Genomic DNA, 57,671 nt, shown 5'->3' with positions numbered 1-57,671 from the left:
CCAATGCGTGTCTGCTGGTAAATAAGATTACCCTCCGCATCGCGTCCGTTCGCTAACCATGTGTCTGGCGTTTTTGTTCTTCTAAGGCTTACGTAATTATAGGCATCAAAGGAGAACATGCCTGTCGCGGATAGTCCCTCGGTGATGAAATCCAGTCCTTGGGTTACCCGTAGGTTTGAGAAGAGCTGGTTACGCCATTGGTTTGCGTAGCCCGTTTGGGTTAATAAAGCGTATGGGTTCTGAACACTAGAGGCGGCCACATCCGCCATTTTGCCGTCTGGGTATTTAACAGGATTCAGGACAGGTGTCATGAAGAAGGCCTTCTCAAAAATGTCACTCGCGCTTGTGCCTGGGTAATTCACATTGGCTAAATAGCCTTGCACGCCCAATTTGACGGTGGTGCTGCTGGAAGGCTTAAGGGTAATATTGGAGGTGAGGTTGTATCTCTTGTAAGATACCTGCGAGTCATATTCAGCTAACTGATCAGTTTTGTAAAGACCTTTTTCATCATAGAAACTGGTGGCCACATAGTAGTTAACCCTGTCTGTGCCTCCGTTGATGTTGAGGTTTAGTCTTCGGGTGCTGCCCCATTTATTGAATAGCTCCTTGTACCAATCCACATTAGGGTACAGATAAGGATCTGTCTGGTTGCGTGTGGCTTCAATGGTTTCAGAACTGTAACGGGGCTGTCCACCGCGGGTAGTTAGTGCTTCATTCGCCATCTCCATGTACGTGACCCCGTCTGCAAATTCAGGGACTTTGGTGAATCTGGTGACGCCCTCATTGTAACGCACATTGAATTTAGGCTTGCCGGCGGTGCCGCTCTTAGTAGTGATAAGTAACACCCCGTTAGCCCCTCTTACGCCATATACCGCGGTGGCCGAAGCATCTTTTAAGATGGAAAAGTTCTCAATATCTTCTGGATCTACATCTGAGAAAGGCCGTGGTACTCCATCTACAAGCACTAACGGCTTACTTAAACTATTACTGAAAGTAGAAATTCCTCTGATATAGATGTCAGCATCATCGCCACCGGGCTCGCCACTGCGCTGTACAGAAACTACCCCTGCCAAACGGCCGCCCAAAGAAGTACTTAAGTTCCGAACCGGTAACTGTAACTCTGTTGGTTTCACAGATGACTGTGCGCCCACAGTACTGATTTTTCTTTGGGTACCGTACCCTACTACCACCACTTCATCTATTTGAGAGGAGTTGGTACGTAGCACTACATTCACAATATCTCTTCCCTTAACAGCTACTTCCTGTGAGTTATAGCCAATATAACTGAACACAAGAACCGCATTTTCAGGTGCGCTGAGCACATACTTGCCGTTCACATCTGTGCTGGTGCCAGTAGTGGTTCCTTTGATGAATACTGTAACTCCTACCAGAGTGGTACCAGTAGAGTCTGTCACAGAGCCCCGCACATCCCGGTTGTTGTCTTGGAAAGGTAAAGTGTTTGCCTCCTCAAAAGAGGCAGGAGTGGCTGGCGGTAAAACCACTGCAGCTGAATAGTCTTTACTAGCAGTCTTTGCTGTAAAAAAACTATCCTTAGCAAGGCTACTGTCAGGGACTGTAGATAGCATAAACGCCATCAACGCCACTGGCGGGTAAGGTAGAAGATTTCGCATTTGGAAACGTTTATGGTTAAGTCTGGTAGATAATGCAGATGAAAAGCCACTTTAAGGAGGAAAAGAGACCTTAGAAGTGGTTGCAGTGGACGTAGCGCTACTTTAATCATAGCTGCTGTCCACTTATGAAATCAATTCTGAAAGAATTTATGTCCTTCTCTTGCCACAGTAAGCACATTATGTGCTTAACTATACAAACATACCCGTCTCAAGTCCATTAATTGGACTTTTATGCTTTTGGTAAATCCTTGCTTATCCAAATATGAGTAAAAAAAAGTTGATTGCAAATAAATTAAGAAATAAATGTGTTCGAAAACACCAAAGAATATTCTATTTGTGTTCGAACACATTTATTTGTTGTATAGGTCTAGGGTGTCTGTTAGTGATCATGTAGGGAAGTAGGGGGATTTAATGTAAATTGAAATATAAAAGTATATGATGTTTATTTGTGACCTGTTATGGCAATGTTAAGAATACCTTTAAGCAGAGAATAGCATTAGTGAGAACAGATATTAATTTGAAAGCTCTTACACTTTCAAGCATTGGTCAGGATTAAAACACACGCATATCTATTTTAAGAAGACTATCCATATTAGATTGCATTATATTTTCAGAGCCGTGTCTTAGTTATAAGAAGGACACTTGTTCAAGTAATTGGAACTGCCTCTATGGTAAAAAGAAGTATCGTCCGGATAAAGGATATAGCTGAGAAAGCAGGGGTTTCTACAGGTACGGTAGACCGGGTGCTGCATGAAAGAGGAAAGGTTGCAGAGGAGGTGCGGCAGAAGGTACTGGAAATTGCCAGGGAGCTTAACTACCAACCTAACTTGTTGGCCAGAACCTTAGTCAACAACCGGATGTATGATATTGCTGCGTTAATTCCTGATCCGGGACAGGATATTTATTGGCAAGCTCCTAAAACGGGGATAGAAAAAGCGGAGCAGGAGTTGGCCCAATACGGAGTACAGGTAACCCACTTCATTTTCAACCCCTTTGATGCTGCTTCTTTTAAAGAGAAAGCAGCGGAAGTAGCCTCTTTAAAGCCAGATGCGGTGCTGTTGGCGCCCATCTTTTACCGCGAGTCTCTCCCTTTCTTTAAGCAGTGGAAAGAAATGAAAATTCCTTTCGCGCTGTTCAATACGCACATCCCCGACTACGAGCCATTGCTGTATATTGGCCAGGATTCCTATCAAAGCGGGTTTCTGGCAGCAAAACTTCTGCATTACGGTCATCCGCAGGGGGGAACATTCTTGGTGGCTCACATTGACGTAGATCTGTCTAATTCTTCCCATTTGGTTAACAAGGAGCAGGGCTTTTTTGATTATTTCAGCCGAGTTGAATCAAAAGTAAGTTATCCGCTGCTACAGGTAGATCTGCCTGATTCCAATTCCCAAGAGTTTCAGAAGCGGTTAGGTGAGCTAATAAAGGAGAACCCTGGCCTAAAAGGGATTTTCGTCACTAATTCCAAAGCCCATACGGTGGCGCATTACCTGCAGGAAAGAGCGATGACCCATATAAAGCTCATTGGCTATGATCTCATGGAAAAGAACCTGGAGCACCTGAACAAAGGAACCATTGAGTTTCTGATCAACCAGAATCCGAAAGGACAGGGATATTGGGGCATTTACGGACTAGCAGATCACATAGCGTTCAAGAAGAAAGTGAACCCCATTAAATACCTGCCCCTGGACATCATCACCAAAGAGAATCTCCATTACTATATAGAGGCAGACCTGTAGCAGATACTAAAGCCTATTGTTAATAGAGTAGAATGCTGTTCGAAGTGTGGCTGGTGTAACGGGCAATGTACATGGCCCAAAAAGCTACTCACTGCTTTTATGAATGACCTGAAAGGTATGTGCTTGGGGCCCAACGAGAGCAGCGGGAGTTATTTGGTGAAGCTGAGGACATAATTCTGTTTAACAGAAAAGCGGCTGTAGCCTTCAGTAACTAGTTTAATCTGGGTGCAGTGGTTCTTTGGGTTGGCTAAATAAGGAGAAAGGCCTTATACTTGAGCACTGAAAATCTTTACTACATTATGAAAAATCTGATACGCCAATGCATGCTCTTCCTGTTGCTTCTGCTAATCTCTTGGCCTGTGCTGGCCCAACAGGGAACCTTGAAGGAAAGCCTTAAAACCAAAAGCAAGATATTAGGCTACGAGGTAGACTACTCCATCTACTTGCCTTCGGATTATGAGAAGTCCAATCGGCGTTACCCGGTGCTGTACCTGTTGCACGGCTACACAGATGATGAAACCGGGTGGGCACAGTTTGGCGAGGCTCATCTTATCGCAGGTAGGCTGATGCAGGCAGGCCAGATACCTCCCATGCTCATTGTGATGCCAGATGCCGGCGTAACCTGGTACGTGAACAGTGTAGACGGCAAGGTGAAGTTTGAGGATTTCTTCGTGAAAGAGTTCATCCCGCACATTGACAAAGAATACCGTACCCGCAACAGCAAAGCCTATAGAGCGGTGGCTGGTCTTTCCATGGGCGGCTATGGATCGCTTATCCTGTCTATGAAGCATCCTGAACTGTTCGCGGCGGTGGCGCCTCTGAGTGCGGCTGTGTACACCAATGAAGAGTTCCAGAACATTACAGATGAGCGGTATACCAAGACCTTTGCCAGCATCTATGGGCAATACCCCCAAGGGCAGCAAAGGCTGAGTGCGCACTGGTACCAGAACTCTGTCCTGAAGATCATAGAAACCACCCCAGTAGATTCGCTCAAGAAAATGAAGTACTACATAGACTGCGGCGATGATGATTTCCTGATCAAAGGCAACATGGCGCTGCATGCCGCACTCATAGACAAGAAGGTGCCGCATGAGTTTAGGGTGCGAGATGGAGGCCATACCTGGACCTACTGGCGCACGGCGCTGCCGGAGGTACTCAAATTTGTAGGCGAGACCTTCCACCGGTAAGTTTCTGCAAGGTTGAAGTAGTGTAAAATGCGTTTAGGGACTGTTTTTCCAAAAACAGCCCCTAAACGCATTTTGTGTTTCAGAAGGAGGTGATGTGGCTTATACGGCTTCTGTTAAATAGAATATCTAATATGTAAAAAATAGAGTATAAGTCTATGAATACAAAAGTTGCGGCCTCAGCTGCGGCTCCTGTGAAAACTTCTATTGATAGACTATGCTTCATGTAAAAGAGCTTACGTTAAATATTCCAGATACCACCAAACCACGGGTAGTCATCATTGGCGGTGGCTTTGGGGGAGTGAATCTGGCCAAGAACCTCTCTGGCAAAGAGTTTCAGGTAGTGATGTTTGATAGGCAAAATTACCATGGGTTCTGGCCGCTGCTGTACCAGGTGGCCACGGCCGGGCTGGAACCAGACGCCATTGCCGAACCGCTCCGGAAAATGTTTGATGAGGAGTATGAAGACTTCCATTTCCGGCAGGTGAAGGTAACGGGTGTACACCCTGAAACTAAAACCGTCTCTACTCTGGTAGGTGATTTGCCTTATGATTTTCTAGTTATTGCCACGGGTACCAAATCTAACTACTTCGGGAATGAGCAGATCAAGCAGTATTCTTTCCCGCTAAAGCAGATCCCAGATGCCCTGAACCTCAGAAGCCAATTGTTGCAGTGCTTTGAGCAGGCCAACATGATCAAAGACCCTGAGGTGCGGCAAAGTTTGCTCAACTTCGTGATTGTGGGCGGCGGGCCTACAGGAGTAGAATTGGCCGGTGCCTTAGCCGAAATGCGAAAACACGTGCTCCCCAGTGACTACCCGGGCATGGACTTCAGCCGCATGAATATCTATTTGGTGGAGGGGCTGGATAGGGTTTTGCCCCCTATGTCTCCGGAGTCTAGCCAGACCACCAAAGAGTATTTAGAGGAGGTAGGCATCAACATAAAGCTTAATACTTTGGTGGAGTCTTATGATGGTAAGGTGGTAACCTTTAAAGGGGGAGAGCAGATTAAGACGCAGACGCTCATTTGGGCCGCCGGTGTTTCTGGAGCCCAGATACAAGGGCTTCCGCCAGAAGCCAGTGACAGGGGGCGTTACCTGGTCAACACATTTAACCAGATCATTGGCTTCCCGGAGATTTTTGCCATTGGTGACATTGCCTTCATGAAGACGGAAAAGTATCCTAGAGGTCACCCAGGCGTAGCCCAGCCCGCCATTCAGCAAGGAAAACATTTAGCTAAGAATCTGCGCCATATCATCAGGAGGGAGCCGCTGGAGCCTTTTGAATATTTTGATAAAGGGTCTCTGGCTATTATTGGGCGTAACCGTGCCGTGGCAGATTTACCCAAAAACAAACACCTGAAGGGCTTCATTGCTTGGATGGCGTGGCTTTTTGTGCACGTGTATTACCTCATTGGTTTCAGAAACAAGCTTGTGGTGCTTACTAACTGGCTCTACAAATTTGTGACCTATGAGAACAGCACTCGCCTGATCATAAGGCCCTATATTAGGAAGGATGATATAGCAGGGCAGGAGTTTGTAAGAAAGCAGGCCGATCTTGATTAGTCCTCTTCTCCTAAAGGCAGAAAAGCTATATAAACTGATTTCTGCCTTTAGGAGAAGAGCCCTTTTGTATCTGAATTTAAATATGCATAAGGTTAAAATGTTTTAATAGTTAAGTTTAATTTATAAGCTATATAGTACGAATATCTATACGTGTGCATTAATTCCACTACTTACTTTTGAGTAATATTTAATATTTTATGGAAATTGGTATATATAAATTTGTGGTTTGTAACTTTAGCACTATATTAGATAAACAAATTTATATTAATGCAGCCTTAAGCGATTTTTAAAGAATCAGCTTTGCGTTCTTTTTGGATTTAAGCAGTGATTATCTAATATAATATTTGTGTTTATTTATAAATTTTCATATTTAAGTGCATTAAAATGAACTTAAACTCCGTTCTATTGTTGCTGATAATAGAAAGATGCGCGGCACAGGAAATCTAACCCTTGGATAATGTGCTTGCCAAGCAGCAAAGAGCATATTCCTGTCCTCAACAATACATAGTTTTTATTGTCAAATTAGTAAACCGTAAGTTATGAAAGCAAAAGCTACCTTCTTGAGTTACATCTCTGCAGAAAAAAGATTAAGAAAAGAGCAATCTAAAACGAACACTGCTTCTAAGAACAGTAAGGCCGTGATGGAGCAGACTTCTCAGATTGAGAAACGTGCTTCCTTGTCTACCGCAGGTAACTGATTTAGGGTGTTTCTCCTGAAACGTAATTGTTCAACCTTCTAGCAGAGCTTTTTAAGCGACTCAAAATCTATCATCATTCTACAACAACATCAGAAGATTTAATACAGGTCAGTTTGCCTGGCCTGTAGCTTACCCCCTAATTCGGTTCTCTAACAAGTAAGCCGGACATTAAATAAAAAGCCCCACTGCTAATTTGCAGTGGGGCTTTTTAGATATAGGTGGTAAGCAATTAGCCAATGGCTACACGCTTGAACTCAGTAACTGTCATGCCTTTGTTAGTGTTATCTAACAACTTGGCAATAGTCAAGGAAGGATCTTTCACAAACTCCTGGTTTAACAAAGTGCTTTCTTTGTAGAATTTGTTCAGTTTACCTTGGGCAATTTTCTCCAGCATTTCCTCTGGTTTGCCTTCGGCACGAGCTTGCTCTTTTCCAATTTCAATCTCACGCTCAATAGTGGCAGCGTCAACACCGTCTTTGTCAACCGCGATAGGACGCATAGCGGCAATTTGCATCGCCACGTCTTTACCAACTTCTGTTACTTCTTTGCCGCCAGTGTTTGTTAAGCCAACCAATACCCCTAATTTACCATTAGAGTGGTTGTAGGCAACTACTTTCTCAGCAGTGATGGTCTCATAAGACACCACGTCAATTTTCTCTCCAATTTTACCCATCAGGTCAGTGATGTGGTCTTGCAGAGAACGGCCATCGGCTTGAGGTGTAGCCAACAGTTCTTCTTTGGTTGGTGCGTTGGTAGAAACGGCAGCTTCTAAAACAGCTTTCGCCAGGTTCTTGAAGTCTTCTACTTTAGATACGGGCTCAGTTTCGCAGGCAAGCGCGATCACTTTACCTACGGTGCCTTCCGCATTTACCTGCGTCAATACTGCTCCTTCAGAAGTAGCGTTATCAGCACGTTTGCTGGCAATTTTCTGACCTTGTTTACGGAGAATATCTTTGGCTGCTTCAAAGTCGCCGTTGGCTTCAGTCAACGCTTTTTTGCAGTCCATCATACCAGCGCCAGTTTCCTGACGAAGTCTGTTTACATCTTGTGCTGTAATAGCCATTGTTCTTTTATTAAGAATTACGGTTAATAAGTTTCAATAGGAGGGGTGCAGTTGCTGGGGAACGGCACCGGTTAGATTAAAAAGAAACTGAACATCAGTAGCTACGCTTCCTAATGTTCAGTCCCCTTTACAGTGCTCTCAAGAAAAGTAGAGGCTTATTCAGCGTCAATTTTCTCCTGGATACCTTCTTCTTCTGAACGTTTTCTGTCAGAATCTTCTTTGTCTACTTTACGCTCAGACAGACCTTCCTCAATGGCTTTGCCAATCAGGGAAGTGATCAAAGCGATAGATTTAGAAGCGTCATCGTTTGCCGGGATTGGGAAGTCTACAGTCTCTGGGTTAGAGTTTGTGTCTACAATGGCAAATACCGGTAAGTTCAGTTTCTGAGCTTCTTTGATCGCGATGGACTCACGCTTCACGTCTACTACGAACAACGCAGCTGGGAGACGTGACAAGTCAGCGATACCACCCAATACACGCTCCAGTTTCTCACGCTCACGGGTCAACATCAGACGCTCGCGTTTCGCCATGGCGGCAAAAGCGGTGTTTTCTTTCACCATTTTGTCAATGGTGGACATTTTCTTCAAAGACTTACGAACAGTCTGGAAGTTAGTGAGCATACCACCTAACCAACGGTCAGTTACATAAGGCATTTTAAGGCGTTTTGCCTCTTCCGCCACAATGTCCTGCGCTTGTTTTTTGGTGGCAACAAACATGATCTTACGGCCCGATTTGGCAATCTGCTTAATAGCAGCGGTAGCCTCATCCAGAGACGCAAGCGTTTTGTTCAGGTCAATGATGTGAATGCCGTTTTTCTCCATGAAAATGTACGGAGCCATTTTAGGATCCCATTTTCTGGTAAGGTGACCAAAGTGTACACCGGCATCCAGTAAATCTTTATAAGTGGTATTAGCCATGATATTGATACAGCTGATGATATATTAACGTTTAGAGAACTGGAAGGAACGACGGGCTTTGCGCTTACCGAATTTCTTACGCTCCACCATACGTGGGTCACGCGTTAAGAATCCTTCTTTTTTCAGGGCTGGACGGGTTTCAGCGTTTTCTTCCACCAGAGCTTTGGTGATAGCCAAACGAAGGGCTTCTGCCTGACCGGCAACGCCACCGCCTTTGATATTCGCCTTAATGTCGTATTTGCCAACGGCATCTAACAGCGACAATGGCTGCTGTACGATGGTTTGCAATACTTCACTAGGGAAGTATTCCTTTATATCTCTATCGTTAATAGTGATATTCCCTTGCCCTGACGTCATGTAGATGCGCGCCACCGAGGTTTTTCTTCTACCAGATGTATTGAGAACTTCCATTAAATATGTCTAGATTATTTTGTAAGTTTTACTTGAACTGGCTGTTGTGCTTCATGCGGATGCTCAGCACCGGCGTACACAAACAGGTTGCGGAATTGCTCACGGCCCAAACGGGTTCTTGGCAACATACCTTTCACGGCGCGCTCCACTAACAAGGTAGAAGATTTAGCTTTCAGCTCACGCGGAGTGAAAGTGCGCTGACCACCTGGATAACCAGTGTGCGTCACGAAAGTTTTCTTATCCCACTTCTTACCGGTCATACGAACTTTGTCCGCATTGATCACGATCACGTTATCTCCGCAGTCAGCGTTAGGCGTGAAAGAAGGTTTGGTTTTACCGCGAAGAATCATCGCGATCTGGCTGGCCACACGGCCAAGGGTTGAGTCTCCGGCGTCTATCACTACCCAGCCTTTGCTAGCGGCCGCCTTATTAACTGATAGCGTCTTATAACTTAAATGATCCATTGTGAATGGTTAACGAGTGAAAAAATGTATGCTTTTTCTTGAAAATGGTCACAAAGATACAAGCCTTTTCACTGGCATGCAACAGTTGCTCCATTTATTCCATTGATTTTCAAGCTAATTTAAGCTTGATCAACCACTTAAGACATATTTGTGAAATGATTAGCACAGGAGACGCTCTGCGTTTAGGGGCTGTTTTCCCAAAAATAGCCCCTAAACGCAGAAGCAGATTTCTCCTACCTATGCGCTGTTCCTAATAGATCAGCTGTCCCGGTTTCGCTGCGCCGCAGCGAGGGTAGTCCGGAGACTACCCTTCATCCAAAGGCACGAGTCCGGAGACTCGCGCCGGCGGCCTTGCATTCATAAGTTTTCCCCAAAACAGAAACTGGATTGGTTTCAAACTAGAGAAGCCATTACTACCCGCACCTGTTCCAGTCTTTCCTTCGAGCGCCTCGCTTGTGGCCAAAGAAAGGCATACACTAAGAGAAAGCTGCACTACCTGGCCGCAAGGGCAGTGCGGAGGGGAAGACGGGGCCCCGCGGCCGTGAGCGCTTACCAGAAGAAACGCAGCAACAAAGTCTATGAAGCCCTAGACAAACGCTACAGCCTAGGCATAAGCCAACTCATCCTTCCCAGAAGGGGCAAAAAAGAATTCCGCCCGAAGGCGGAATCAAACAGGCCTCAGCCATTCTTTCTGAGCAACTTCACCAGCACCTCAAAATCTTTGGGGTAGTCAGCGGTGACCAGGACAGGATCTCCGTTCAGGAGCGTGAACCCCAGCTGGTGGGAGTGCAGCGCGAACCGCTTGATGAGCGGCTGTTCCTCGGTGCCTTTGGCCAGGTTGAACTTTCGCTTCAGGCTGGAGAGGTAGAGTGGCTCGCCGCCGTACATCTCGTCCTGCACAATAGAGGCTTTCAGATACGCCAGGTGAAGCCTGATCTGGTGCATACGGCCGGTAATGGGTTTGCATTCCACCAGCGTGTGCCGCCCGAACTTCTCCAAAGTGGTAAAATAGGTTTGGGCCGGTTTGCCTTTGGCCGCCAGTTTGGCTACTCCTTTTAGCCCCGGCTGAATGGCACGGTCTACCAACAACTGATGGAAATCATGGCTGCCCCAGATCACGGCATGATATATTTTCTGCACCTGCCGGTTCTCAAACTGCATAGACAGATGGCGGTAGGCCTCTGGGTTTTTGGCAATGGCCAGACAGCCCGAAGTTTCCTTGTCCAGGCGGTGGCAGGCCTGAGCGTCTTCGTGGTACTGACGGGCCAGGGTTAAGAGGTTGGAGGCATTGAGGGAACGGTCCTCCAGGGTAGCCAGAAACGGTGGTTTGTTGACTACAATGTAATCTTCGTTCTCAAAAATAATAAGGTCGCGGAAGGCGGGTAACTTCATAGAAACAGTTGGGTCTTAGGGCTTGGCGCAACGTGCGTTTAGGGGCCGTTTTTCTAAAAATAGGTTCAAAACAGCCGCCGGCCCAGGAAAACACAAAGGTACCGAATAATTTCTGCTTGGCAGAACAACCCCGTTTAGGGGCAGATTTTAGAAAAACGGCCGCTAAACGCGCACTATGCGGTGCGGGCAGTGTGAAATCAGTTGTTTCCTATTGGCAATTGGAGAACAGTTTTGCCACTCCTTTGCTCATGGCTTTCTGAGTAGCCATGGCTTTGTCTGAGAAATTGACCGCATGGTCTCCTCCGTCCTTCTCCGGAAGAATGAGTGACCGCATCTCCGTCTGGGTTACCAGCGTGTAGATAAGCCTTCTTTCGTCAGTGGTGTAAAGTTGGAAGGTGAGTATGGCTTTAGAAACATCCTCCTCTTTCTGGTACGCCGGTGGGGTGGCCGGGTAAATGTCCTTTTTTTCTTCGGCGGAAGTGTGGGCGTAGGATTGGGTTGCCGTTAGACCTTCAATGTGCACGCGCAGGTAATAGGTATAACCCAATTTTTGCAGGGCGGCAAGGCTGGCCGTGTCTGCGTTTGGCCTTACCTGATACAGGCGCAGGTCCATTTCCTGCTCTGCGGCGTAGGCAGGTTGCAGGCCAGCCTCACGGGCCGCTTTCTCCAGCTTTTTGTATAAACCCGATGATTCATGTGCTGTGATACCCGGTACCTCAGCCATCAGTAGTTTCTCGCCGGCTTTGAAATGGGTGAGGCAGCCGCCCAGCGGAGCCGAGTGTTTGGTACTGACGCAGCCGGAAAGCAGCAGGCAAACCGCAGAAAAGCAAAAAACCAAAGGGTGGAAAGAAAGGCGCATGGTCAGGAACCGCTAAAGTATTCTCTCTCTTAACGAAGCATAGAAAAGAATAGTGGAAGCCGCCGGGAAATAACCTGCGTTTAGGGGCTGTTTTTCCAAAAACAGCCCCTAAACGCAGGTTACAGTTTTGTCTTCGGGAGTTTGAACCTGAGCGTGGTGCCCTGGCCCACCTCACTGAATACCGCGATGGTGGATTTATGCGCCTCCACAATGTGCTTGGAGATGGCCAGTCCCAGACCGGAACCACCGCCGCCGCCGTCACGGGTGCGGCTCTTGTCTATGCGGTAGAAGCGCTCAAAGATACGGTTGAGGTGCTCCTTCGGGATGCCGGGGCCGTCGTCGCGCACGGTGACCAACGTTTTCTTCTTCCCGTCCTGGAATGAGAGCCAGATGTTGCCGTTTTCCCGGCCATACTTAATGGCGTTGTCAATGAGGTTGATGAGCACCTGCTTGATGCGGCCGCGGTCTGCCAATACCTCAAAGAGATCCTCGGGTGCGTTGAGTAAATGCAGGCTGATGTTGCGGGAGTTGGCTTTGTTCTCCAGTTGCTCAAACACCTCCTGGGCCAGTTCATTGAGGTCGAAATGGGATTTGTGCATCTGCACCACGCCTTTCTCCAGCTGCGAGATAGTGATCAGGTCCTGCACCAGCGTGTCTAGACCGTCCAGGCTTTTGGCGGCTTTCTGGAGGAATTTATCGCGCACGCGCTCATCGTCCATGGCACCGTCCAGCAGGGTATGGATAAAGCCCTGGGCCGCAAATATGGGCGTTTTGAGTTCGTGCGAGACATCGGCCAGAAACTCGCGGCGCATGGCTTGCAGGCGTTTGAGCTCCTCAATCTCCTTCTGGTTGCGCTCAGCGAGCAGGTAAATCTCGTCTTTGATGCGTTTGAGCGGGTCTGGTCTGAACAGGAACTTGGTGCTCATCTGCTTAAACTCCTTCCGCTTGAACTTCTCCAGCCCCGCGTAGATGTTGTTGATTTCCCTGAAGATGAGGGCTTCATAGGAGAAGTACACCAGCAGGAAACACGCCGAGAAGGTGAGCGCCAGCGCCAGCACTTTCTGCCTGAACTCCAGTTGGGGCGAAATGGCCAGGTACGCCGCAATGATGCCTGCCACCAAGACAGAGATCATGATGGCGATGGCCTGCGAACTTAGCCGTACTTTTTGCTGCGGGGGCTTAGTCTGTGTTGAATTTGTAGCCAACGCCTTTAATGGTCTTTATCTGGTCTTCGCCTATCTTCTCGCGCACTTTCCTGATGTGCACATCTACGGTGCGGGCAATCACAAACACATCATTCCCCCACACGTTGTTCAGAAGCTCGTCGCGGGAGAAAACCTTGTTGGGCGTGGCCGCCAGAAAGGCCAGCAGTTCAAACTCCTTCTTGGGCAGCGTGATCTTCTGGTCGCCTTTGTGCACAATAAAGCTGGTGCGGTCTATCTTCAGATCCCCAATCTCAATGGTAGGGGTTTGCTCCGGCGTTTGGTTAGTGTCGCGGCGTTTGTAGGCGGCCAACCTGCTGATGAGGGCACGCGGTTTGATGGGTTTCACAATGAAGTCATCGGCGCCGGCGTCAAAGGCGGCTACCTCAGAGAACTCCTCGCTGCGGGCCGTCAGGAACAGGATGTGGGTGTCTTTGAACTTGGGGTTTTCCCTGAACTGACGGCAGGCGGTGATGCCGTCCATCACGGGCATCATAACATCCAGCAGAATGATATCTGGGTCAAACTTTCGGGCTGAGTCCAGCGCCTTTTGCCCGTTCTCCGCGTGGGCCACTTCATAGCCTTCCTTCTCCAGGTTGTACTGCAGCAACTCCACAATGTCTGGGTCATCATCTACTACCAGAATCTTGTATTTAGCTGACGTTTGCATAGAAATGAGGTTAAGTAAAAAGCGTGTGGCAAGGAGTATTTCTCACTGGAAAACCAGACTGCAACCCAGCGGGAGCCTCTTGATTCCAATACAAAGATACAGATTAGTTGCTGATGGTAACCGGTGATGTGATTGATAACAATTTGTTAATCTTTGGGTAAGAAAACAAATGCCGTTTAGGGGCTCTTTTTGGAAAAAGAGCCCCTAAACGTAATAGGGCCCGTTGGAAGCGTTTCTGTCTTCTAACGGGCCCTAAGTAGTTCACCTGCCAACTGCGCAGGGTTATTTGACCAGGTTCAGTCTGCCTTGCAGGCCGCTGTATTTATACAAGTCTACTTTCACAGAGCCCACAAACATTTCGGCCTGGAAGAGGACAGGAATTTTGTTGATGTCATCTGAGAAGTAGACAGAGATAGCGTCTTCTCCGCTGAAGAGTTTGTTCTTGGGCATCTTAGGCGTTAAGCGGTGCGCCCGTATCTTTCCGGCTTTGGTTTCTACGGTGGTCACGCCTTTGTAGGTAACGGTCATGTCAAAAGATTCATCGCCCAGGAAGCCGTGCATCTTCACCGTCTGGCCGGGTTTGAAGTTGTCCAGGTCCAGGGTGCGCAGGTAATAGAAACCGCTCACCATATCCTGGGCGTTGTCAGGCACTTTGAAGACCTGGTTCTTCTTCTCATCGCGGCTATCGTTCACCACCACCGTGTTGTTTTGGTGGTTGAAGTCGGTGGTTTCCTTGCGGCGGTAACGGCCTTCTTCAATGTTGCGGTGAAAACGCAGCGGCAGCATGGAAGAGGTGTCTATGTAAGACGTCCAGGTGTCTCTGATGCGGTGGAAGAAGTCAAAGGAGCCGGTTGTTTTGCCGCTTACCGTGGCCTGGTAGCAGGGGCGGTTATTGATGCGCTGCAGGTTAGAGGACACATTGATGGTGGCCTCTCCCGCGTTAATGATGCCGTAGTGTACTTTATATTGGAGCACCTCGCCGGGGGCGAAGGAAGTGTTCTTCACCGTGCGCATGGTGTCAGCCAAGGCAAATCCGCTTAATACTAATGCTAGTAAAGGTGCTAAAAGTAATAGTTGCTGTTTTATACGCATAAGCCAATCTATCCGGTATGCCTGAGGCTATTCAAATGTCGTACCAATTCCATTAAATATAATGAAAGTGCGGCAATGTCTTGTTGTTCACTTTAGATCTTACCGTAAACAGAAACGGCACCTTAAAAGGTGCCGTTTCATAAAAATAGATAAAAAGTTTATTCGTTGTCTTCCAGGGCGGCGGCCACTTTCTCTGGCTCTCCTTTTACAATGTCCCGGATCTTGTTTTCAATCTCTTGCATGAGCTCTTCGTTGTCCAGCAGGAACTGCTTCACGGCATCACGGCCTTGGCCTAAACGGTCGCCGTTGTAAGAGAACCAGGAACCTGATTTCTGCACCACGCTCAATTCAACGCCCAGGTCAAGGATCTCGCCTACTTTGGAGATACCCTCGCCGTACATGATGTCAAACTCCACCACTTTGAATGGAGGCGCCACTTTGTTTTTCACCACTTTCACCTTGGTGCGGTTACCGGTGATGCTGTCTGGGCCTTCTTTGATCTGGCCAATACGGCGGATGTCCAGACGCACAGAGGCGTAGAACTTGAGGGCGTTACCACCGGTAGTGGTCTCCGGGTTCCCGAACATTACCCCAATCTTCTCGCGCAGCTGGTTAATGAAGATGCACAGGCAGTTGGTTTTGTTGATGGTACCGGTAAGCTTCCGCAGGGCCTGAGACATTAAGCGGGCCTGAAGACCCATTTTGCTCTCGCCCATGTCGCCTTCCAGTTCGCCTTTAGGCACCAGCGCGGCCACAGAGTCAATCACGATGATGTCAATGGCGCCGGAGCTGATGAGGTGATCCGCGATTTCCAGGGCTTGCTCACCGTTGTCTGGCTGCGCAATGAGCAGGTTCTCTGTGTCAATGCCCAGTTTCTCGGCGTATGTTTTATCGAAAGCGTGCTCAGCGTCAATGAAAGCGGCAATTCCGCCTTTCTTCTGCGCTTCGGCAATGCAGTGCATTGTGAGGGTGGTTTTACCGGAAGATTCCGGTCCGTAGATCTCTACCACCCGGCCACGCGGAAGACCTCCAATACCCAACGCGATGTCCAGGCCCAGGGAGCCGGTAGAGATAGCCGGTACATCCACCACCTGGTTATCGCTCAGCTTCATGACAGTGCCTTTTCCGTAGGCTTTGTCCAGCTTGTCAATGGTGAGTTGGAGCGCTTTCAATTTTTCGGTGTTTACACTCATGTCTGTGTTTTCTTTGCTTAAATTTAGATGAAATTACAACTTCCTGAGCCAATCTGCAAACGCTTGCCGCGGCGTTTCAGCTGCTTTCCAGACTCATGCCGGAGGTGTATAGAAGAAACACCCAAAGTACTGAATTTGTCCCCTGATTTACTACTTTATTTAGTTTTATTTTTATGAGATTGCTAGTTAAAATAGCAATGCGGGTGGCCGTCGTCAATAGGGTTTATGCCGCTGCTGCCCTAGGTATTTCTTCTCTTCCTGCAACAACTTTTCTGCCTTTTTAGTTACAGACTCTGGCAGATTTTAACCCAAAGAGGCTAGCCTGAAACTATAGGCTGCACAGTGCCGTTTAGGGGCTCTTTTTCCAAAAAAAGCCCCTAAACGTAGTGAGCTGAAACAGGCCGCCCCCGGGCACGCATTCATTATATCCCAGTTTTGGCTTATCTTTCGCTTTGCAGAAGGCTTAGCTTGAGAGCAGGAGGCTGTTTGCGCCTTTCGTGCTGACCGTCTACCCATTTTACCCATTAAGGTGAGCGTTATTTATATGTATAAAAAGTGGCTTTTGATGGCCGTAGGAGCTGTTCTGGCAGGGCAGAACGCCGTGGCGCAGTTAAACAACAAAGCGCTGGAACAGCGGTTTCCGGTTAAGCCAGACCAAACCGGCGAGTTGCAGTTGGGCCTCAATGTGCTGGGCTACCAGAAAAACAACGAGTACTTCAATGATATTGCAGAAGGCTACACGCTGTTTGGCTACCACTTAAACCCGCGGCTGGTGTATTTCGCGTCGCCTAATGTGCGGATAGACGCCGGGGTACAGGTGCAGAAAGACTTCGGGACGCGCAGTTACTCTTTGGTGCAGCCCACCTTTACCATTAGGTACGAGGAGAACGGCATGGCCCTGCTCTTCGGGACGCTGGAGGGCCACCTGAACCACGGGTACATTGAGCCGCTCTATGATTTTGAGCGCGTGATCACCAACCGGCTGGAGAACGGCATTCAGTTCCTGTTAGACAAACCCGGGGTGAAGCTGGACGCCTGGATGGACTGGCAGCGCTACATCCGGCGCATGGATCCTTTCCAGGAGGAAGTGGCGGGCGGGGCCTCCGCGGAATTCACGCTGTACCGCACGCCGGTGGCGCTGGGGCTAGAGGAAAACACCCCCGGAACGGAAACTTACATCGGCTTGCCGCTACAGTTCACGGCGCAGCACCGCGGGGGGCAGATAGATGACACAGAGCTTCCGCTGGTCACGCTCACCAATGTGGCGGCGGGTTTGGTCATCAGGAAGAACTATGGCAGGAAAGTCTTGAAGGCGCTGTATTTTCAGCCGTACGTGGTGGGCTGGAAAGATTTCTCCAATGAGAAACAGCAAGCCTTCAAGCAGGGCGGCGGCCTGTACCTGAACGCGGGCATTGACACCAAATACCAGAATGTGATGCTGAGTTACTGGCGCGGCAGCGGCTATTACGCTGAGCTGGGCGGGAAGCTTTTCCAGTCAGTGTCCACCAATTTCAAGGCCCCAGGGTATACAGAGAAAAACCGCCAGTTGCTCATTGTCCGGTTCATGCATGACATAAAGCTGATGCAAGGCCTTGACCTGACCCTGCGCCTGGAGCCGTTTGTTGACTTTGACAACCCCAAGCTGGAGTTCTCCAACAGCCTGTACCTCAGTTTCAACTCAGACTTTTTTTTGGCGCGGCTCAAGAAGCGGTAACGCCGTTTAGGGGCTGTTTTTCCAAAAAGAGCCCCTAAACGCAAATGCTACCACCGCAACGCGGCGCGGGCATCTTCTTTTTTGAGGCGGTACACCAGAATGGGACGGCGCGGGGTGTGGGTGCTATCGGGTTCCTCAGGCATGTAGGTTTTAAAATAGGTGAAACCGCAGCGTTCCGCCACCCGCTGGCTCCGGTGATTGTCATGGGCGCAGCGCAGATTCACGCTCTCCATGCGCAATTCCTGGAAAGAGAATTTTATCAAGGCCTTTAATGCTTCAGAGGCGTACCCTTGGCCTTCCGCCTGGGCACCCAAGTAATAACCTACCTCGGCGTATGGCTTTCCGCGGGCCAGCCGGCGCAGCGTGATGTCGCCAATAAGTTCTTCCGTCTCCTTTCGCCATATCCCGAAGCTATACAAATCTCCCGCCTTAAACTGCGAGTGGTATACCCTGATGCGGTTCTGGGCATCGGGTAAGGACTGTACGGCCGCCGTTCGGTCGGGGAAATCGGCGAGCAGGCGCTGTCGGTTTTGGTGGAGCAGTTCCCAGAAAGCCGGGGCCATTTCCTGCGTGTAGGGGCGTAGCCAAAGCCTTTCCGAGGAAAGTTTGGTACCGGTGGCAGAAGTAGGGGCAGTAGGCGGCATCATACAGAAAATGATTTCCCTTGTTTGTACGGGGCCGCCGGTGGGCAGATGCAAAAAATCAACAATTTACCCAAACACGCGTTAGCCAAAGGACCGCATTAGATTTTTTGGCCTTCTTCCTGGGCGAGCGGTCTGGTAATTCACGTATGCGCGCAAAAAAGATTGTACACTCCTTGCAGGAATACGGCAGAGGCATTATTGGCGGTCTGCTGTTCAGCCTGCCCATGCTCTACACCATGGAAATCTGGTGGACCAGCTTTGACGTGTCTCCGTGGCGGTTGCTGCTGTACATGCTGGTGACCTTTGTTTTGCTCCTGGGTTACAACACCTATGCAGGCCTGCGCCCCGGGGCTTCCTGGAAAGAGATTGCCATAGATTCTGTGGAGGAGATGGGGCTTGGGCTGGTGCTGTCTTTCCTGTTTCTGCTGCTGCTGGGACAGATCCACTTGCAGGAGATGTCACTGGAGCGCATTGTGTACATGACGGTGGTGGAAGCTATGCCCGTGGCCATTGGGGTTTCTGTGGGAACGGCGCAGCTGGGTGCCTCCCGTGAAGAAGACCAGGAGGATACGGAACAGGCCCAGGAACCGCAACCAGCAGACGGTAACCAGCAAGGCCGGGCCTCTACCCTGGAGCTGATCATGCTGGCCACCTGTGCCGGTATGCTGTTTGGCGCCAACATTGCCCCAACGGATGAAGTGATGCTTATTGCCGCCAATGCTTCGCCGGTGCAGTTGCTTTTTCTCCTGGGCGTGTCGCTGGTCTTGAGCGGAGGCATCCTCTTTTACGTGGAATTCAGGGGAGCGCACGTGACGCAGGCCAACGAGCGGCCGGGGGCGCTGGAAGTGGTCTGGGGCTTAAGCATTACGTATGCAGCGGCCTTCTGTGTTTCGGCGGGAGCCTTGTGGTTCTTCGGGCGGTATGAAGGCGTGGGGCTGCAGGTAGGCGTGGAGGCTACGGTGGTGCTGGCAATGGTGTCTTCCCTGGGAGCCTCGGCGGGACGCTTCCTCCTGGATCAGGAGTACAGCTAAATTGAAAAGAGAAATTGATGAAGAAGAATCCGCTGGAATGGGTTGTATTTGGCTTGAGCGTCTTGCTCATTGTTTCTCTGCTGGGGTACTTAGGAGTGAATGCCTTCTCTTACCAAGATACCCCGCCGGACCTGCGCGTGAAAGTACTTCAGGAACAGGATAAGCTAAACCGCAACATTTACAAAGTAGAACTTACCAACCTGGGCGAACAAACCGCTGAGAACGTGATGGTGGAGGTAACTCTGCTCCAGAACAACGCAGAAACGGAACGCGCCGAAACCCTCTATCCCTTAGCTCCCAAAGAAAGCAAGCAGGAAGCGTGGGTCACCTTCAGGGCGTCCAAGCAAGCTGGGCAACAGGTGAAGGTCCATATTTTAGGCTATAATAAACCGTAAAGCCCTATGGGTGGAAAAGGCATTGTTGCTGTCCCGCCCATAGGGCTTCACGTTATGAAAAGAGAGAAAAGGATGCTCTCCCCGCAGAATTCGCGGCTTTTATTGGTTCAGGAAAGGGTAGTTGTACTGGAGCGGGCTGCCTAATTTCTGCAGGCGGGCAATCACTTCCATAGAGTGCGCGATTTCATTGAAGTACTCCAGCCTCCGAATGAGCTGTTCCTTCAGCAGCACTGTTCCCTCTGGGGTACGGATATAGGCGCGCTTGTCTTCCAGAATTTTGTGCATTACCTCAGACACCCGGCGGCCTTCCTTCATGTACAGATCATGGAACTCCAGGAGCGCATCAAAACCATCTTTGGTCACCTGGCAGGGAAAACCAGCCTGGGTGAGCACATCGCAGAGGAGATTCACCTCCAGAGGCATAGAAATATGATACGGAGTGGTACGTACGTCTAACCCTTTCTTGAGGTAAGAGAAGATGGTTTCCAGGTTGTTTTCAAAGCGTTCGTAAAGAGCTGCTGCTTCCATGCGGTTGGTTTTATAGAACTTGGGCAAAAGTACGCAAAGGCTTCGTTTTTTGCATCACCCGGTGTAGGGAATCCGGTTTTGCGTTTAGCGGCTCTTTTTCCGGAATCAGGCGCTAAACGGGAACGGGTGGGAACGTAAGCCAGATGCTGGGTTGAGTTGTATGATCTTGGGAGGGTTACCGGGCAGGCGAAAAACGAATATGCGTTTAGCGACCGTTTTTCGAAAAACAGCCCCTAAACAGACAGTCGGTTACAGCAGGCCTTTGATGATTTGCTCCACGGTGATGCCTTCGGCCTCGGCTTTGAAGTTTCTGACCAGGCGGTGGCGCAAAATAGGAATGGCCACGGCCTGCACGTCTTCAATGTCTGGGGAGTATTTGCCCCTGATGAGGGCATTGCATTTGGCGCCCATGATGAGGTGCTGTGATGCTCGCGGACCCGCGCCCCACTCCAGGTACTGGTTTGTCTGGGCGCCGGCCATCTCGGTATTGGGGCGGGTTTTATGCACCAGTTTCACGGCATACTCCACTACATTGTCTGTCACAGGCACGCGGCGCACCAACTGCTGAAACGCGGTGATTTCCTCTGCGTGTAGCACCACTGTAGGTTGATGTTTGCGGTCGCCGGTGGTGTTTTTCACAATCTGCAGTTCTGCCTCGTAGCTGGGGTAGGAGAGGGCCACATGGAACATGAAACGGTCCAACTGCGCCTCGGGCAGGGGATAGGTTCCTTCCTGCTCAATGGGGTTCTGGGTAGCCAGTACAAAGAATGGCCGCGGCAGTTGGTAATGATGACCGGCCACGGTAACTGAGTACTCCTGCATGGCCTCCAGCAAGGCCGCCTGGGTTTTAGGCGGCGTACGGTTGATCTCATCCGCTAACACAATGTTGGCGAACACCGGGCCTTTCACAAACTGGAACTGGCGGTTCTGGTCCAGGGTCTCAGACCCCAGAATGTCTGAGGGCATTAAGTCTGGGGTAAACTGTACCCGGTTGAAGGAAAGGTCCAGGGAGTTGGAGATGGTCTGGATCAGGAGCGTCTTCGCCAGCCCCGGCACCCCCACCAAAAGACAATGCCCCTGACAAAAAACGGCAGTCAGCACCAGTTTCACTACTTCTTCCTGACCAATAATGGTCTGGGAAATCTCAGCGGTTAAACGCTTGTAGGCGTGGTGAAGCGCGTCTGCAGCTTCTTTGTCAGAGGCAAAGGGAGGCATGTATGGCGTATTTAGTCGTCTAAACTACAGGTACTGAACTCTGGTACGATGTCAATGAACACCGTGTCTTTGTTTTTGTCAAACCACTCGTTAATGGCTTTGTTTCGTTTGTCGCTCAAGGCCGCGGCCGCTATTTTCTGGTAGTCGTCACGCATGTTGGCCTGGTGCGGCGGGGTCTTGGACTTGAGGTACATGATACGCAGGGCTTCTTTCCCGTCTTCGGTACGGTAAGGGAGTGGCGCACTGATAGAACCTACCTTCATGGTGTCTATCACGAAGAAGATAGAAGGGTCCAATTTGTCAATTGGGATGTACGTGGTAGGGCTGTTAGGCAGTGTAATCATGCCGCCGTTGCCTTTGGAAGCCATGTCATCTGAGAAATCTTTGGCCGCTTTGGCAAAAGAAATACTGTCTGTCTGGATGAGATTCCGGATGCTGTCTAGCAGATGAGCCGTTTGCTCCATGTCTACCTGGGCCGTGGCCGGTTTAATGAGGATGTGACGGGTGTTGAACTCTTCGCCGCGGCGCTCCAACAGCTGAATGATGTGGTACCCGAACATAGACTCAATCACCGGAGAGGTCTCCCCGGGCTGTAGCTTCAGGGCGGCCGCCTCATACTCTGGCACCAACTCCCGCTTCTTGAAGAACCCCAGCACACCGCCTTCGGCCCCAGAACCGGGGTCTTGCGAATATTGGCGCGCCAGCGTGGCAAAATCCTCACCCGCTAAGATCCGCTTTCTGATTCCCTCCAACTGCTCACGGGCGGCTTGTTTCTGGGCCGTTCCAATCTGGGCGATTTTCACAATTTGCCCCACTTCCACTTCGGTGGAGAAATAAGGCAAGCTGTCTTTAGGGATGCGGTTAAAATATTGCTGTACCTCTTTAGGGGTCACTTTCATCTGGCCAGCAATTTCCCGTTCCATTTTCTGAACGGTCAGCTGCTCGCGCAAGCTTCTGCGCAGATCATTTCTGATCTCGCTCATAGATTTGTTATAGTACTCCTCCAAACGCTCCTGGCTGCCAATCTGGGCGATGAATTGATTCAGACGGCCTTCCAACTCTGCGTTGATGGTTCCTTCCTCCACAATGACAGAGTCTACCTCAGCGCGGGCCAACAGGAGTTTGTTCTGTACCAGGGAGCGGAGAATGTCGCAGCGCAGGTTAGGGGATTTATAGCCTTGGGAGGTGGCGTTGGCGTGCTGGAACTCCAGCTCTGACCGAAGGATGATATGTCCTCCCACTTTAGCCACAATATTGTCTATAAGCGTAGCTTGTTGGGCTTCTGCGCGTTTTGAGGAAGCACCCAAAGCGCAGAGAAGCACAAGGCATTTTAGAAAAGAAGCAAAAGAAATTCTGATTTTCATGGTATCTCTAGAGCGGTTGCTTTCACTAGAACCGCAACTCTTGCAAAATAGTATAGATGTAAACAAACAAAGCTAGGCAAACGGCTCCACTAAAGGAAACTTATCTGCGCTTTACTTCTTGATGAGCTTCTGTACTTCAGACTGGTTTACAGAGATAGGGTATTTCTGGCGCAACTCCTTCACCCATTCCTGCTCCAGATAATTCTGATAGTCTGAAATCACCACTCCTCTGGTTTCGCTTAACTTTTTAGGGGCCGGAGGGTCTATCTGGTCAATCTTGATCCAGATGCTGCGGCCATCCTGAGTGAGCGTGTACGTGCCCGGCTTCCAGGTAACTCCGTCCAGCATCTTGTTCTCGCCGCGTTGGAACTTGCGGGAAGTTACTTGCAGGGCCAGAGGGTTGGACTGGTTCAGGTTATCGGCCAGGGCCTGTACATCTGTGGTATACACCCGTAGGGCTACCCGGCGGGTACTGCGGGCGCTGGTAGATCTGTCTGCGGCGGGTACTATCTGGATGTGGTCCTCATCTACGCCTTTCTGCTGCAGGTAGTTCTTTACCGCTGCCGCCCGGCGTGCAGGCAGGCTTACATTCTTTTTGTTTGTGGCCTCCCGTGTGTCTACGTAGCCGGTTAGCTCCAGCACCAGGGATGTGTCTGCCTGCAAGGCGGACGCCAATTGGTCTAACTGGCCGGTGGCGGTTTTGGAAAGGTCATCGTTCCCGAAGGCAAAAAGCAAATCTGGTTGCTTATGACGTACCGACAGGAATCTGCCCTGGGCTAACTGTGCCTGCGCCTGTGCCAGAACTGTTGGGTTGGCCGCGCTGAGGATGGTGGCCTGGGCGCGTTCCCCCCACATGTACTTGTTTTGGTTGGCTTCAAAGAAAGCTTTGAGACCGGTGGTGTCTTCCACCGCTTTGGCCCAAACTTTCTCCTCCATGAGTTGGAACAGCAGAATGCCGTCATGGTACTCATTTACCAGCATTTTATAGTCTGGGTGCTTTTCTTCCAGGTGCTCGCGCTCGTAGTTAAGCAGGCTGGTTTCCACAAACTTGTCATAAAGCAGGTTCATGGCATGGGCCGGAGATACGTTCTGGCGCGCGCGCTGGTTTGTCTCTATGTAAGTAGCAAAGTTACCGGCCGTATAGGGCTGCCCGTTGATGGTGAACAAGGTGGCCGTAGGCAAGTTTTTAGGCTCTGCCGGTACATTGAATTTCCACTTGCCCGCCAGCAAAGTAGAATCGGCGAGGCGTAGGACGGCTTCTTTGATGGCAGGTGTCTCCTGGAATTTGTTCTCTGTTTTGATGCGGCGCAGGAAAGCGGCTTTGTTCAACTCAGAGCGGGAGTCTTTGGCAATGCGGTTGCGCAGCGTTGTCTCCATCTCTTCATAAGACGGCAGTTCCTTGCGCTCCAGTAATTTGATGATGTGCCAGCCATAGGCCGTCTGCACCGGAGCCGAAATGGCGCCCGGCTGTGCCAAGGCAAATGCTGCTTCCTCAAAGGAAGGAATCATACGGCCGGTACCAAACCAAGGCAGCTCGCCGCCCTCATCTGCTGAAGAGGCGTCCTCAGAGAATTGGGAGGTGAGTTTGTTCCAGTCTTCTTTGCGCAGGACGCGGCTGTAGATTTCGTCAATCTTTTTCTTGGCGGTAAGCGAATCAGCTTTAGGCAAGCCTTGCTGAGCCCGCACCATGATATGCGCCACTTTGATCTCGCCCTGGGCCGGACGCACTTCGTTCACTTTAATGATGTGGTAACCAAACCGGGTTCTCACCGGCTGGGAAATCTGACCTACAGGCGTGTTGAAGGCGGCATTCTCAAAAGGATAAACCATTTGCAAGGCCGTAAAATACCCTAAGTTACCGCCGTTCTCCCTGGCCGAAGGATCTTCTGAGAAGCGTTGGGCCAACTGTTCAAAGGAGGTGCCGCTTACGGCCTGCTGCCGCAAATCCATTGCTTTTTGGTAGGCGGACAAGGTATCTTTGGGGTCTGCCTCCATGTCAACGGCAATTAAAATGTGGGCCGCGTTTACTTCTTTTTTCAGCCGCTCATAGGCCTCCCGCACTAACTGGTCTGTTACGCTTTTCTCCGTGAGGAACGGTTGCGCCAGCTGCTCTTTATAGCCGCCCAGCTCGGTCTTGAAGGCTTGCGTGGTGTCTAAACCGCGGCTTTTGGCCTCTGCTACCTTCAGCTTAAAGTTAGTGTACAGATTCAGGTACTCATTGACGCTGGCACTGGTATAGGCGCTGTCTGCGTTTCCGTTGTTTTTCTCATACACATACGCAAACTCAGAAACGGGTACTGCCTCTGGGCCAATGGTGAGTAGAGAAGGTTCACTGGGCTTCTTGGGAGAGGCACACTGGAACAGGAGCAGGGCGCTTAGGCCCACGTACAAAGAAGAAACTCGCATAGGTATTGGCAAAATGCATAATGGTTGGGTAACCACATGGCCCAATCATTATGCAATTTTACTCATTTTTTTGGAGAGAATGGGTCACTATACAAAAACATAGTGCCAAGTTAAGAAGCGGAGATTGAGCCTTTTCCGTTTTTGGCACCTTTCGCTCAAAACAGGCTCTAAACAGTTTTTATTGTGTGGGCTGGCTTAAAAAGTAAACAAAAGTTACTTCAGATATTTGTGCAGGCGGCAGATGTTGGTGGAGCCGTGCACATCATACTCTACTTTGTCCATGATCCGGTTTACCAAGGCCACGCCTACGCCCCCTTTCTTGCCTGTCCGGATGTGGTCATGGATGTTAGGCTCCTTGTAGTTGGCTTGCACAAAAGGAGTGCCGTTGTCTTCCAACTCAAAGATGATTTCCTTTTGATCATACCGGATGGTGAGGCAGAGGTTTTTGCGGCTGTCTTCGTGGTTAGAGTGGATAATCAAATTGGCGCAGATTTCGTCTACGGCCAAGATGATCTGGTTTAACGTGATCTCAGACAAATGGACAGGCAAAAGAGTATCCGTTACAAATGACCGGATAATCTTGAGGTTCTTCCTATCACAACTGACCCGGATCTTGTTAGTCATTGGCTATGGTCACAGCTTCTTCATAGGAAGAGACAATAGTCATGAGCAGATCCAGCCCCAGTATCTCAAATACGTTGCGCACCTTCTCCTGCATGTTAAAGAAAATCAATTTGATCTGGGCATCTTCAAAGCGTTGCAGATGGGAGATGAATACGCCCAAACCAGCAGAAGAGATATAATTCAGGTTCTTGCAGTCCACCAGAATCTTGCCAAACATCATGATGCTGGGATTAGACAGTTCTTCGTCCAGCAATACAGAGGAGCTGGCGTCTAGTTCACCATCCAGGCTAATCGTGATGGTGTTGTCGGAAATGGTATGTTTTATTTTCATCGTGCTTCTTTACGGTTGTACTAATTATTAGGTTGACGATGTTTAAACTTGATCACGAGCAGGGTCTGGTCATCATGCAGGATATCGCTGCTAAAGTCATTCACGTCGTTGATGATGGCGCTTTTGATGTCCTCGGCCTCCAGGTGGTAGGTTTGGGAAAGCATATACTTTAAACGTTCCTCCCCATATTCCTCCTGGCGGGGGCTACGGGCTTCTACAATGCCATCTGTGTAAATCACCATGACGTCGCCGGGGTTGTAGTCATAGTGCAGCCGGTGTATGCGTTTGGCATAAGAAGCGTCCCGCACAATGCCCAGGCCTAACCCTTCTGTCTGGAAATAGAACGTATCTTCCATCATAGAGTTGTAGTAAAGCGTGTGGCAGTGGCCCGCCCGGGCGAAGGAAACACCCTGCATTTTGTAGTCAATGATGTAGAGTGCTGAGGTGATGAAAGACGTACGTTCCAGGCAGCGGCTCAGGGCGCTGTTGGCCTGTACCATGAACTCGTCTGGCAGTAAATCCTGCTGCATAAGGCCATGGAAGATCCCTTTCATCTGGGCCATGTGGAAAGCCGCCGAGATCCCCTTCCCCGACACGTCGCCGATGATGATGGCAATGCGCGATTCACTCAGTTGCAGGTAATCATAGAAGTCACCACCTACTTCCTTGGCGGCCTGTGAATAGGTGCTGATGTCAAACCAGGTGTCGGTGGGGAAGGTTTTGGGGTTCAGGCGGTCCTGCACCAGGCTCGCAATCTTCAGCTCTTCTTTGTACCGTTCATTGTGCAGAGACTCCTGCATGAGGCGCAGGTTCTCAATGGTGAGCACCGTCTGGTTGGCAAAGGACTGCACCACGCTCACGGTGTCTGGGTCAAACCCCTGTTCTACCTCTAACAGCAGGTACAGGTGCCCGTAGCGCCGTTTGGCAGAAACCAGTGGCACCACCAGTAAAGAAAAGTAGGGACTGTGCAGGCTCTTGAACTCTGGTAGCAGGTGCAGTTCCCCGTTGAGATAGGTTTGGTCAATGGCGCTGCTGTCCTGCTCATGCACCATGGTCATAAATGCTTTCACCATGGCCTGCACTTCTTCGTCCAGGGGGCTTCCGTTGATCTGGGAGGTGTCTAGGTGCGTAGCTTCTCCTATGTCTAGCCAGGCGGCATCCGCCCCAGTGGCTTTGATGGCGCTTTCAAAGAGCATATTGTACACCTCTTCCTCGTTCTTGCCCTGCTGTATGGTCTGGCTCAGGCGCTGGAAACTGAGCAGATCTGCGTTCTTCTGCTCAAACACTCGGGAGGTAGGCAAACTGAACAGCGCCACCAGCAAAGAGGCCAGGGCATAAAAGAGCACAAAAGCCAGCGTAAGCAGTAGGAACGGATTGTCTGTATAGTCAATAACCAGTTCAGGCGAGTCTGTGTACTGGAACAGGAATTTGGCGAACAGAGCCCCAGAGGCCAGAATAGCCGTTAAAAGCAAGATGCTGCCCCATTTCTTGTCCAAACTCAGGAACGCTACCCAGCGCAGGTGCACGCTCATGTACAGACTATAGCCAAGGAGCAGGCCCAGGTCCAGGATGAGGAAAATGTGGTTCATGTACTCCACATTGAACAGGGGCACCAGCAAGGAAATAAAGACCAGAATCTCAAACCATTTCCACTGGTTTTGTACGTCTTTGGTTTTCTGGTAGAGGATGAGCTGGCGCCAGGTGTAAAAGGCTTTGCCCAGAAAGTACACCAGCAACCCAAATACCACCTGGTAAAACACATCTAGCAGGTAAGGGCTGTTCACCCAGTGTTGGTTCAGCCCTGGGTAGCCAATGGAAAAGAGCAGGCACAGGTAGGCACCTAAGCCTCCTTTCACAAACAGCCCCCATAGCGGCGTTGTGAACTCTGTGCTGCGCTGCCTTTGCACATGGTGGCGCTGGTACAGGAACACGGAGAGAATAAATATGACGGAAAGCAGGTTGCTAAGATAGGGGAACGCCGCATTCGCTTCCCCTTCGTGCCCCTGGCGGGCCAAAAACAAGACGTTCACCAATAACAGCACCCAACTCAGGCATCCGCTTATGAAGGTGAATCGTTTGATTGTTTTGTCTTGGGGCATTGTGAAACTTGCCTGCTGGTGCTGGTTAGGGTTTAGCTGTGCGTGAATACGATATTCTGCCTAAAAGTAACTAAAAAAAAGTTATGTTCTTCCAGTGGCTGCACTGCCTGTCTGATCTCCTCTACACATAAAAAATACGGCAGTGGAAACGTCGGCGAAGCGAAAATAGCCGAAGAATATATAGCAAACGATAAATTTTTAACAATGATTCACTAGGCAAGAAACTAACCTTTGTTGCAAGGGACGGTTGCTGGGCTAAAGAAGGTTTAACGCCTAGAAGATGAATGAGTTAGTGCCTGGAGATGAATTTGCGTTTAGCGGCTCTTTTTTTAAAAAGAAGGCGAAACCAGAAAAGCGAGTTGTCTTGGTTTACCCGTAAGGATAAAAAAGAAACGCTGTGCCCCAGCGGGAGGGACACAGCGTTTTGTAGGAAAGCAGGGGCAAATGCCCAAAGACTAGCGGCTATAGTTAGGCGCCTCACGGGTAATCTGCACGTCATGCGGATGGCTCTCGCGCAGACCGGCCCCGGTGATTTTTACCATTTTGGCTTTCTTCAGAGAGTCAATGTCTGGAGCGCCGCAGTAACCCATGCCGGCTTTAAGGCCACCTACCAACTGGTAAAGCACCTCCCCAGCCAGGCCTTTGTACGGCACGCGGCCCACAATGCCTTCGGGAACCAGTTTCTTCACGTCGTCCTCGGCATCCTGGAAATAGCGGTCTTTGGAGCCTTCGCCCATGGCCTCAATGGAGCCCATGCCCCGGTAGGTCTTGAACTTACGGCCTTCGTAGATCTGCATGTCGCCGGGAGCTTCCTCAGTACCAGCTAACAAAGATCCGATCATGATGGTGCTGGCACCACCGGCAATGGCTTTCACCACGTCGCCGGAGAATTTGATACCGCCGTCGGCAATGACTGGTACGCCCGTGCCTTCCAGGCCTTTCACGGCCTCAATTACGGCAGAGAGTTGCGGTACGCCAATACCGGCAATAATGCGGGTGGTACAGATAGAGCCCGGACCCACGCCCACTTTCACGGCATCGGCACCAGCATCTGCCAAGGCTTTGGCGCCTTCGGCGGTAGCCACGTTGCCGGCAATGAGGTCCACGTTAGGGAAGGCTTCTTTGATTTTGCGCACCGCGTCCATCACGCCTTTGGAGTGGCCGTGGGCGGTGTCTACGCTGATCACGTCTACGCCAGCCTCTACCAGGGCACTGATGCGGTCCAGCACGTCGGCGGTGACGCCCACGGCGGCCCCAACACGCAAACGCCCGAACTCGTCTTTGCAGGCGTAAGGGCGGTGTTTGCGCTTGAGAATGTCTTTGTACGTGATGAGGCCCACCAGTACGCCGTTGTCATCCACTACCGGCAGTTTCTCAATTTTATATTCCTGGAGGATATCCTCGGCCTTGTCCAGCTCAATGCCTTTGGGGGCGGTTACCAGACGGTCTTTGGTCATGATCTCAGAAACCTTCACGGAGTAATTTTTCTCGAACCGAAGGTCACGGTTGGTGATGATGCCCACCAGTTTCTTGTCTGCGGAAACTACTGGAATACCGCCAATCTTGTGCTCCTTCATCATCTGGATGGCGTCGCCCAGGGTGGCGTGCTCGTCCAGCGTGACGGGGTCCAGGATCATCCCGCTCTCTGAGCGTTTCACTTTGCGCACCTGCTCGGCCTGTTGCCTGATGCTCATGTTTTTGTGGATGAACCCAATGCCGCCTTCCTGGGCCATGGCAATGGCCATGTCAGCCTCGGTCACGGTGTCCATGGCCGCGGAGATGAGCGGAATGTTCACCCGGATGTTGCGCGTGAGTTGGGTAGAAGTATTGGTGTCTTTGGGAAGTACCTCAGAATAAGCGGGTAATAAAAGAACGTCGTCGTAAGTCAGGGCTTCGAACAACAGATTAGGAGCGTGAGACTGCATGGCAAATAGCGTATATGGTATTTGCCACGTAAAATTAAGGGAAAAGTTGAATATCCTAGTGTTTCAGGAAAAACTTTCTTTAAGAACTTGGCGGTGGGGCTAGCCGGGCGGGCCGTTTAGCGGCCATTTTTCCAGAAACAGGCGAAAAGCGGTATGGTTTAGTATACCGGAAACGCGGGATCTACCTCCAGCGCCCACGCATGTACGCCGCCTTTGAGGTTGAGCAGATGGGGGAAACCGTGGCGCTGCTGCAGGAACAGAAGGGCCTGGGCGCTCCGGAAGCCATGGTGGCAGATAAGCACGGTGGTTTTGTCTTTGTCCAGGGTGGCGGCTTGCTTAGAAAGTTCGCCCAGCGGAATGAGTTGGCCGCCCAGGTTGCAGATGGCCCATTCATGGGGTTCGCGCACATCAATGAGTTGCAGGGGCTCCTGGTTGTCCAGGCGTTCTTTCAGTTGTTGGGGCGTGATCTCTGGGAGCATGGGGCAAAGATAGGCCAAAATATTTTCCTGAAATGGCCCGCCGCCGGTACAAGCTGTGCAGAAGCTTCTATTTTTGCGGTGTTTCCCCTGCCCGTTCCCGTTTAGGGGCTCTTTTTGGAAAAACAGCCCCTAAACGGGAACGGACGTAAAGGCTTTCTATGGATTTTCTCTCGCCCAGTCAATGGGATCTGGCATTGGTCACCGAGGTGGTGGGCGTGGTCACGGGCTTGTTGTGCGTGTGGCTGGCGGCCCGCCAGAACATCTGGACCTTCCCCATCGCGCTCATCAGCGTGCTCCTGTACATCGTCATCTTCTACAAAGCCCGCCTGTATGCAGACATGGGCCTGCAGGTCATGTTTGCCGTGCTCAACTTCTACGGGTGGTACATGTGGCTGCACAAAGACAAACAGCGGGTCGAGCGGCCGGTCTCCAGAATGACCTCCCGGCAGTGGGGTTGGCTGCTGCTGTTTGTGCCGGTCTTCACCCTGGGGCTAGGCAGCTACCTGCACCACAACACAGACGCCGACCTGGCCTACTGGGATGCCTCCACCACCGCCGTGAGCCTGGGCGCGCAGTGGCTCATGAGCCGCAAAAAGCTGGAGAACTGGCTTATCTGGCTAGTGGTGGACGCCGTGTACGTGCCCATTTATATTTACAAGGAGCTGTACCCTACCGCCGGGCTGTACCTGCTGTACCTGGGGCTGGCCTGGTGGGGCTACCTAGACTGGAAGAAAAGCATGACCGCCTCGCCGCAGGAGGCAGCCCGGTAGCCGCTAGTTCCTTTCTTCCCCGGAAGGGCTGCCCGGTGCTTTTGCAGAGCATCGGTTATCATTCACCATTGTTATTTTGTGTAATCCTGCTGGGTTTCCAAGTATTGCTTCGCCTCATAAGTCAGGTTGTGGGGCGCTCTTGGTCTTCTCAGGAAAGAGTGGCTTGTGCGGCGCGCGCATACCAGTTTGTCAATTTTGATCGTTGGTGTGGTAAAGGAATGTGCCCGCTTGTGCCCATGCAAAAAGTGAGGAAGCCAGAGATTTCACCTCCTGGCAGGGAGGAAAAACGCTGCAAATTGTGAATAATGAATGATGACGCATTTGCCCCTGCCGCCAGGGTTACGGTGGCGATTTAGATAGATTTCCTGGAAAACCCGAGGCCGATGGCCCTGGGTTTTCTTTTTAGCTAGGAGTTGGCCTTAAGACGTTTAGGGGCTCTTTTTCGCAAAACAGACCCAAACCAGAGGCTGCATTTTTCAGTGGGTGAGCTGTGCAGGCAGGCAGAAGGGGCAATTTCAGGGGGCGGTGAGGTATAATCCAATAAAAATAGGCCCAAGAAGTAACCCTTTGCCGTTTCTAACGATTAAGCAGAAGATTACTTTCTCATCCCTCAAACTGTAGGCTTATGAAAAACATAGTACGTTTCTGGCTTGCCCTCACTTTTTGCATAGGTTTGTCTGGTCAGGAGTTGATGGCCCAGGAGGCAGATACGCTCAAAAAGTACCAGGACCCGGTGGTGGCGGCAGACACCTTGAAGAAGTACCAGGACTCTGTCACGGCTCCCGGCGCCAAGGCTCCTTTTTTCAAATCGAAAGCGTTTAAGGCCACCATCATCCCCACCATCCTGATTGCCTATGGCTTGACTACCATCAAAGACAACGGGATTTACAGCAGCTATGACGCCAAGCGCGATATTCAGAAGCACTTCCCCAACTTCAGGACCAAGGTAGACGATGTGCTGCTGGTGATGCCGTACGTGGAGCTGGCGGCGGCCAACCTCTTCAACGTCAAGTCCAACAATGACTTCCTGAACACGTCCATCCTCATTCTCAAGGCCGAGGCCATTTTTGCCGTCACGGTCTTCGGGATAAAGCAGGTCTCCAACCTGGAGCGGCCTAACGGCGAGAACCGCGAGTCCATGCCCTCTGGGCACACGGCGCAGGCTTTTTTGGCGGCCTCCATCCTCAACTCTGAGCTCAAGCACAAAAGCCCCTGGTACGGCATTGGCGCGTACACCATTGCCACCAGCGTGGGCGCGTTCAGGATGCTCAACAACAAGCACTGGCAGTCTGATGTGTTTGTGGGCGCGGGCATAGGCATGTTGTCTTCGCACCTGGCGTACCTGTCGCACCGCAACCGGTGGGGCCGCAAGCCTACCATTGTGATGTCGCCGGCCTATATCTATGGGGTGCCGGGCTTCTCCCTCACCATGAACCTAGACGATTACCGCAACCGCAAAAAGGGCTCTAGTTTCTACAGAGCAGAATAGATGCGCTGCCGGTAGCCTTTGACACAGGTTGACTGGCGCAGAGAACCCACGGCTTTGGCGGTGGGTTTTTGCGTTTTATCACGTTTAGGGGCTATTTTTCCGAAATCTGGATAAAAACAGGCCAAATTGCCCGCAGTTGTTAATTTTGCCCCGCCTGCCGCCGCAACCCCTGAAGCGCGGCCGGGTTTGCCACGCTTATACCTTTTATGCTATGAAGAAAATTCTCCTGTTGCTCTCCCTCGCCTTTGTCTTATTGCTGCCAGAGGCTTCGGCCCAGAATAACAGAAGGCATGACACCAACTTCAACGGCTGGTTCATGTACTTCGGAACCCACAAACTGACCGATAGATGGGGGCTGCACACCGAGTTCCAGCTCAGACGTTACAAAATAGTCACGGAGGCCCAGCAGTTCATGCCCCGCCTGGCGCTGGTGTACAACCTCTCTGACCGCGCCTCCTTGGCCGGGGGCTACGCCTACGTGCACACCTATCCGTACGGAGACAATCCCGCCGCCGATGATTTCCCGGAGCACCGCACCTACCAGCAGTTGCAGCTCAGGGACAACCACGGCATCTTTACTTTGCAGCACCGGTTCCGGCTGGAGCAGCGCTGGATTAAATTTGCCGGGGCCGAGGATTACACTTACCTCAACCGCGTGCGCTACCAGTTCAGGGCTACCATTCCGTTGCAGGGCGCTACGCTAGAGGACAAAGAATTCTACCTGGGGCTGTATGACGAGGTGTTCGTGAACTTTGGGCCCAACGTGACCAACAACATCTTTGACCAGAACCGCGCCTATGCCGCCCTGGGCTACCGTTTCCACAAAGACGCCACGCTGGAGGTGGGTTATCTGCACCAGCACGTGGCCCAGCGCAACGGCGTCTGGTTTGAGAACAACCACACCTTGCAGGTAGGCCTTACCTATAACCTTGACTTCCGGAAGAAAGCCCCCGTAACCCCGGCTCCGTAAGCTGATCTTCTTTTTATTTCCTTGCTTTCCGTTTAGCGCCTGTTTTTCCAAAAAGAGCCCCTAAACGGAAAGCTTCTTAACCTGAGCAGTTTGATCAAGATCGCCATCACGGGCCCCGAAAGCACCGGTAAATCAACGCTGGCCGCGCAGCTGGCACGGCATTACGGCGCCCCGTGGGTACCCGAATACGCCCGCACGTTCCTGAACCAATTGGGCCGCCCCTACCAGGCCCCTGACCTGGACACCATCGCCCAGGGGCAGCTGGACCTCTGGCAGGCCGAGGCGCGGGAAAATCCGCCGCTGCTGTTCCTGGACACTGAGTTGCTGGTGCTCAAAATCTGGTCTGAGCACGCTTACGGCAATTGTTCTCCCTTTATTCTGAATGAACTCAAACGGCAAGCCTGCGACCTGTACCTGCTCATGGACGTAGATTTGCCCTGGCAGCCAGACCCGCAGCGCGAGCACCCGCACCTCCGGCAGTTTTTCTATGACTGGTACAAGCGTGAGTTGGAACAGATGGGCGTGCCATTCGTAGAGATTTCTGGCTCCGCCGAGGTCCGGTTCCAGAACGCCGTGCAGGCCGTGGAGCACCTCAGAAACTCAACCTTTACCTCTCCCTCATGAACACCACCTATCTGGAGAACGACTATGTGCGCGTGTGCGTGAAAAGCGCCGGCGCAGAACTGTGTAGTTTGGTCAAGAAAGACGCGGGGCTGGAATACCTCTGGCAAGCCGATGGCACCTTCTGGAACCGCCACGCGCCCGTGCTTTTCCCTATTGTGGGCCGCCTGCCCCAGGACCAGTACCTGCACCAGGGCCAGACCTACCAACTGCCGCAGCACGGGTTCGCCCGCGACCAGGAGTTTACGCTGGTAGAGCAGCAGGCAGACCAACTGGTGTATGAACTGACTTCCTCCGCTGAAACCCTGAGAGTGTACCCGTTCCACTTCGCGCTGCGCATTTCTTACCGGTTGCAGGGCCAGACGCTGGAGGTGAAGTGGCAGGTACAGCATACCGGCGAAGGGGAGATGCTCTTTTCCATTGGTGCGCACCCCGCATTTAACGTACCGCTGCTGCCGGGGCAAGAGTTTGAAGACTATTACCTGGAGTTCTCCCAACCCGAAACCCTTTCGCGGTACCTGCTGGAAGACGGCACCGGTTTGCAGAACGGGCTCACGGAGCCGGTCCTGGACAACATGGCCGTGCTGCCGCTCCGGTATGAGCAGTATAAGAAAGATGCGTTGGTGTTCAAGGGCTTCCGCTCAGAGCGCATCACCCTCAAATGCGACCGGCACCCTCACTTTGTGCAGATGCAGTTTGCCGGTTTCCCGTTCCTGGGTATCTGGACCAAACGGGTAGGCGCCCCGTTCCTGTGCCTTGAACCTTGGTACGGCATTGCGGGCAGCGCGGGGGCACCCATTGAACTAAGCCAGAAAGAAGGGATGCAGTCTTTAGGCGCGGGAGAAACCTTTGAAGCCGCTTACTCCATTACCATAGGCTAGTTGCGTTTAGGGGCCGTTTTTTCAAAAACGGCCCCTAAACGCAATGCCTCTTCCGGTAAGTTTTATTTCAGTTGATAACTCAGGCCCAGCAACAGATGGGTGGCATTGGTCTTGGTTCTGCTGGCGGAGTCAGGGTCTTTTGTGATGTTGAGGAGTCCCAGGTTGTGCCGCAATTCAAGCTTCAGGCCTAGTGCGGGGGAGAGAGGCCGGTAATACGCCATACCGGCGGTGAGCCCGGCATCCAGCCGTCTGTAGTAAGACGTAAACTCCAGTTGCTCCCCTTCGGCGGCAAGTTCCTGGCCCAGCAAGAATCCGGCGTAGGGCCCTGCCGCCACGTGCAAGCCTTTCACGGGCGCCGGTACCTCCAGCAGAACCGGTACCGTGAGGTAATGGAAGCACTGCCGAATGGTGTAGTGCTTTTGGCCAGTGGCCTGCTGGTCAAGGTTATACTCCACGTAGCTGCCCTCTTCTTTGTTGCCTTTGTTTTCATACAGCAGCTCGGCCCGCAGAAATACTTTGGAAAGCCGGTACCGCAGGAATCCGCCGCCGGCAAACCGGACATCGGCGGGAAGCTCACGGGCGGTTTCGTTTCCGCGCAGGAACGTGCGGCTGGGGCCGGCCTGCAACCCTATGAACCATCGGCTTCGGTCAGGCGTTTGGGCCCCGCAGAGAGAGGAAAGCAGCAGCCCCAGAAAAAGGAATACGTATTTATACTTCATGCCCTGAGGTTTATACGGGAATACGAGCCTAACTTCAATCCAATATAATTTGTTCCGGCAAAATGCAGATGGCCCGCCGCCACATTGTTGGGATACCTCTGCAAACTCTGTAGCTTTGCGCACCGGCACGTCTGGTGAACTCCGGCCCGCCATATTCATTTCATACCCACATAAGTACACATGGAAGTAAGAGACAGCAACGGAAACCTGCTCAATGAAGGAGACACGGTTACGGTAATCAAAGATCTAAAGGTGAAGGGCTCCTCTTCCACCATCAAGCGGGGAACGGTGGTCAAGAACATCCGGCTCACCGATGACGAGGCAGAGATTGAAGGCCGGGTGGAAAGAACCGTCATGGTCCTGAAAACCTGCTTCCTGAAGAAAGCATAGCAGAAAAGGCGCCCTACGGCGCCTTTTCTGCTATGAAGGTTAGGCTGGTTTGGCGCTGTTTTCCCAAAAAGAGCCGCTAAACGGGTTTTGCTTACAGGTTGGGCAAGATGGCCAGTTGCTGGAGTATCTGCTGGGTAATGGTTTTGCGGCAGGCCGCGAAGTTCTCATTTTTGGTAGCCTGGTCTTTGTGCAGCCGCGTGGCGAAGAAGTAGACGTTGCCTTTGGTTTCCACGTAGCCTACCCACCAACCGCTGCTGGTGCCGCCGTAGCTGGTGAGGCCGGTTTTGCCGCGCAGGGTGTAGTCTGAGGTTTGCTGGGCCACCATCATCTGCTTCACCTTCTGGATGTTTTCTTTCCGGAACGGCAGCTTTTCCTCGTGGAACTTCCGCAGGAACTCAATCTGGTCTTTGGGAGAGATGGCGAAATCTCCGTAGTTCCAGAAATCGGCGCCTTGGCCGTTCCTAATCTTCCCGTTACCGTAGCCACAGCGTTTGAGGTAAGACCGGTACTTGGCCTTGCTTATTTTCTGGGCCAGCCGCACATAAAACCAGACCGTGGAGTTGGCGAAGGCGTTTTTCATGTCAGTGTCGGCGTTCCAGGCGGGAACGTCGCGGGTCTGTCCGTCCCACGGCAGGACTTCGTGCTCGTCCCGCACGGCTTTCTCCTCCAGCAGGATGAGGCTGTTCAGGATTTTGAAGGTAGAGGCCGGCAGAGAAGCCCGCTCGGCATCCTGGGCATGGGTGTACGTCCACTGGTTCTTCCGGAGGTCATAGACGGTGGTGCTTCCTTGGATTCCGCACTCCCGAAACGGTTTCTGCAAGTCCTGGGCAGGGGAGAGGAACGGCAGAAACAGGGCCAGAAGTACCGGTAAAATTCGTTTTGTGGTGGTGCTGAACATGGTGGGTAACAAAGAAGATAACTGCGCCCCTAAAGTAGTCACCTTCGCGGCACTTCCCCTGCTTTTGCCCACTTAAAAATCGGCTTGCCGAAAGCCCAGTAATACCTGCACATAAGTTCCTGGGATTATTTCCGGAATTGATACAAAAGCGTACATTTATGTAATTATATGGTCTAGCTCCCCTACGAGCCCTTCTATGCGCGAAGAAATTCAGAATTCATTTGGCCGTACCTTCTATGTGATTGAGTACAAACCTGAGCAGGACTTTATTGATACGGTCTGGCTGGGGTATGCCTCACAGAATGATCTCCGGAAAGCGTGCGAGGTAGGGCTGCAGATGCTGGAGCAAACCAACTGCCCCTACAAACTCAACGACAACAGTGAATCTGCCGGCCCCTGGGCCGATGCGGTAACCTGGCTGGAGAAAGAGTGGCTGCCCAGAGCCGTGAAAGCGGGCCTCCGCTACTTAGCCCACGTGGCTCACAAGCATTCTTACGGTGAAACAGCCGGCGAAGCCATGCAGGTGAGCAAGATTGGCGAAATGCTGGAAGTGGGCGTGTTCTCCTCCAGAGAAGAGGCCCTGGCCTGGCTGAAGAACTGCCAGCTCAAACCTACTGAGGCAAATGCTTAAAGTCTGTTTAGCGGCCGTTTTTCCAAAAACGGCCGCTAAACGCTATTCATTCTAGCTGAGACTTTGCCTTGCTGCTCCTTCTGTGGGAGCTTTTTCTGTTTCTAAGGTTTGGTTCTGGCGGCCTGCGCGGCTTTCAGGTCACAGCCTTCTTTGCGGCGGGTGTCTGAGATGCTGAAGATCTTCCAGCCCTGGGGCGATCGGTACAGCTGGAACGCATCTGCGCCGCAATGGCTGAACGTGTCTCCAATGTAGAACGCGTAATCGCACCACAGGGTGGCCAGATCACCGTCAATGTTCACTTTCACGCCCCAGATGCGCTCGTCCAGTACCTGCGGGTGCTTCTGCCCAATCATCTCCACAAATTTATGCATGGGCGTTTCCCGGGGGAGCACCTGCCCGTCTTTGCCGCTGGCCACCGAATAAAGCTTGGCGCTGGGGGCCAGTACCGAGCGGGCCAGGGTGCTGTCGCTGGCGCGCATGGCGTCAAAGAGCCGTATCACGACCGCCTCTACCGCCCTGGCGTCTGGTGAGGAAGAGGCCGGAGGCGATTTTTTGGTTTGGGCCAGCACGCTGCCGCTAAACAGAAGAACGAAGGAGAGCAGGAAAGGAAGTTTCATGGCAGGGCGAGGTTGGAGGTGAACAAATGGCAACGGAAGACGCGGGTATTAGAGGAACACCAGACGGTCCTGGAGCAGCGCCCGGAGCTCGGGCGGCAGCCCGAAATGGGTGTCCATGAAATCGTCCAGAATCTGGCGGGTGTGCGGCGAGATCAGTTCCTGCATTTGGTCCATGGCCTGGGCGCTGAGGAAGTACGGCATGTAGGTGTAGAGCAGGTCGCCGCCATCGCACTGGGCGCAGATCTGGTACTCGGTGCAGGCGCTGCGGGGCGTGCCGGTGACCAGGCAGTGCGCGAGCCAGTTGTCTAGCCGCAGCGGGTCTGGCAAACTGAGCAGCGCTTCGCGGCGCGCCACCAGGTCTACCCGCTCCCTGAAAAAGGCCTCTATGCGCTGCCGTGATTCCACAGACAGTTCTTCGCGCAGCTGCTGGGCGCAGGTAAGGCACATGGCGTACTCAAAGATGACATCCTGCACGCCCGCGTCTGGGTACACCCGTACGGCTTTCTCCACCAGATACCCCACGCCGTCTTGCAGCAGATGACACTGGCAGGTAAGGCACGTGTCAAACGGTTGCCCCGTGGCCATGGAGTGGAGTTCCTTGGGAATAGGCTCAAATTCATGTCCTAACTGTAGCGCGGGTAAGTCCATAGGCGTGCGGAAAGAATAAAATAACGACCTCCTAATGTAGCAGTTTGGCGGCAGCCGGAAAAGCGAACCCCGCAGTTTTTGCCTTATTTTGGAAAAACGGCCGCTAAACGGCCAAGGTCAGAAAGTTGCCCGGTAGAATGCTGCGCGGTCAGACAGGGAGGGATTGCGTTTAGGAGCCGTTTTCTGAAAAAGAGCCCCTAAACGCAAAATTCCGTCTGCACCGGCTCATCTGCGGTGGTAGGGAAAAGACTGGCAGGCAAAGGAAATTTTAGCATCTTTGGCCTCCTGACTGAACCAACTATGAAACGCATTTTCTCCCGCGCGGCGCTGCCGCTAGGCCTGAGCCTGTTCCTGGCCGCCTGTTCCCCCAACCCGTATGCCATCACTAACAAGGCGTACAAGAAACAGGTGAAAACCTATGCCAAAACGCTGCGCCAAACACCGGTCGCCAACCCCGGCGAAGACAGCCTGCGGCAGGGCGACCAATGGGTGGGCACCACCAACTTCAACATGCGCAAACCCAATTACGTGGTCATCCACCACACGGCGCAGAACTCAACAGAGCAGACCCTTAAGACCTTTACCATGCCTAAAACGCAGGTGAGCGCGCATTACGTGATTGGCCGCGACGGCAAAGTGTACCACATGCTCTCTGATTATCTGCGGGCCTGGCACGGCGGCAGCGGCAAATGGGGCAACACCACCGACCTCAACTCCACCTCCATTGGCATTGAGCTGGACAACAACGGCGCGGAGCCCTTCGCCGATGCCCAGATCAGCAGTCTGTTGCAGGTATTGGCCATCCTGAAGAAAACCCACGGCATTCCGGCCGCTAACTTTATTGGGCACTCAGACATCGCGCCCAGCCGCAAAGTAGACCCCAACCCCACCTTCCCCTGGAAAAGACTGGCCGAGGCCGGTTATGGCATTTGGTATGACGAGGATGCGGTGCAGAACTCCGTGTTTGAGCAGGTGATTCCGCCGTTCCAGGATTCGGTGGCGGTAGCGGCGGCAGATTCAGCGGCGCGGGTGCCCGCTGCGGCGGTGCTGGACCCGGCCGTGCTGGGAGTGGCGGCGGTAGACACCATTCCGGCCTCGTTTCAGCCCAAAGACGCCCTGCGCATCATTGGCTATGACGTGAAGAACCTGGATGCGGCCATCAAGGCGTTCAAGCTGCACTTCATCCAGAAGGAAGTGAACGGTATCCTCACAGACCATGACAAGAAGGTGTTGTATCACTTGTATAAGAAGAGTCTGTAAAAAACGAAGTATTTTAACCCCGTAAATTGGGCTGATGGACGGAAGATGCTTTCTGTTTTTAGCCTAATTTACGGAAAACAGCCCCTAAACCCGTTTGCAACTTCGGGAAACCCAACACTTTCCCGTAACTTTGGGCGTTTTGAGAAGGCGGGTTCTGTGCCCGTGTAAAGCCGCATGCCAGAAGAACAGAAGATCAAAGTTCCCCGTACCAGATATAACAAGTGGATCCGTGCCCTTTGGAAGACGTTTGCCTTTGGGGTGCTGTTCATTGTCCTCTATTTTGTTTCCGTAGACCTCAACCTGTTTTACCTGTTTGGGGCCTCGCCGGGTCTGGACGACCTGGAGAATCCGCAGAATAACCTGCCCTCACAGATCTACACCTCAGACGGCGTGCTGGTGGGCCGCTACTTCAGGGAGAACCGTGACCTGGTGCCGTTTGACAGCATTGCGCCCGTGATGGTGAAAGCGCTGGTGGCCACTGAGGACGAGCGTTTCTACGAGCACCAAGGCATTGATCCTATCTCTGTGCTGGCTGCCATCAAAGACAACCTGCGCGGCGAGTCAAGGGGCGCCTCCACGCTCACGCAGCAGCTGGCCAAGAACCTCTACCGTACGCGTACCAAAGACACCAAAGGCATTCTAGGCCACGTGCCGCTGGTTTCTACCATTGTGGCCAAAACCAAAGAGTGGAACACCTCCATTAAGCTGGAGCAGCGCTACACCAAAGACGAGATTTTGGGCATGTACCTCAACACCGTTGATTTTGGGAGCAATGCCTTCGGGATAAAAGTGGCCTCCAAAACGTTTTTCAGCACCACGCCAGATCAACTCAAAACCGAGGAAGCCGCCATGCTGGTGGGCGTTCTGAAAGCGCCTACTACGTACAACCCTCGGTTTAACCCTAAAAACGCCTTGGCGCGCCGCAACGTGGTGTTGCAGCAGATGGCCCGCAACAAAGTCATCACTTCGGCCCAGGCCGATTCCCTGAGCCAGCTCCCCATTGAGCTCAAATACCACGTGGAACAGCACCTGGATGGGGTGCCGGCCTACTACCGCCAAGCCGTGAACGAATTCGTGCGTAAGTGGGCCGAAGAGAAAGAGCTGGACATTTACGCCGATGGCCTCAAAATCTACCTCACCATTGACTCCCGCATGCAGCGCCTGGCCGAGGAAGCGTTGAAGGAGAAAATGAAGAGCCTGCAACGGCGCTTTGACAGCCACTGGCGCGGCCGCAACCCTTGGGTAGATGACAAGGACAAGGAAATTCCGGGGTTCATAGAAAGCGCCATCAAGCGTACCGGCGTGTATCAGTCGCTCAAAAACAAATACGGAAACGACGAAGCCGCCATTATCCGTGAACTGAACACGCCTAAGAAGATGACCGTCTTCAGCTGGAAAGGCCCCCAGGAAATGACCATGAGTTCCATGGACTCCCTGCGGTACTACAAGAAATTCCTGCGCGCCGGCATGATGACCATGGATCCTTTCACGGGGCACATCAAAGCCTGGGTGGGCGGTATTGACTATGAGAACTTCAAGTATGACCACGTGAAGCAAGCCAAGCGCCAGCCCGGTTCTACGTTTAAGCCCTTTGTGTACGCCGCCGCCATTGACGGAGGCTACTCGCCCTGTGACAAAATCCAGGACCAGCGGGTCACCATCAAATACGTGGAGAACGGCAAGCCGATGGAGTGGACGCCCCATAACGCAGACCACTCCATCTCCGGTCGACAGATGACCTTGCGCCACGCCATGGGCCGGTCCATCAATACCGTGACCGCCCAATTGACGGAGGCCATAGGACCGGAGACCGTCCGGAAGTTTGCCCGCCGCCTAGGCATCACCAGCCCCATTGAGGCCGTGCCATCCATTGGGTTGGGGTCTTCAGACGTGAGCATCTACGAGATGGTGAACGCCTACAGCACTTTTGTGAACAACGGTTTCCTGAACAAACCTATATTGGTGATGCGCATTGAAGACCGCAACGGGAACATTATAGAACAGTTCAATCCGCAGCAGAAACGGGTTATTACCGAAGAAACCGCCTTTCTGATGGTGCACATGCTCAAAGGAACCATGGAAGAACCCGGCGGTACCTCACAGGCCCTCTGGGAATACGACCTCTGGAAGAAAGGCAACCAGATTGGCGGCAAGACCGGTACTACCTCTAACCACTCAGACGGCTGGTACATGGGCGTAACCAAAGATCTGGTGACCGGCGTGTGGGTAGGCGGCGAAGACCGAAGCATCCACTTCCGGACCTCGGCCACCGGCGAGGGCTCTAAAACGGCACTGCCCATCTTTGGGCGGTTCATGGAGAAAGTGTACCGTGACCCAGACCTGGGCATCAAGCTCGGTACGTTCCCTAAGCCGGCGGTAAAGATCAAGAAGCCGTACAATTGTATTACGGTAGTGCCACGTAGACCTAAAGTAACCGATTCAACGGCCGTAGACACCATGCTGGAGCAAATGAACGACAGCGTCTCCTCACAGTTTTAGGCGTTTAGCGGCCCTTTTTCCAAAATTAAGCCCAAAACAGAACCCTCCTCTTTGTTCACAGAATAAGGGGGAGGGTTCTCTGTGTTTGTACCGCTTGGAAGTGAGACAATGGATAGATGAGCCGGTTGCTGGTACAGTTTGCCCTTTGAGGGGTGTTATTCTAGTTAAACAACGATGCCTTTCTACATACTTATTTTAGTTCATAGCTGATGATTGGGTGAGGTAGTGATATGATGGAAATATACTGCCTACCTTTTCTAAATATATAGTTTTAATAGTAATTGTGAGGTTAGACATAGCTGAAATTGACAATGTATTCAATGAAGTCTGGAAATTGAGTATAAAGTAGAATTATACAGCGTTAATAGCTTGTTAATTTTTCCCATTTTGGGAATTTGTAACTGGGTAATTGTTAGAAAAGTATAAAAATTGTGTATTTTATTTAGAGTGAATTAATTATGCTTTTAAAGCTTGTAAAGTAAAAAATAAATTGTCTAGCTTTGTGTATGATATGCCTGTTGAGGTTTTAATGCATTGAAAATGAATAACAATGTAATGAACTAAAGACCTTGCGGTTTGTGTATATCTTAATATAATTAAAAAGCGTGGTTGAATTTTGTGTGTTGGAATGTGATAGGAATAATGCTGGATTGATCCCTTCTTTTGTCTTAATCTTTAGCTTGTGTATAAGCTTGTGATGCGTCACAGGTAATGCAAGTATCTAAGGATTGATCTGCTCTCAAATTTGCTTTAAAAGAAAAGGTATTTCTGTTTTAGAAATGGTTTTCTGGCAGTGAAAGAGCTTTCCATTTCTTTCATGCAGGTTCATCTGCGTTTCCTTGTGTCTCTAGCCTTTTATCAATTGTTTTATAGCTTTTAGTATAATGTACCCCTTAAAATCTAAGTTAATTAATTTCCTTTTGCTGGCTGTCTCGTGCCTGGTCACGATAGCGGCTGTGTCACAGGTAATCGCAGAGTCTGCTTTGAAGGTTGTCTCTATCAAACCAAGTATCAATACCGGGCAAGATTACTCCCCCTGGTTAGATGAGAACTTATCTAATCTGGTGAAAAGTGTCTGGGCGGCCAACAACAACCAGTATGTAGAGGTAGTGCTTGCGCTGGAGAGCAAGAGCACCGTAACCAGAGTTTCCTTGTATGATCATCAGGGCACCTTCACTACCAATCCGGCGTATGTCTATGCCCAAAACGGATCTGAAAAGGTTTTGATTGGCACTTTTGACGGGAAAGAGTACCTGAAATGGGTAGATTTAAAACCCAGTGCTCCGGTAACGGCAGAGGCTATCATCATCCGGAAGTACGGGAACAACATTCCGCAGAAGGTGAAAATATACGGCCAGGCAGGAACTACCACTGCACCGCCGGCTCCTGCGCCTTCACCTGCTCCGCAGCAGGCCGTGATCACGTTCAACGCGCTTCCTGCCAGAAAAGTGGGAGATGCTCCCTTCGTGTTAAAGGCCACCAGCACCAACACTGCTACCCCTATTACGTTCACGTCCTCCAATAAAGCCGTTGTAACTGTGGCTAACACTTCCAAAGGTTGGGAAGCTACCATCATAGCCGCCGGAAACGCAAACATTACTGCCGCACAGGCCGCTGGGAATAATTTCACCGCCGCCAGCAATGTGACTAGAACCCAGGTAGTGGAAGCGGCCGCTGTTACAGAGCCAACACCAGCACCCGCTCCGGCCCCAGCCCCAGCACCCGCTCCAGGCACCGGAACAGTAGTACAAGGCGATATCCCCTACAAAGCCTACTGGGGGTACCACAAAGACAACAGCACCCAGAACATGGAGGCATTGTTCAACGAAGTGGTGAAGGAGAATGTGCACATGGGCTTCTCTGAGATGCTCACTGAATCTGACATTGTACTCAGTTTTCCAGACCAGATGGAGGTAGAACTGCAGCGTATCAGCTTTTATGACGGCGAGGGATCACTTTCCTCTGATGCTACCCTGGGTACTATCTTCATTGAAAGAGGCACCGGCAAAGAAATCAAAGGGCCAGATTATACAGGCAGTGAGTACAACAAATGGCTAGACCATACCCTTGGCACACCGGTAAAAGTGAGTGCCGTAGTCCTCCGGAAAAAGAAAGGGGCCCGTTTGCCAGATGAGATCAAGTTCTACGGCAAGTATAAAACGTATGCCGCGCCCACGTATGTGAAGCCCGCCTATGCCCTGAAACGCTTATTGGGAATTAATACGTATCCCTATGATAACTACAGCAAAGAAGCTGATGTGCAGAAGAAGAGAACAGCGGCCATTGCTCCGTATCATCTGGTGAGAGACTATGTAGACTGGGGTATTTTGGAAACTTCTGAGGGAGAATATGGCTTCAGCCCCACTTTGAAAGGTACCTGGCCGTTAGATGAAATCTATGCCCGCCACAAGGCCAATGGCAAAGAAGTATTGGTGTGCCTTAAGAACATCCCGGAATGGTTGAAGAGTACTTATCCGGCGGCAATTCAGTCGGAAGAAAATGCTCCCATGCCGTATAAAAGCACCTACACCACCGTTTCCGGCGGAACTACTAATTATTTCAACGCCCAATATGACGCTGATAAACTGAAGCCAGCCACGTATCTCAAAGTTGCAAAACTGGCGTTTCAGTTTGCAGCCCGCTATGGGGCTAATACTAGTGTGAACCCGGCACTGGTGAAAGTGACTTCCAAAGTGCAGTATGCCGGCGCGCCAGCCAACAAGGTGCAGATTGGATTGGACCTGGTAGATAAGATGGAAGCCAACAATGAGGCAGACCGCTACTGGAAAGGCCGTCAGGCGTACCAGAACAGCGATGAATACGCTGCTTACCTCAGCGCCTTCTATGACGGACACATGGGAACCTTGGGAGCTGATGTAGGAGTAAAACAAGCCGATCCGAACATGATTGTAGTCTGCGGTGGTATTGCCTCTACTAAAACTGCTTTCTACCAAGGCATAGTGGACTGGTGCAAGAAGAACCGGGGCTATCTGCCAGACGGACGGGTGAACCTGTGCTTTGACGAGATCAACTACCACGCCTATAACAATAACCAAGGGGGTGACCAGTATGCCGGAGGACCTCGGGTTGGGGTGGCGCCAGAACTTTCTGTGGCTCCCTCTAACATTTACAAGTTCCACCAGGTGAACAAAGAGTTTATTGGAGGCTTGCCTATCATCATCACAGAGACGGGGTATGACTGGAACAGCGCCACCCAGGGTACCAAAGTGATTGGAAGCAAAGATAAATTTGCAGTGCAGGGCGATTGGATTCTGCGCAGTTCACTGGAGTATGCCATGTCTGGTTTGTCTGGCCTGTACTTCTACCAGTTGTATGACGATGGCAGTGGCTCCAGCTCCAACACTACCCAATACATGACCAGCGGCCACGTAGAGCGTAATACCTTCAAACGTCGTCCGGCCGCCGATTACATTGGCCAAGTGGGGAAACAGTTCGGGGATTTTGTGCCCGTGGAGCGTTTGAGCAATGACCCTAGAGTAGACAAATACCGCGACAATGGCGGGAAGGCCATGTTCGCTTGCTGGATTCCGGACGAGAAAGACAGACGCAGCGATTATACCCTCAACCTGGGCACCGACTCTGCCAACGTGTACACCCTGCAAATAGGGAAAGAAGCGATGGCGGTGAAGCGTATGAAGACTAATTCCGGTAAAATCACCTTGACCTTGACGGAGACGCCGCTGTTTGTAGAGGCTGCCGGTAAACTACTGGTTTCGGCTACCAAGTCCAGTGAGATCCAGATGGAGACACCCCAGTCTAACCGCTTGGCTGTATATCCTAATCCATTCGCGCAGCAGGCTACTTTAGAGTTTATGCTGGAGGAAGACGGTGAGGCTGTACTGGATCTGTATGATGGGCAGGGAAGAGTAGTGAAGCGCCTTTTTGTAGGAAAGATAGAAGGTGGTGTAACCCAAACAGCGCAACTGAACGCAATAGGCTTGGCCAATGGTGTGTACATTGCCCGCTTAACTACAGGTAAAACCACGCTCACCCAAAAAGTTCTGCTCATGAACTAACCCGCTCCGGGGATAAAGCTGGGAAGTACTTTTTCTGAGAGGTAAACGCAGTTCTGTTTATGAGTGAAACGAATAATTCAGATAAAGCCAAACAGTAGCTTTGAGTTACTTCTTGGCGTGCCAAATAGAGAAATACAGTGCCTTTTTGGGAAAAGAGTAAGCGATTGTGGAAAAGGAGTAGAGACTGACAGTTATGAATTTTAGAAAATTAGGCTTTACCGTAGGGGCCTCAATTGCTATAGAGATCTTTTTATTAAAAATTTAATAAATTTATAATAAATATTCATATTTTTTTGTCTGGGGGAAGCAACTGGCTTATTTATTGTTCATCAGGTTCTTGCGCAGCGGCTAGTTGCTTTTTCTACTATAGAACTAGATATAATCACTCCTAAAAAAGCATTTACCAATTCAATTACTTGTAACCAAGCATACCATCAAGCAAATCAATTAGTAGCGTTGGGGCCGTGCCAACTTCAGGAAGATGTCTGAGCTTGGGAGGAAGAGGTCAAGAGAGAGAATTTTCTGCTTGTTGAATGAATATTCCAGAGCTATGTACTCATACTGCTAATGATCGTATCAAAAGAACACCTCATTCATGGGCAGGAAATCTCTGCTGACCTCTGCATTATTGGAGGCGGGCCTGCCGCTATTTCGGTGGCTTTGGGCTTTGTGTCTTCCAACTATAAAGTGGTGTTGGTAGCGGGTGGAGACTGGAGGCAAACCTGTATCAATAGAGATCTATACAAGGGAGAAGTCTCGCCGCCCGGGTCCCATGAGCCGCCCGAAAGAATGCGACGCAGGCAGTTTGGGGGTGGTTCAGCGGTGTGGGCAGGGCGTTGTGTTCCGTTTGATCCTATAGATTTCAGATACAGGCCTTGGGTGCCAGAAAGTGAGTGGCCCATTGCCTATGAAGAAATGCTGCCCTATTTTGAGAGGTCCTGCGGTATTTGCCAGATAGGCTTTTTTAAGTTCAATGCCCATGAGGTATTTCCTGCCCGGCAGAAAGAAATCATTCCCGGTTTTGACTCGTACGCCTTTGTCTCAAACAGCCTGGAGCGATACAGCACGCCTATCAATTTCGCGAAAGCCTACAAAGAGCAGTTAGAACAGAGCTCTGCCATTACAGTGCTGCTAGACAGCCACGCGGTGTCTCTGCAAATGCAGCATGGTGGAGAGAAAATAAGCAGTTTGCTTGTGGCGGCGGGCACTTCCACTATTCAAATTACGGCGGGCAAATACGTGCTCGCCTCCGGCGGAATAGAAAACCCGCGGCTGTTGCTGGCATCAAGGAACAATTATTTCCCCACCGGCATTGGCAACCAGCATGACAACGTGGGCCGGTATTACATGACCCATATCACGGGTACTTACCTGCAGGTAAATCCGGTGTGCCGGGACAAAATTCTGTTTAACTATGAGAAAGACAGCCAAGGCATTTTCTGCCGGCGCCGGTGGTGGGTTCCTGAGCAAACCCAGGAAGACCTAGAACTCCTGAACACCATCTTCTACCTTTCTTACCCTACCAGTACCAACACAGAAAAAGGCTTGATTTCTTCGGCGGTGTATGCCGCAGCCAAGCATCTCTCTGAGGTAACCGGGCTGCGCCAATTCCTCAGGAAAGAGATTCAGCGCATGAGCAGCATTCCCCCTAGGTTGGAACGACTCTACAACTTGGGGCTTCCGGCCATGCTGCCCTCTAAGAAGAGTAAATACTGGGGTCTGTTCTTTTCTGCGGAGCAAGTACCTAACCGGGAGAGCAGAATCACACTTGCCAAAAAGCAGCTAGACGCGTTTGGCATGCCCAGGGTAGACATCCAGATTGCCTTCAAAGAATGTGACGTGGAATCACTGGTGAAAGCGCATAACCTGTTCGCCGATAGATACAGGGAAAAGAAGCTGGGGGAGATACGATACTCGGAAGAAGGCTTTAGGGCTTATCTGAGGGAGAGGTTCCGCAGTTTCAATTCATACGCACACCACATGGGCACTACCAGAATGGCAGACATCCCGGAGAAAGGGGTGGTAGACCGAAACGCCAAAGTGTTTGGAGTAGACAACCTGTTTGTGGCGGGTGCCTCCACGTTTCCTACGGGCGGGCACGCTAACCCCACGGTAACGGTGGTGGCGCAGTCTTTAATGCTGGCCGACCACCTGAAAGAAGTTCTTGCGTGCAGGAGAGAAACGGTTACAATGACGTGAGAAGGGAAAACAGGCTCTGGTAAAATGAACCATAGACGCTGCGTTTAGCGGCTCTTTTTCCAAAAACACCGCCAAACCAGAAGAGGAGCAAGTGAGTTTTGATGGAGCCCGACGAGCAGCTTCGGGTTTCCTTGCCACCAGAGCGCGGCGCGGTAGTATTTCCTATCAGTAACAGGTAATTCATATGAACAAGTTTGGCAAGAGGATTTTGATAGGGGTTTTGCTGGTGAGTTCCTTTACCATTGCCAAGCAGGCTTCTGATGGATTTAGGGGAGCTTCGTCTGGAAAAGGGGAGACGCCACGGGCGGTGGGCCCTAACAGACGGGAGGGTGAGATTCCTTACCAGGCGTACTGGGGCTACCACAAAGACAAAAGCAACCAGAATCTGGAAGGCTTGTTTAACAAAGTGGTGAATGAGCAGGTGCACCTCGGGTACGGCCTGGAGATGCTGCCAGTGTCTGAGGTGGTGCTCCCGTTTCCGGAGCAGATGGACGTAGAGCTGAACGCCATCAGTTTGTATGACGGAGACGGCTCGTTGGGCCCGGACAACAAGATAGAAACCTACTTTATTGAGCGGCAAACCGGCCGGGAAGTAAAAGGCCCTGATTTCACGGGCGAAAAATATAGGGTTTGGCAGGAACATCGGCTTGCCGCACCTCTGAAAGTAAGCGCTCTGGTGCTCCGGAAAAAGAAAGGCGTTCGTCTGCCAGACGAGATCAAGTTCTACGGGACCTATACCCCTTATGCGGTGGCGGCATACAAGAAACCGGCGCATCCGCTCAAAAGGATGCTGGGCATCAATGCCTATCCTTATAATCTCCAAGACAAAGACCCTGCGGTACTTCAGAAGAAAATAGCCGCCCTGCACCCCTATTTTTTGGTGCGCGACTACCTGGACTGGCAGCTGGTGGAAACCCAGGAGGGGAAATTTACCTTTAACCCCACCCACCACGGCAGCTGGAAACTAGACGAAATTTATGCCCGGCACAAAGCCAACGGGAAAGAAGTATTGGTGTGTTTCAAAGACATCCCCGTCTGGATGCAGGAGACCTATCCCAAAGCCATCAGGAGCCATGAAAACGCACCCATGCCCTACAAGCCTGAATATACCACGGTAGAAAACGGAGAGACAAACTACTTCAATGTGCGCTACAACGCAGACAAAGGCAAGCCGGAGACCTACAGCCAAGTGGCGAAGGCGGCCTTCCAATTCGCGGCCCGGTACGGCAAAAACAAAAAGCTGAACCCTAAACTGGTGCAGGTCTATACCGGTACCCGCTGGACAGCCGACCCGGCCAACGAGAAGAAGATAGGGCTGGGACTGGTAGATAAGATAGAAGCCAACAATGAACCTGACCGCTACTGGAAAGGCCGGCAGGCCAACCAAAGCCCAGATGAATACGCCGCGTACCTCAGCGCGTTCTATGACGGCCACAAAGGCACGTTGGGTCCGGGAGTGGGCGTAAAACAGGCAGATCCAGATATGTTGGTGGTCTGCGGTGGCATCGCCTCGTCTAGGCCGGGGTTCTACCAAGGCCTGGTGGATTGGTGCAAGAAGAACCGGGGCTATCTGCCCAACGGCCAAGTGAACCTCTGTTTTGATGAAGTCAATTACCACGCCTACAACAATAACTTCGCGGGAGAGCAATACGCCAAGGGCGAAAGGGTAGGGGTGGCTCCGGAATTGTCAAAAGCCCCCAAGGGGCTGTTAGATTTCCACCGGATAAACCAGGAACTCATGGGCGGTAAACCTATCATCATCACAGAGACCGGCTATGACTGGAACAGCCTCACCCAGGGCACCAGAGAAATCAAAGGGAAAGACAAATTCACGGTGCAGGCCGACTGGATTCTGCGCAGTTCCCTGGAATACGCCATGGCCGGTCTGTCTGGCCTGTACTTCTACCAACTCTATGACGATGGCAGCGGTTCCAGCACCAACACGCGGCAATACATGACCAGCGGGCACGTGGAACGAAATACCTATGAGCTCAGGCCGGCGGCCCAGTTCCTGCAACAGGTAAGGGAACGCTTCGGAGAGTACGTGCCAGTGGAAAGGCTCAGCGAAGACCCCCGTGTAGACCAATACCGCAGCCCTAAAGGCCAGATCATGTACGCCTGCTGGATTCCGGATGAAACCGGCCGCACAGGTCAATACGCCTTGTCTCTTGCCGCCCCTGAAGCCCAGATTTTCACCCCAACCGTTGGGCGCAACACATTGACGGTTCAGCGCCAGAAAACCGGAAACGGGAAACTAACCGTAACCCTCTCTGAAACCCCCATCTTTGTCACAGCCGCCCCAAACGTAAAATAAAGTTTTAAGTAGACGGTTAGAATTACCAATAGGAGCCTTCCTGCGTTTAGGGGCTATTTTTGGAAAAATAGCCCCTAAACGCAATGTGGTTGTCCTGGGAAAAGGTGTGTCATAGGGAGAAGAATCAATCACCTGCTATTCTGGTAAGCTAAAACACGAAGCGCCAATAAATTGGCGTTTAGCGGCTCTTTTTCTCAAATCTGGCCTAAACCAGAAATACGTCAAGAGCTCCTTTTTTGAGAATTTCTCTACATTGCTCTCCGCTCTGGCAGAGTCAGAACCTCATTTTTTGATTATTCTCTTGAACAGCATCGTCTTAATTTCCAGGATTTGCTGAAACCGCTCACGGCTGGTGCGCGTGCTCTGCCATAGAAGTATGTACACGGTGGCCCCAGTAAACGCGCCTACCAGGCAGAGCAGCAGAGATGGCAAGTGACCCAGGTAGATTTTGTAGACCAGCATGGCCGCGCCGCTCAGGAGAGAGAACCCCCCCGGAAAAGCAATCTCCCGGAAGAAGCTGCTCACCGATACTGGAGAACCCTGGAGGCAGAAGCGCAGCAGCGGGAAAAGCAAGAGATACGTGACAATGGCGTACGCAATGGCCACGCCTGCCACGCCCCAATAAATTCCTACGGCAAAGCCGGCAGTGATACATATGGCGTTGTAAATGCCGTACAGAAAATATCTTCTCACCTGCCCCGTGGTAATCAGTATTAAGCCCTGGGTACCGGCAATAGGCTGTATAAACGCCGAAATAGCCAATAGTTTGAAGATGTAGGCCGCCGCCGCCCATTGTTCGCCCAGCACCAGCAGAATAAGTTCTTCGGAGTAAACGCCTAGTCCCACCACCAGAGGCATGGAAAAAAACGCCAGCGTGAACAGGTACCGTTGGTAGTAACTCCTGAATTTCTCTTTCTCCGTCTGAAGGCTACTTAGCACCGGCAGTGCCACCGCGTTCAGCGGATTGCGCAATTGGGTGATGGGCAGCATGAGCAGTTGATAAGATTTGGAGTAAAGCCCCAGAGCGGCAGCACCAATGAACTTGCCAATCAACACGTTGTCCATGTTCCTGGAAAAGTAGTTCACCAGGTCAAACCCCGTGATGCCGGCTCCAAATTTGAGGAAGGAGCCAAGGTCTGGGCTTTGTCTGGCCACTGAAGGTCGCCAACTGCAAACGCTCCACAGGGCAATAGTAGAGAATACCGGAGTCAGTACCATGGTGGCCACCAGCGCCCAATACCCGTATCCTCCCCAGGCCAACAGAATACCGGTCAGCAAACTGCCGGCGGTGGAGGCAATCTGGATCAATGACAGAACCGCAAACTTCATCTGCCGCTGCATGAGCGCGTTGTGCTGCAACGAAAGGCCGGTGATAAAGATGCTTCCCGCAAACACGAGCGTAATGGAGAAAAGCCGTTCCTCTTGGTAGAAATAAACCAGTACGGGGGCCAGCAAAGCCACCACCACCGCAATCCCGAAACTGATGAGCAGGTTCAGCCAGAAGACTGAGCTCACCTGCTGCTGGTCTATCTTCTCCCGCTGGACAATGGCGGCAGACAAGCCCAAGTCTTTGAAGATGGTGATGAAACCGGTAATGGCCGTAACCATAGCCACCAGACCATAATCATCTGGGGAGAGCAGGCGGGCCAGAATCACCGTAGAGCAAATGTTCATCAGGAAAGAAACTGCCTGCCCGCCAATAGTGTTGAAGCCTCCCTGCACCGACCGGTTTTTCAGATCACCTTTGAGATGGCGGGTGTCAAACCACTTATCAACGGCCTGCTCAGGCGTTGCCAGGGGTACGTCTGGGGCAGGTGGAATCAAGGTGTCTGGCGGGGAGGGCATGGGCAGATGTTTACGGGATGAGAGATAAAGCCGCAGCGGGTTGTGCCGCTTTCGCCGGCAGAATATATTCCAATAAGGTATTGGCCACGTTCTCCCAGCTGAAGTTCCCGGCAAACTGAATCCTCCTTTCCCTCTCAGCGGCATTGTCTTCCTCCAGCGCCTTTTCTATCTGGGCTAAAAATGAAGCCGGGTCTGTGGCCAAGTAAGTATGCTGCCCGAAGATTTCCTGCATGGTGTTGGTAGAGGTGGCTACCACCGGTTTGCCCAAAGCCAGGTACTCCACCACTTTGAGCGGAAAATTGCCTCTGGTGATCTCGTTTAAGAGCTGCGGATTAATGCAGACGTCAAAATGCTCCAAATAGGCGGGCACCTCAGAGGTGTACTTTTTGCCCAGGAAGAGCACGTTGGGTAGCCGGTGCAGTTCGCTCTGCTGGAACGGCGCGTCTTCCCAACCAATCAGCACGAAGTTCCATTGGGGTTTGGCCTTGGCCATTTCTAGCATCAGGTTCAGGTCTAATCTAAGGGTGATGAGCGCACCCACGTAGCCAATCACAGGGCCGGTGAGGTGCTGAAGCTCAGTAGGTTTTTTTTTGCTTTTGCTGCTGTCATACTGCTTCACATCAAAGCCGTTGCCAATGTAAAAGCTGTTGGGGTTATAGCGTTGGGCGCGTTTGGTGAAATCAAACGAATTACAGACCACGGCATCAGCTTTCGCCATCAATTTGGGTTCCAGCTCGGCACCGTGCCTCTTCCAATAGTCCATGCCCACGGTGTAATCGCGGTCCAGGTACACGTATTTGTCCGGCTTGAGCAGCTCTTTGAGGTAGAAGCTTCTGAAGATGTCTTTGTCATTGATCAGGATAAAGTGGTCAAACCCCAGGCGGTTAAGCGCGTCCCGGATGTCTTTGGCAAAACGCTGGTTGTTAAGCCGGTTGAAGGACGAGAAAACGGACGTGAACGGAATCCAGTTGATGGACTCAATCACCTGCGTAGGGTTCAGGACCCACAGGTTGGGCTTTATTTGGCTTAATGGCGGCTTTTTCGCCTTGATGGCGGCAATGTGCGCCCGCGTATATTCGTCCTGTTCAGAAGAGAATAGCGTTCTGCGGTCAATGGGCGAATTCACGTACAGCACCTTATGAGTTTTCGCTAACTCTTTGGCCAGACAGGTAGACGTAGAATCCCGGTCTGTGTTAATGCGCTGCAGGCTTACGAAAACAAAGTTCATGTAGATAAGTTAAGGTGCTGTTTTAGTTAAATTAATGGTTTGCGTTTAGGGGCCGTTTTTCCAAAAACAGCCCCTAAACGCAAACAGCGTTACTACTAGCTTGACGTATAGGAGAGCACTGTGCGCTCCGCTTTGTCCCAGGCGGCAGGTTGGTTGTTCCGGAGGTAGCGGAAGAAGCCCGCAAAAACGGCCACATTCATCATGGTGAAGTAGAGGGGCACCAGAAGCGGCTTTATCTTTTTTCCTCTCTCCTCGGCAAGCCAGCCGCCCCAGGCGGCGGCGTAAAACAGCACCTGCAACGCTAAGAAGATGGTGTAGAACCCGCCGTAAGACAGGGCTAAGGCCAGATTGAGCGGGAGCAGCAAGGCCAGCAAAAGCGGGGTGAGGCTCCAGCGCAGCACCCGGTGCGACACGTACAGGAACGTGACCAACGGCTGCCGAAGCGGGTTCAGCAGAGATTTGAGCCGTACCATAGACTGCCAACCGCCAGCACAGATTCTCACCTTGCGTTTCATCTCCTCGGCAATGGAGGCCGAAGGGGCTTCAGAGGCAAACGCGTTGGGTTCATACACTACTTTGTAGCCTTTCTCCACAATGCGCAGCGACTGGATAAAGTCATCCAGAATGGTGTCTTTCTCCAGAGGCTGGAACAGGTCCGTCCGGAAGGAAACCAATTCCCCGGCGGCGCCCATGAGGCTATGCACCTTGGAGTCACATTTCTTCAGGAACGATTCGTATTTCCAGTAGAGTCCTTCGCCGGCGCCGGAAGCAGAGGCAAGGGAGAAGATCTTTTTCTCGCCAGACACCGCCCCTACTGTAGGATCTTGGTAGTGTTTCACTATTTCACGCACCGCCTGCGGGTTTAAGTAGGTGTTACAATCGGTGAAGATCACGTAAGGGGTGTCTATGTGTTCAATGGCGCGGTTTTCGGCCATTGCTTTTCCGCCCCGGGCAGGAATATGCAGATGCCTGACCTGCGGATATCGGCTCAGTATTTCGCCCGAATGATCGGTAGAGCCATCGGTGATGAACATGATCTGAAGTTTCTCTGAAGGGTACTCCAGAGAAAGGCAATCCTGGATTTTACTTTCCATGATGCTGGCTTCATTGTAGGCGGGCACTACCAAGGTCACGTCCGGCTCAAAAGCGGCAGCTTCTACCGGTGGGGCAGAGCGTACCAGTTTAGACATGATCCACACCACAAGCCCGTAGCCCAGATAGGTGTAAAACACAACTATAAAAGCAATCCAGAAAAAAACTTCTACCAAGTGCATAGATATGGAATTATGAGTTGGTTTTTTTACCCTTTTTTAAACCTAGTATAAAGCCAATGGCCAGGCAGATAAAAGCAGGAAGGGCTATGATTTCTAGTGGCATAGGTCTTAGTTTATGATGGCAGGAGAAGTAGCTGCTTTATGCGGAGTAGGTAAAAATGATTTTTTGGCCTTCTTGATCCTGAGCAGTGCCAGGCACATGCAGAACAGCGCGTAAGGCAAACGGAGAACCGCTTTCAGAAATCTCTTATCCTGGTACAGCCTGGCCGGTAATGAAAGCAGGAGCGCCGTTGCCAACATAGCCAGCAACACTCCCCAGAACACCGGGGGCAGACCGTACGGGTTCACCCAGGACTGGAGGAAAAGCAGGCAAAGAATTCCTATCAACAGCATTCTGGGGACCAGGAATGCCTGGAGCGTCTTATTGAAGAACTCCAGGTTGCCGTGCTGCAGTAACTGCCGGAAACCCTCTAGGGCGAACTTCTTCATGAATTCTACCTGGGCGGCAATCCAGCGGGTTCTTTGTTGCGTAAAGACTTGGGCCGTTTCTATTTTTTCGTCATACACGTAGACCTGGTCAAGGTAGCAGATCTTCACCTGGTCTTTGGCTATCCTGAAGTCCAGTTCCTTGTCTTCGCCCACGGTTTCCCCTATGCCTTCCAAAAGGCGTTTGAAATAAGCGAAGTCAAACGCCATCCCTGAGCCAATCAATGCTGCGGAAAGGCCTATGGCAAAATGACCTTTGCGGTAGATATGGTTATTGATTTCCTCGTTGCAGGCATCCAGAAAAGCAAAAGACGTTCCTGTGTTCTTAGCCGTACGGTGGGCTTGTACCACGCTGTAACCTGCGTCAAAGGCCCTGTTTACTTCGTTCAGGAAGTTGATGCCCATGATATTATCCACGTCCAGCACAACCGCTATGTCATAAGAATGGGCAGACAATTCCTGCATGGCCGCTAATAATGCTTTGCCCTTGGTGCTTCGGTCAAAGCTTACTTGTATCACGTTCGCGTACTGGGCCTGCAGCTTTACAATGGTTTCTGGGTCCAATCCATCGGCAATGACAAATACGTCAAACGTTCCGTGATAATAGTGGTGCAATGCGGCTTTGCTGGTTTCCAGGATCACCGCACTTTCACGGTAAGCAGGAATCAGGACACATATCTTTCTGTAAACAGCCGGTTCCTGTTGAATTGGTTTAATCTTTCTCAAGCCCGCCACCGCAAAAAAGAGCAGGTAGCAACAGTTCCAGGCCAGATAAATGGCCAATCCATAAAACACTGCCTGAATCAAAGTAAGTAGTACAGTCATGAGAAGGTTATATCACTAAAAAGAAGCCAAACAGTGAGCTGGGCTAATTTGATTTAATTGGTGGAATATTCTTTGGTAATGCATTGGGTAGAGGTTTTCAAATAGCGCATGCCATGCACTTCTTTGTTGTTCAAGTTCCACCACAAGCCCCTAAAAAGCGCCCGAAGGTGTTTCCCTTGCAGTTGAAAGCCGTGGCTCACCATCTTTTTAGGAACCGCGGCCAGTAGGAAAATGCA

General features: G+C 51.3%; 49 protein-coding genes (2 of these 49 only partly in view). 19 read left to right on the top strand and 30 right to left on the bottom strand.

Annotated elements, in window-relative coordinates:
- Positions 1–1,502, bottom strand: the 5' portion of a protein-coding gene (locus tag EFA69_RS00935) for a SusC/RagA family TonB-linked outer membrane protein (RefSeq protein WP_221175645.1). It extends 1,540 nt beyond the left edge of the window; only the first 1,502 of its 3,042 coding nucleotides appear in the window; its start codon is at positions 1,500–1,502; its stop codon lies beyond the left edge, outside the window.
- Positions 1,503–2,299: 797 nt separating this feature from the next.
- On the opposite strand from EFA69_RS00935, the gene EFA69_RS00930 reads away from it, so the two are divergent.
- From EFA69_RS00930 to EFA69_RS20395, 4 genes are all read left to right on the top strand, one after another.
- Complete coding sequence (locus tag EFA69_RS00930; protein ID WP_123131216.1) at positions 2,300–3,370, top strand: LacI family DNA-binding transcriptional regulator; 1,071 nt, start codon at positions 2,300–2,302, stop codon at positions 3,368–3,370.
- 299 nt (positions 3,371–3,669) lie between these two features.
- Complete coding sequence (locus EFA69_RS00925) at positions 3,670–4,557, top strand: alpha/beta hydrolase (protein WP_123131215.1); 888 nt, start codon at positions 3,670–3,672, stop codon at positions 4,555–4,557.
- A gap of 214 nt (positions 4,558–4,771) precedes the next feature.
- Positions 4,772–6,118: an NAD(P)/FAD-dependent oxidoreductase gene (locus EFA69_RS00920; protein ID WP_123131214.1), complete on the top strand. Its 1,347-nt coding sequence runs from the start codon at positions 4,772–4,774 to the stop codon at positions 6,116–6,118.
- Between the two features lie 539 nt (positions 6,119–6,657).
- Positions 6,658–6,816, top strand: a complete 159-nt coding sequence (locus tag EFA69_RS20395) for a hypothetical protein (protein WP_221175644.1) — start codon at positions 6,658–6,660, stop codon at positions 6,814–6,816.
- A gap of 229 nt (positions 6,817–7,045) precedes the next feature.
- Here the strand turns inward: EFA69_RS20395 and tsf are convergent, their stop codons facing one another.
- The 10 genes from tsf to recA all read right to left on the bottom strand — a co-directional run bounded on the left by tsf (position 7,046) and on the right by recA (position 16,079).
- Positions 7,046–7,879 carry a translation elongation factor Ts gene (gene tsf / locus EFA69_RS00915; RefSeq protein WP_123131213.1) on the bottom strand — a complete coding sequence of 278 codons (834 nt, stop codon included), beginning with the start codon at positions 7,877–7,879 and terminating at the stop codon, positions 7,046–7,048.
- A 155-nt stretch (positions 7,880–8,034) separates the two neighbouring features.
- Positions 8,035–8,796, bottom strand: coding sequence for a 30S ribosomal protein S2 (gene rpsB, locus EFA69_RS00910; RefSeq protein WP_123131212.1), 762 nt, complete (start codon positions 8,794–8,796; stop codon positions 8,035–8,037).
- Between the two features lie 24 nt (positions 8,797–8,820).
- The gene (gene rpsI, locus EFA69_RS00905) at positions 8,821–9,207 is read right to left on the bottom strand and encodes a 30S ribosomal protein S9 (RefSeq protein WP_123131211.1); all 387 of its coding nucleotides are present in this window, start codon (positions 9,205–9,207) and stop codon (positions 8,821–8,823) included.
- Positions 9,208–9,221: 14 nt separating this feature from the next.
- Complete coding sequence (rplM, locus tag EFA69_RS00900; RefSeq protein ID WP_123131210.1) at positions 9,222–9,671, bottom strand: 50S ribosomal protein L13; 450 nt, start codon at positions 9,669–9,671, stop codon at positions 9,222–9,224.
- A gap of 678 nt (positions 9,672–10,349) precedes the next feature.
- Entirely contained in the window at positions 10,350–11,063 is a 714-nt protein-coding gene (locus tag EFA69_RS00895) for an RluA family pseudouridine synthase (RefSeq protein WP_123131209.1), read from the bottom strand.
- Positions 11,064–11,271: 208 nt separating this feature from the next.
- Positions 11,272–11,922, bottom strand: coding sequence for a hypothetical protein (locus tag EFA69_RS00890; RefSeq protein WP_123131208.1), 651 nt, complete (start codon positions 11,920–11,922; stop codon positions 11,272–11,274).
- Positions 11,923–12,041: 119 nt separating this feature from the next.
- A complete protein-coding gene (locus tag EFA69_RS00885; RefSeq protein WP_245964459.1) occupies positions 12,042–13,127 on the bottom strand; it encodes a sensor histidine kinase in 1,086 nt (361 codons plus the stop codon).
- The gene (locus EFA69_RS00880) at positions 13,102–13,794 is read right to left on the bottom strand and encodes a response regulator transcription factor (RefSeq protein WP_123131206.1); all 693 of its coding nucleotides are present in this window, start codon (positions 13,792–13,794) and stop codon (positions 13,102–13,104) included. The genes EFA69_RS00885 and EFA69_RS00880 overlap by 26 nt, the downstream gene beginning before the upstream one ends.
- Positions 13,795–14,076: 282 nt before the next feature.
- Complete coding sequence (locus tag EFA69_RS00875) at positions 14,077–14,820, bottom strand: DUF3108 domain-containing protein (protein ID WP_245964458.1); 744 nt, start codon at positions 14,818–14,820, stop codon at positions 14,077–14,079.
- 224 nt (positions 14,821–15,044) lie between these two features.
- Complete coding sequence (gene recA / locus EFA69_RS00870; RefSeq protein WP_123131204.1) at positions 15,045–16,079, bottom strand: recombinase RecA; 1,035 nt, start codon at positions 16,077–16,079, stop codon at positions 15,045–15,047.
- 544 nt (positions 16,080–16,623) lie between these two features.
- Here recA and EFA69_RS00865 point away from each other — a divergent pair.
- A complete protein-coding gene (locus EFA69_RS00865) occupies positions 16,624–17,793 on the top strand; it encodes a hypothetical protein (RefSeq protein WP_245964457.1) in 1,170 nt (389 codons plus the stop codon).
- A 47-nt stretch (positions 17,794–17,840) separates the two neighbouring features.
- Here EFA69_RS00865 and EFA69_RS00860 read toward each other — a convergent pair whose 3' ends face one another.
- Positions 17,841–18,440 (bottom strand): GNAT family N-acetyltransferase, encoded by a 600-nt coding sequence (locus EFA69_RS00860; RefSeq protein ID WP_123131202.1) that lies wholly within the window; start codon positions 18,438–18,440, stop codon positions 17,841–17,843.
- A 143-nt stretch (positions 18,441–18,583) separates the two neighbouring features.
- Between EFA69_RS00860 and EFA69_RS00855 the strand changes: the two genes are divergently transcribed.
- The gene (locus tag EFA69_RS00855; RefSeq protein ID WP_123131484.1) at positions 18,584–19,468 is read left to right on the top strand and encodes a TIGR02587 family membrane protein; all 885 of its coding nucleotides are present in this window, start codon (positions 18,584–18,586) and stop codon (positions 19,466–19,468) included.
- Positions 19,469–19,485: 17 nt separating this feature from the next.
- Positions 19,486–19,863: a hypothetical protein gene (locus tag EFA69_RS00850; protein ID WP_123131201.1), complete on the top strand. Its 378-nt coding sequence runs from the start codon at positions 19,486–19,488 to the stop codon at positions 19,861–19,863.
- 99 nt (positions 19,864–19,962) lie between these two features.
- Here EFA69_RS00850 and EFA69_RS00845 read toward each other — a convergent pair whose 3' ends face one another.
- The 9 genes from EFA69_RS00845 to EFA69_RS00805 all read right to left on the bottom strand — a co-directional run bounded on the left by EFA69_RS00845 (position 19,963) and on the right by EFA69_RS00805 (position 30,834).
- Positions 19,963–20,391: a hypothetical protein gene (locus EFA69_RS00845; RefSeq protein WP_123131483.1), complete on the bottom strand. Its 429-nt coding sequence runs from the start codon at positions 20,389–20,391 to the stop codon at positions 19,963–19,965.
- Positions 20,392–20,640: 249 nt separating this feature from the next.
- On the bottom strand, positions 20,641–21,606 hold the full coding sequence (locus tag EFA69_RS00840; RefSeq protein ID WP_123131200.1) for an AAA family ATPase: 966 nt from the start codon (positions 21,604–21,606) through the stop codon (positions 20,641–20,643).
- 11 nt (positions 21,607–21,617) lie between these two features.
- Positions 21,618–22,970, bottom strand: a complete 1,353-nt coding sequence (locus EFA69_RS00835; RefSeq protein WP_123131199.1) for a peptidylprolyl isomerase — start codon at positions 22,968–22,970, stop codon at positions 21,618–21,620.
- Positions 22,971–23,081: 111 nt separating this feature from the next.
- A complete protein-coding gene (locus EFA69_RS00830) occupies positions 23,082–25,376 on the bottom strand; it encodes a peptidylprolyl isomerase (protein ID WP_123131198.1) in 2,295 nt (764 codons plus the stop codon).
- 213 nt (positions 25,377–25,589) lie between these two features.
- On the bottom strand, positions 25,590–26,000 hold the full coding sequence (locus EFA69_RS00825) for an ATP-binding protein (protein ID WP_123131197.1): 411 nt from the start codon (positions 25,998–26,000) through the stop codon (positions 25,590–25,592).
- On the bottom strand, positions 25,993–26,331 hold the full coding sequence (locus tag EFA69_RS00820) for an STAS domain-containing protein (protein WP_048919375.1): 339 nt from the start codon (positions 26,329–26,331) through the stop codon (positions 25,993–25,995). The genes EFA69_RS00825 and EFA69_RS00820 overlap by 8 nt, the downstream gene beginning before the upstream one ends.
- A 20-nt stretch (positions 26,332–26,351) precedes the next feature.
- Positions 26,352–28,430, bottom strand: coding sequence for a PP2C family protein-serine/threonine phosphatase (locus EFA69_RS00815; RefSeq protein ID WP_123131196.1), 2,079 nt, complete (start codon positions 28,428–28,430; stop codon positions 26,352–26,354).
- 455 nt (positions 28,431–28,885) lie between these two features.
- Positions 28,886–30,355, bottom strand: a complete 1,470-nt coding sequence (gene guaB, locus EFA69_RS00810) for an IMP dehydrogenase (protein ID WP_123131195.1) — start codon at positions 30,353–30,355, stop codon at positions 28,886–28,888.
- 158 nt (positions 30,356–30,513) lie between these two features.
- Positions 30,514–30,834 (bottom strand): rhodanese-like domain-containing protein, encoded by a 321-nt coding sequence (locus EFA69_RS00805; RefSeq protein WP_123131194.1) that lies wholly within the window; start codon positions 30,832–30,834, stop codon positions 30,514–30,516.
- Between the two features lie 158 nt (positions 30,835–30,992).
- Between EFA69_RS00805 and pnuC the strand changes: the two genes are divergently transcribed.
- The 5 genes from pnuC to EFA69_RS00780 all read left to right on the top strand — a co-directional run bounded on the left by pnuC (position 30,993) and on the right by EFA69_RS00780 (position 35,565).
- Positions 30,993–31,604 (top strand): nicotinamide riboside transporter PnuC, encoded by a 612-nt coding sequence (pnuC, locus tag EFA69_RS00800; RefSeq protein ID WP_123131193.1) that lies wholly within the window; start codon positions 30,993–30,995, stop codon positions 31,602–31,604.
- A 625-nt stretch (positions 31,605–32,229) separates the two neighbouring features.
- Positions 32,230–33,093, top strand: coding sequence for a phosphatase PAP2 family protein (locus EFA69_RS00795; protein WP_123131192.1), 864 nt, complete (start codon positions 32,230–32,232; stop codon positions 33,091–33,093).
- A 211-nt stretch (positions 33,094–33,304) separates the two neighbouring features.
- Complete coding sequence (locus tag EFA69_RS00790; RefSeq protein WP_148041219.1) at positions 33,305–34,063, top strand: DUF2490 domain-containing protein; 759 nt, start codon at positions 33,305–33,307, stop codon at positions 34,061–34,063.
- A 90-nt stretch (positions 34,064–34,153) separates the two neighbouring features.
- Complete coding sequence (locus tag EFA69_RS00785; RefSeq protein WP_123131190.1) at positions 34,154–34,687, top strand: AAA family ATPase; 534 nt, start codon at positions 34,154–34,156, stop codon at positions 34,685–34,687.
- Positions 34,684–35,565, top strand: coding sequence for an aldose 1-epimerase family protein (locus EFA69_RS00780; RefSeq protein WP_123131189.1), 882 nt, complete (start codon positions 34,684–34,686; stop codon positions 35,563–35,565). Before EFA69_RS00785 ends, EFA69_RS00780 begins: the two co-directional genes overlap by 4 nt.
- 62 nt (positions 35,566–35,627) lie before the next feature.
- On the opposite strand, the gene EFA69_RS00775 is transcribed toward EFA69_RS00780, so the two are convergent.
- Positions 35,628–36,284, bottom strand: coding sequence for a porin family protein (locus EFA69_RS00775; protein ID WP_183906648.1), 657 nt, complete (start codon positions 36,282–36,284; stop codon positions 35,628–35,630).
- A 180-nt stretch (positions 36,285–36,464) separates the two neighbouring features.
- Here EFA69_RS00775 and EFA69_RS00770 point away from each other — a divergent pair, with 180 nt between their 5' ends.
- Positions 36,465–36,674, top strand: coding sequence for an alkylphosphonate utilization protein (locus EFA69_RS00770; RefSeq protein WP_123131187.1), 210 nt, complete (start codon positions 36,465–36,467; stop codon positions 36,672–36,674).
- A gap of 91 nt (positions 36,675–36,765) precedes the next feature.
- On the opposite strand, the gene EFA69_RS00765 is transcribed toward EFA69_RS00770, so the two are convergent.
- Positions 36,766–37,614 (bottom strand): penicillin-binding transpeptidase domain-containing protein, encoded by an 849-nt coding sequence (locus tag EFA69_RS00765; RefSeq protein WP_245964456.1) that lies wholly within the window; start codon positions 37,612–37,614, stop codon positions 36,766–36,768.
- A gap of 154 nt (positions 37,615–37,768) precedes the next feature.
- Between EFA69_RS00765 and EFA69_RS00760 the strand changes: the two genes are divergently transcribed.
- Complete coding sequence (locus tag EFA69_RS00760; RefSeq protein WP_123131186.1) at positions 37,769–38,203, top strand: hypothetical protein; 435 nt, start codon at positions 37,769–37,771, stop codon at positions 38,201–38,203.
- A 101-nt stretch (positions 38,204–38,304) separates the two neighbouring features.
- Here the strand turns inward: EFA69_RS00760 and EFA69_RS00755 are convergent, their stop codons facing one another.
- Positions 38,305–38,820: a nuclear transport factor 2 family protein gene (locus EFA69_RS00755; protein ID WP_123131185.1), complete on the bottom strand. Its 516-nt coding sequence runs from the start codon at positions 38,818–38,820 to the stop codon at positions 38,305–38,307.
- 48 nt (positions 38,821–38,868) lie between these two features.
- The gene (locus EFA69_RS00750) at positions 38,869–39,468 is read right to left on the bottom strand and encodes a hypothetical protein (RefSeq protein ID WP_123131184.1); all 600 of its coding nucleotides are present in this window, start codon (positions 39,466–39,468) and stop codon (positions 38,869–38,871) included.
- 300 nt (positions 39,469–39,768) lie between these two features.
- On the opposite strand from EFA69_RS00750, the gene EFA69_RS00745 reads away from it, so the two are divergent.
- From EFA69_RS00745 to EFA69_RS00720, 5 genes are all read left to right on the top strand, one after another.
- On the top strand, positions 39,769–40,728 hold the full coding sequence (locus EFA69_RS00745) for an N-acetylmuramoyl-L-alanine amidase (protein WP_123131481.1): 960 nt from the start codon (positions 39,769–39,771) through the stop codon (positions 40,726–40,728).
- Between the two features lie 174 nt (positions 40,729–40,902).
- Positions 40,903–43,227 (top strand): penicillin-binding protein 1A, encoded by a 2,325-nt coding sequence (locus tag EFA69_RS00740; RefSeq protein ID WP_123131183.1) that lies wholly within the window; start codon positions 40,903–40,905, stop codon positions 43,225–43,227.
- Positions 43,228–44,183: 956 nt separating this feature from the next.
- A complete protein-coding gene (locus tag EFA69_RS00735; protein WP_221175643.1) occupies positions 44,184–47,264 on the top strand; it encodes a T9SS type A sorting domain-containing protein in 3,081 nt (1,026 codons plus the stop codon).
- A 567-nt stretch (positions 47,265–47,831) separates the two neighbouring features.
- Positions 47,832–49,463, top strand: coding sequence for a GMC oxidoreductase (locus tag EFA69_RS00730; RefSeq protein ID WP_123131181.1), 1,632 nt, complete (start codon positions 47,832–47,834; stop codon positions 49,461–49,463).
- Between the two features lie 184 nt (positions 49,464–49,647).
- Positions 49,648–51,777: an alpha-amylase family protein gene (locus EFA69_RS00720; protein ID WP_123131179.1), complete on the top strand. Its 2,130-nt coding sequence runs from the start codon at positions 49,648–49,650 to the stop codon at positions 51,775–51,777.
- Between the two features lie 282 nt (positions 51,778–52,059).
- Here the strand turns inward: EFA69_RS00720 and EFA69_RS00715 are convergent, their stop codons facing one another.
- The 5 genes from EFA69_RS00715 to EFA69_RS00695 all read right to left on the bottom strand — a co-directional run.
- Complete coding sequence (locus tag EFA69_RS00715; RefSeq protein ID WP_183906646.1) at positions 52,060–53,622, bottom strand: lipopolysaccharide biosynthesis protein; 1,563 nt, start codon at positions 53,620–53,622, stop codon at positions 52,060–52,062.
- A gap of 10 nt (positions 53,623–53,632) precedes the next feature.
- Positions 53,633–54,850, bottom strand: coding sequence for a glycosyltransferase (locus tag EFA69_RS00710; protein WP_123131177.1), 1,218 nt, complete (start codon positions 54,848–54,850; stop codon positions 53,633–53,635).
- A 95-nt stretch (positions 54,851–54,945) separates the two neighbouring features.
- Positions 54,946–56,082, bottom strand: a complete 1,137-nt coding sequence (locus tag EFA69_RS00705; RefSeq protein WP_245964455.1) for a glycosyltransferase family 2 protein — start codon at positions 56,080–56,082, stop codon at positions 54,946–54,948.
- Between the two features lie 150 nt (positions 56,083–56,232).
- Positions 56,233–57,435 carry a glycosyltransferase gene (locus tag EFA69_RS00700; RefSeq protein WP_123131175.1) on the bottom strand — a complete coding sequence of 401 codons (1,203 nt, stop codon included), beginning with the start codon at positions 57,433–57,435 and terminating at the stop codon, positions 56,233–56,235.
- Positions 57,436–57,488: 53 nt separating this feature from the next.
- Positions 57,489–57,671: the end of a glycosyltransferase family 2 protein gene (locus tag EFA69_RS00695; protein ID WP_123131174.1), read on the bottom strand. Its footprint extends 765 nt past the window's final position; 183 of the gene's 948 nt are visible here — the last part of the coding sequence; its start codon lies off the right edge, out of view; it ends in the stop codon at positions 57,489–57,491.

Origin of the sequence: Rufibacter immobilis, assembly GCF_003721565.1 — a bacterium.
In the GTDB taxonomy this organism is placed as follows: domain Bacteria; phylum Bacteroidota; class Bacteroidia; order Cytophagales; family Hymenobacteraceae; genus Nibribacter; species Nibribacter immobilis.
Note: the sequence above shows the minus strand (reverse complement) of the source record. Positions and strands in the feature narration are given on the sequence as shown.

What these genes read in the sequence shown, in the direction of transcription:
- EFA69_RS00880 (WP_123131206.1), bottom strand. Translation starts at nt 13,794, where the DNA reads ATGCAAACGTCAGCTAAATACAAGATTCTGGTAGTAGATGATGACCCA.
- EFA69_RS00790 (WP_148041219.1), top strand. Translation starts at nt 33,305, where the DNA reads ATGAAGAAAATTCTCCTGTTGCTCTCCCTCGCCTTTGTCTTATTGCTG.
- EFA69_RS00845 (WP_123131483.1), bottom strand. Translation starts at nt 20,391, where the DNA reads ATGGAAGCAGCAGCTCTTTACGAACGCTTTGAAAACAACCTGGAAACC.
- recA (WP_123131204.1), bottom strand. Translation starts at nt 16,079, where the DNA reads ATGAGTGTAAACACCGAAAAATTGAAAGCGCTCCAACTCACCATTGAC.
- EFA69_RS00775 (WP_183906648.1), bottom strand. Translation starts at nt 36,284, where the DNA reads ATGAAGTATAAATACGTATTCCTTTTTCTGGGGCTGCTGCTTTCCTCT.
- rplM (WP_123131210.1), bottom strand. Translation starts at nt 9,671, where the DNA reads ATGGATCATTTAAGTTATAAGACGCTATCAGTTAATAAGGCGGCCGCT.
- EFA69_RS00740 (WP_123131183.1), top strand. Translation starts at nt 40,903, where the DNA reads ATGCCAGAAGAACAGAAGATCAAAGTTCCCCGTACCAGATATAACAAG.
- EFA69_RS00890 (WP_123131208.1), bottom strand. Translation starts at nt 11,922, where the DNA reads ATGCGCCTTTCTTTCCACCCTTTGGTTTTTTGCTTTTCTGCGGTTTGC.
- EFA69_RS00700 (WP_123131175.1), bottom strand. Translation starts at nt 57,435, where the DNA reads ATGACTGTACTACTTACTTTGATTCAGGCAGTGTTTTATGGATTGGCC.
- rpsB (WP_123131212.1), bottom strand. Translation starts at nt 8,796, where the DNA reads ATGGCTAATACCACTTATAAAGATTTACTGGATGCCGGTGTACACTTT.
- EFA69_RS00750 (WP_123131184.1), bottom strand. Translation starts at nt 39,468, where the DNA reads ATGGACTTACCCGCGCTACAGTTAGGACATGAATTTGAGCCTATTCCC.
- EFA69_RS00855 (WP_123131484.1), top strand. Translation starts at nt 18,584, where the DNA reads ATGCGCGCAAAAAAGATTGTACACTCCTTGCAGGAATACGGCAGAGGC.
- rpsI (WP_123131211.1), bottom strand. Translation starts at nt 9,207, where the DNA reads ATGGAAGTTCTCAATACATCTGGTAGAAGAAAAACCTCGGTGGCGCGC.
- EFA69_RS00820 (WP_048919375.1), bottom strand. Translation starts at nt 26,331, where the DNA reads ATGAAAATAAAACATACCATTTCCGACAACACCATCACGATTAGCCTG.
- EFA69_RS00830 (WP_123131198.1), bottom strand. Translation starts at nt 25,376, where the DNA reads ATGCGAGTTTCTTCTTTGTACGTGGGCCTAAGCGCCCTGCTCCTGTTC.
- EFA69_RS00760 (WP_123131186.1), top strand. Translation starts at nt 37,769, where the DNA reads ATGCGCGAAGAAATTCAGAATTCATTTGGCCGTACCTTCTATGTGATT.
- EFA69_RS00815 (WP_123131196.1), bottom strand. Translation starts at nt 28,430, where the DNA reads ATGCCCCAAGACAAAACAATCAAACGATTCACCTTCATAAGCGGATGC.
- tsf (WP_123131213.1), bottom strand. Translation starts at nt 7,879, where the DNA reads ATGGCTATTACAGCACAAGATGTAAACAGACTTCGTCAGGAAACTGGC.
- EFA69_RS00805 (WP_123131194.1), bottom strand. Translation starts at nt 30,834, where the DNA reads ATGCTCCCAGAGATCACGCCCCAACAACTGAAAGAACGCCTGGACAAC.
- EFA69_RS00835 (WP_123131199.1), bottom strand. Translation starts at nt 22,970, where the DNA reads ATGAAAATCAGAATTTCTTTTGCTTCTTTTCTAAAATGCCTTGTGCTT.
- pnuC (WP_123131193.1), top strand. Translation starts at nt 30,993, where the DNA reads ATGGATTTTCTCTCGCCCAGTCAATGGGATCTGGCATTGGTCACCGAG.
- EFA69_RS00780 (WP_123131189.1), top strand. Translation starts at nt 34,684, where the DNA reads ATGAACACCACCTATCTGGAGAACGACTATGTGCGCGTGTGCGTGAAA.
- EFA69_RS00730 (WP_123131181.1), top strand. Translation starts at nt 47,832, where the DNA reads ATGATCGTATCAAAAGAACACCTCATTCATGGGCAGGAAATCTCTGCT.
- EFA69_RS00720 (WP_123131179.1), top strand. Translation starts at nt 49,648, where the DNA reads ATGAACAAGTTTGGCAAGAGGATTTTGATAGGGGTTTTGCTGGTGAGT.
- EFA69_RS00860 (WP_123131202.1), bottom strand. Translation starts at nt 18,440, where the DNA reads ATGATGCCGCCTACTGCCCCTACTTCTGCCACCGGTACCAAACTTTCC.
- EFA69_RS00715 (WP_183906646.1), bottom strand. Translation starts at nt 53,622, where the DNA reads ATGCCCTCCCCGCCAGACACCTTGATTCCACCTGCCCCAGACGTACCC.
- EFA69_RS20395 (WP_221175644.1), top strand. Translation starts at nt 6,658, where the DNA reads ATGAAAGCAAAAGCTACCTTCTTGAGTTACATCTCTGCAGAAAAAAGA.
- EFA69_RS00925 (WP_123131215.1), top strand. Translation starts at nt 3,670, where the DNA reads ATGAAAAATCTGATACGCCAATGCATGCTCTTCCTGTTGCTTCTGCTA.
- EFA69_RS00770 (WP_123131187.1), top strand. Translation starts at nt 36,465, where the DNA reads ATGGAAGTAAGAGACAGCAACGGAAACCTGCTCAATGAAGGAGACACG.
- guaB (WP_123131195.1), bottom strand. Translation starts at nt 30,355, where the DNA reads ATGCAGTCTCACGCTCCTAATCTGTTGTTCGAAGCCCTGACTTACGAC.
- EFA69_RS00850 (WP_123131201.1), top strand. Translation starts at nt 19,486, where the DNA reads ATGAAGAAGAATCCGCTGGAATGGGTTGTATTTGGCTTGAGCGTCTTG.
- EFA69_RS00840 (WP_123131200.1), bottom strand. Translation starts at nt 21,606, where the DNA reads ATGCCTCCCTTTGCCTCTGACAAAGAAGCTGCAGACGCGCTTCACCAC.
- EFA69_RS00825 (WP_123131197.1), bottom strand. Translation starts at nt 26,000, where the DNA reads ATGACTAACAAGATCCGGGTCAGTTGTGATAGGAAGAACCTCAAGATT.
- EFA69_RS00745 (WP_123131481.1), top strand. Translation starts at nt 39,769, where the DNA reads ATGAAACGCATTTTCTCCCGCGCGGCGCTGCCGCTAGGCCTGAGCCTG.
- EFA69_RS00795 (WP_123131192.1), top strand. Translation starts at nt 32,230, where the DNA reads ATGAAAAACATAGTACGTTTCTGGCTTGCCCTCACTTTTTGCATAGGT.
- EFA69_RS00930 (WP_123131216.1), top strand. Translation starts at nt 2,300, where the DNA reads ATGGTAAAAAGAAGTATCGTCCGGATAAAGGATATAGCTGAGAAAGCA.
- EFA69_RS00895 (WP_123131209.1), bottom strand. Translation starts at nt 11,063, where the DNA reads ATGAAGTTACCCGCCTTCCGCGACCTTATTATTTTTGAGAACGAAGAT.
- EFA69_RS00865 (WP_245964457.1), top strand. Translation starts at nt 16,624, where the DNA reads ATGTATAAAAAGTGGCTTTTGATGGCCGTAGGAGCTGTTCTGGCAGGG.
- EFA69_RS00920 (WP_123131214.1), top strand. Translation starts at nt 4,772, where the DNA reads ATGCTTCATGTAAAAGAGCTTACGTTAAATATTCCAGATACCACCAAA.
- EFA69_RS00755 (WP_123131185.1), bottom strand. Translation starts at nt 38,820, where the DNA reads ATGAAACTTCCTTTCCTGCTCTCCTTCGTTCTTCTGTTTAGCGGCAGC.
- EFA69_RS00710 (WP_123131177.1), bottom strand. Translation starts at nt 54,850, where the DNA reads ATGAACTTTGTTTTCGTAAGCCTGCAGCGCATTAACACAGACCGGGAT.